The 57,671-nt window shown below is 34.4% G+C and carries 60 protein-coding genes (2 of these 60 running past the window's edge); 11 read left to right on the top strand and 49 right to left on the bottom strand.

Translation table 11 applies throughout. The annotated features are described in order from the left end of the window. The 4 genes from MKY29_RS09085 to MKY29_RS09070 form a co-directional block, all read right to left on the bottom strand. A protein-coding gene (locus tag MKY29_RS09085) for a 2-oxoglutarate dehydrogenase E1 component (RefSeq protein WP_340879561.1) crosses the window boundary here: on the bottom strand, nucleotides 1–10 show its 5' portion. The gene continues 2,792 nt to the left of window position 1, outside the view; only the first 10 of its 2,802 coding nucleotides appear in the window; its start codon is at nucleotides 8–10; its stop codon lies beyond the left edge, outside the window. A 262-nt stretch (nucleotides 11–272) separates the two neighbouring features. Then, nucleotides 273–1,649, bottom strand: coding sequence for a HAMP domain-containing sensor histidine kinase (locus MKY29_RS09080; RefSeq protein WP_093494781.1), 1,377 nt, complete (start codon nucleotides 1,647–1,649; stop codon nucleotides 273–275). Beyond that, nucleotides 1,646–2,320 (bottom strand): response regulator transcription factor, encoded by a 675-nt coding sequence (locus MKY29_RS09075; protein ID WP_093494780.1) that lies wholly within the window; start codon nucleotides 2,318–2,320, stop codon nucleotides 1,646–1,648. The genes MKY29_RS09080 and MKY29_RS09075 overlap by 4 nt, the downstream gene beginning before the upstream one ends. Before the next feature lie 72 nt (nucleotides 2,321–2,392). Next, nucleotides 2,393–4,045, bottom strand: coding sequence for a diguanylate cyclase domain-containing protein (locus tag MKY29_RS09070; RefSeq protein WP_093494779.1), 1,653 nt, complete (start codon nucleotides 4,043–4,045; stop codon nucleotides 2,393–2,395). A 359-nt stretch (nucleotides 4,046–4,404) separates the two neighbouring features. Between MKY29_RS09070 and MKY29_RS09065 the strand changes: the two genes are divergently transcribed. Beyond that, nucleotides 4,405–4,950, top strand: a complete 546-nt coding sequence (locus MKY29_RS09065; protein ID WP_340879560.1) for a GNAT family N-acetyltransferase — start codon at nucleotides 4,405–4,407, stop codon at nucleotides 4,948–4,950. 38 nt (nucleotides 4,951–4,988) lie between these two features. On the opposite strand, the gene MKY29_RS09060 is transcribed toward MKY29_RS09065, so the two are convergent. Continuing rightward, entirely contained in the window at nucleotides 4,989–6,065 is a 1,077-nt protein-coding gene (locus tag MKY29_RS09060; protein WP_340879559.1) for an undecaprenyldiphospho-muramoylpentapeptide beta-N-acetylglucosaminyltransferase, read from the bottom strand. 47 nt (nucleotides 6,066–6,112) lie between these two features. Between MKY29_RS09060 and MKY29_RS09055 the strand changes: the two genes are divergently transcribed. Further along, the gene (locus tag MKY29_RS09055; protein ID WP_241599824.1) at nucleotides 6,113–7,462 is read left to right on the top strand and encodes an MATE family efflux transporter; all 1,350 of its coding nucleotides are present in this window, start codon (nucleotides 6,113–6,115) and stop codon (nucleotides 7,460–7,462) included. 176 nt (nucleotides 7,463–7,638) lie between these two features. On the opposite strand, the gene MKY29_RS09050 is transcribed toward MKY29_RS09055, so the two are convergent. The 6 genes from MKY29_RS09050 to MKY29_RS09025 form a co-directional block, all read right to left on the bottom strand. Then, the gene (locus MKY29_RS09050) at nucleotides 7,639–8,514 is read right to left on the bottom strand and encodes a CAP domain-containing protein (RefSeq protein ID WP_241599823.1); all 876 of its coding nucleotides are present in this window, start codon (nucleotides 8,512–8,514) and stop codon (nucleotides 7,639–7,641) included. 159 nt (nucleotides 8,515–8,673) lie between these two features. Next, nucleotides 8,674–8,934 (bottom strand): hypothetical protein, encoded by a 261-nt coding sequence (locus tag MKY29_RS09045; RefSeq protein ID WP_093494775.1) that lies wholly within the window; start codon nucleotides 8,932–8,934, stop codon nucleotides 8,674–8,676. Continuing rightward, complete coding sequence (locus MKY29_RS09040; protein ID WP_340879558.1) at nucleotides 8,927–9,832, bottom strand: CobW family GTP-binding protein; 906 nt, start codon at nucleotides 9,830–9,832, stop codon at nucleotides 8,927–8,929. The genes MKY29_RS09045 and MKY29_RS09040 overlap by 8 nt, the downstream gene beginning before the upstream one ends. 64 nt (nucleotides 9,833–9,896) lie before the next feature. Next, nucleotides 9,897–11,378 carry a lmo1851 family serine protease gene (locus MKY29_RS09035; RefSeq protein ID WP_241599821.1) on the bottom strand — a complete coding sequence of 494 codons (1,482 nt, stop codon included), beginning with the start codon at nucleotides 11,376–11,378 and terminating at the stop codon, nucleotides 9,897–9,899. A 130-nt stretch (nucleotides 11,379–11,508) separates the two neighbouring features. Further along, a complete protein-coding gene (gene deoD, locus MKY29_RS09030) occupies nucleotides 11,509–12,213 on the bottom strand; it encodes a purine-nucleoside phosphorylase (protein ID WP_090561451.1) in 705 nt (234 codons plus the stop codon). A gap of 71 nt (nucleotides 12,214–12,284) precedes the next feature. Next, on the bottom strand, nucleotides 12,285–12,506 hold the full coding sequence (locus MKY29_RS09025; RefSeq protein WP_340879555.1) for a YozE family protein: 222 nt from the start codon (nucleotides 12,504–12,506) through the stop codon (nucleotides 12,285–12,287). 153 nt (nucleotides 12,507–12,659) lie between these two features. On the opposite strand from MKY29_RS09025, the gene MKY29_RS09020 reads away from it, so the two are divergent. Beyond that, nucleotides 12,660–14,492 carry a methyl-accepting chemotaxis protein gene (locus tag MKY29_RS09020; protein ID WP_340879554.1) on the top strand — a complete coding sequence of 611 codons (1,833 nt, stop codon included), beginning with the start codon at nucleotides 12,660–12,662 and terminating at the stop codon, nucleotides 14,490–14,492. A gap of 644 nt (nucleotides 14,493–15,136) precedes the next feature. On the opposite strand, the gene msrB is transcribed toward MKY29_RS09020, so the two are convergent. From msrB to MKY29_RS08950, 14 genes are all read right to left on the bottom strand, one after another. After that, entirely contained in the window at nucleotides 15,137–15,547 is a 411-nt protein-coding gene (gene msrB, locus MKY29_RS09015) for a peptide-methionine (R)-S-oxide reductase MsrB (RefSeq protein ID WP_093494771.1), read from the bottom strand. Further along, nucleotides 15,548–16,069 carry a peptide-methionine (S)-S-oxide reductase MsrA gene (msrA, locus tag MKY29_RS09010; RefSeq protein ID WP_093494770.1) on the bottom strand — a complete coding sequence of 174 codons (522 nt, stop codon included), beginning with the start codon at nucleotides 16,067–16,069 and terminating at the stop codon, nucleotides 15,548–15,550. A gap of 11 nt (nucleotides 16,070–16,080) precedes the next feature. Then, on the bottom strand, nucleotides 16,081–16,653 hold the full coding sequence (locus tag MKY29_RS09005) for a YpmS family protein (protein ID WP_093494769.1): 573 nt from the start codon (nucleotides 16,651–16,653) through the stop codon (nucleotides 16,081–16,083). Between the two features lie 12 nt (nucleotides 16,654–16,665). Further along, on the bottom strand, nucleotides 16,666–17,472 hold the full coding sequence (locus MKY29_RS09000) for a GDSL-type esterase/lipase family protein (RefSeq protein WP_093494768.1): 807 nt from the start codon (nucleotides 17,470–17,472) through the stop codon (nucleotides 16,666–16,668). Nucleotides 17,473–17,600: 128 nt separating this feature from the next. After that, nucleotides 17,601–18,440, bottom strand: a complete 840-nt coding sequence (locus MKY29_RS08995) for a DegV family protein (RefSeq protein WP_340879553.1) — start codon at nucleotides 18,438–18,440, stop codon at nucleotides 17,601–17,603. Nucleotides 18,441–18,499: 59 nt separating this feature from the next. Then, entirely contained in the window at nucleotides 18,500–19,258 is a 759-nt protein-coding gene (locus MKY29_RS08990; protein ID WP_340879552.1) for a lysophospholipid acyltransferase family protein, read from the bottom strand. Further along, nucleotides 19,236–19,727, bottom strand: a complete 492-nt coding sequence (locus tag MKY29_RS08985) for a dihydrofolate reductase (protein WP_093494766.1) — start codon at nucleotides 19,725–19,727, stop codon at nucleotides 19,236–19,238. Before MKY29_RS08985 ends, MKY29_RS08990 begins: the two co-directional genes overlap by 23 nt. 21 nt (nucleotides 19,728–19,748) lie before the next feature. Then, the gene (locus tag MKY29_RS08980) at nucleotides 19,749–20,693 is read right to left on the bottom strand and encodes a thymidylate synthase (RefSeq protein WP_093494765.1); all 945 of its coding nucleotides are present in this window, start codon (nucleotides 20,691–20,693) and stop codon (nucleotides 19,749–19,751) included. Between the two features lie 336 nt (nucleotides 20,694–21,029). Continuing rightward, complete coding sequence (locus MKY29_RS08975) at nucleotides 21,030–21,368, bottom strand: hypothetical protein (RefSeq protein ID WP_269915704.1); 339 nt, start codon at nucleotides 21,366–21,368, stop codon at nucleotides 21,030–21,032. After that, nucleotides 21,369–22,304, bottom strand: coding sequence for a YqaJ viral recombinase family nuclease (locus MKY29_RS08970; RefSeq protein ID WP_093494764.1), 936 nt, complete (start codon nucleotides 22,302–22,304; stop codon nucleotides 21,369–21,371). Between the two features lie 93 nt (nucleotides 22,305–22,397). Continuing rightward, nucleotides 22,398–22,601, bottom strand: a complete 204-nt coding sequence (locus MKY29_RS08965) for a hypothetical protein (RefSeq protein WP_241599813.1) — start codon at nucleotides 22,599–22,601, stop codon at nucleotides 22,398–22,400. 1,730 nt (nucleotides 22,602–24,331) lie between these two features. Then, entirely contained in the window at nucleotides 24,332–24,901 is a 570-nt protein-coding gene (locus MKY29_RS08960) for a YpjP family protein (RefSeq protein WP_093494762.1), read from the bottom strand. 308 nt (nucleotides 24,902–25,209) lie between these two features. After that, nucleotides 25,210–25,989, bottom strand: a complete 780-nt coding sequence (locus MKY29_RS08955; RefSeq protein WP_241599812.1) for a class I SAM-dependent methyltransferase — start codon at nucleotides 25,987–25,989, stop codon at nucleotides 25,210–25,212. Then, entirely contained in the window at nucleotides 25,986–26,423 is a 438-nt protein-coding gene (locus MKY29_RS08950) for a BrxA/BrxB family bacilliredoxin (RefSeq protein ID WP_090561476.1), read from the bottom strand. The genes MKY29_RS08955 and MKY29_RS08950 overlap by 4 nt, the downstream gene beginning before the upstream one ends. A 494-nt stretch (nucleotides 26,424–26,917) precedes the next feature. Between MKY29_RS08950 and MKY29_RS08945 the strand changes: the two genes are divergently transcribed. Continuing rightward, the gene (locus tag MKY29_RS08945) at nucleotides 26,918–28,291 is read left to right on the top strand and encodes a PepSY-associated TM helix domain-containing protein (RefSeq protein WP_093494760.1); all 1,374 of its coding nucleotides are present in this window, start codon (nucleotides 26,918–26,920) and stop codon (nucleotides 28,289–28,291) included. Nucleotides 28,292–28,651: 360 nt separating this feature from the next. On the opposite strand, the gene MKY29_RS08940 is transcribed toward MKY29_RS08945, so the two are convergent. From MKY29_RS08940 to MKY29_RS08910, 7 genes are all read right to left on the bottom strand, one after another. Then, nucleotides 28,652–28,774, bottom strand: coding sequence for a YjcZ family sporulation protein (locus MKY29_RS08940; protein ID WP_090561481.1), 123 nt, complete (start codon nucleotides 28,772–28,774; stop codon nucleotides 28,652–28,654). A gap of 239 nt (nucleotides 28,775–29,013) precedes the next feature. Continuing rightward, nucleotides 29,014–29,109 (bottom strand): excalibur calcium-binding domain-containing protein, encoded by a 96-nt coding sequence (locus MKY29_RS08935; protein WP_340880835.1) that lies wholly within the window; start codon nucleotides 29,107–29,109, stop codon nucleotides 29,014–29,016. 902 nt (nucleotides 29,110–30,011) lie between these two features. Next, nucleotides 30,012–30,503: a GNAT family N-acetyltransferase gene (locus tag MKY29_RS08930; RefSeq protein ID WP_340879551.1), complete on the bottom strand. Its 492-nt coding sequence runs from the start codon at nucleotides 30,501–30,503 to the stop codon at nucleotides 30,012–30,014. A 24-nt stretch (nucleotides 30,504–30,527) separates the two neighbouring features. Next, nucleotides 30,528–30,953, bottom strand: coding sequence for a hypothetical protein (locus MKY29_RS08925; protein WP_241600340.1), 426 nt, complete (start codon nucleotides 30,951–30,953; stop codon nucleotides 30,528–30,530). A gap of 265 nt (nucleotides 30,954–31,218) precedes the next feature. Further along, complete coding sequence (locus MKY29_RS08920; protein WP_241600339.1) at nucleotides 31,219–32,334, bottom strand: conserved virulence factor C family protein; 1,116 nt, start codon at nucleotides 32,332–32,334, stop codon at nucleotides 31,219–31,221. 24 nt (nucleotides 32,335–32,358) lie between these two features. Further along, complete coding sequence (locus MKY29_RS08915; RefSeq protein WP_093494757.1) at nucleotides 32,359–34,239, bottom strand: ABC-F family ATP-binding cassette domain-containing protein; 1,881 nt, start codon at nucleotides 34,237–34,239, stop codon at nucleotides 32,359–32,361. Then, a complete protein-coding gene (locus MKY29_RS08910; protein ID WP_340879550.1) occupies nucleotides 34,236–34,868 on the bottom strand; it encodes an HD domain-containing protein in 633 nt (210 codons plus the stop codon). The genes MKY29_RS08915 and MKY29_RS08910 overlap by 4 nt, the downstream gene beginning before the upstream one ends. 213 nt (nucleotides 34,869–35,081) lie before the next feature. Here MKY29_RS08910 and MKY29_RS08905 point away from each other — a divergent pair, with 213 nt between their 5' ends. After that, nucleotides 35,082–35,285 carry a cold-shock protein gene (locus MKY29_RS08905; protein ID WP_090561500.1) on the top strand — a complete coding sequence of 68 codons (204 nt, stop codon included), beginning with the start codon at nucleotides 35,082–35,084 and terminating at the stop codon, nucleotides 35,283–35,285. A gap of 39 nt (nucleotides 35,286–35,324) precedes the next feature. On the opposite strand, the gene MKY29_RS08900 is transcribed toward MKY29_RS08905, so the two are convergent. Next, nucleotides 35,325–35,510, bottom strand: a complete 186-nt coding sequence (locus MKY29_RS08900; protein WP_093494755.1) for a zinc-finger domain-containing protein — start codon at nucleotides 35,508–35,510, stop codon at nucleotides 35,325–35,327. Nucleotides 35,511–35,625: 115 nt separating this feature from the next. Between MKY29_RS08900 and MKY29_RS08895 the strand changes: the two genes are divergently transcribed. After that, complete coding sequence (locus MKY29_RS08895) at nucleotides 35,626–36,024, top strand: reverse transcriptase-like protein (RefSeq protein ID WP_093494754.1); 399 nt, start codon at nucleotides 35,626–35,628, stop codon at nucleotides 36,022–36,024. Between the two features lie 52 nt (nucleotides 36,025–36,076). Here MKY29_RS08895 and MKY29_RS08890 read toward each other — a convergent pair whose 3' ends face one another. The 7 genes from MKY29_RS08890 to MKY29_RS08860 form a co-directional block, all read right to left on the bottom strand. Then, a complete protein-coding gene (locus MKY29_RS08890) occupies nucleotides 36,077–36,553 on the bottom strand; it encodes a hypothetical protein (protein WP_340879549.1) in 477 nt (158 codons plus the stop codon). A 12-nt stretch (nucleotides 36,554–36,565) separates the two neighbouring features. Beyond that, nucleotides 36,566–37,207 (bottom strand): MOSC domain-containing protein, encoded by a 642-nt coding sequence (locus MKY29_RS08885; RefSeq protein WP_093494866.1) that lies wholly within the window; start codon nucleotides 37,205–37,207, stop codon nucleotides 36,566–36,568. A 133-nt stretch (nucleotides 37,208–37,340) separates the two neighbouring features. Then, on the bottom strand, nucleotides 37,341–37,541 hold the full coding sequence (locus tag MKY29_RS08880; RefSeq protein WP_053589685.1) for a cold-shock protein: 201 nt from the start codon (nucleotides 37,539–37,541) through the stop codon (nucleotides 37,341–37,343). Nucleotides 37,542–37,695: 154 nt separating this feature from the next. Next, nucleotides 37,696–38,526 carry a type II pantothenate kinase gene (coaW, locus tag MKY29_RS08875; protein WP_340879548.1) on the bottom strand — a complete coding sequence of 277 codons (831 nt, stop codon included), beginning with the start codon at nucleotides 38,524–38,526 and terminating at the stop codon, nucleotides 37,696–37,698. A 26-nt stretch (nucleotides 38,527–38,552) separates the two neighbouring features. Beyond that, nucleotides 38,553–38,861, bottom strand: a complete 309-nt coding sequence (locus MKY29_RS08870; protein ID WP_090561512.1) for a DUF4870 domain-containing protein — start codon at nucleotides 38,859–38,861, stop codon at nucleotides 38,553–38,555. Nucleotides 38,862–38,912: 51 nt separating this feature from the next. Further along, on the bottom strand, nucleotides 38,913–40,430 hold the full coding sequence (locus MKY29_RS08865) for an amidohydrolase (RefSeq protein ID WP_340879547.1): 1,518 nt from the start codon (nucleotides 40,428–40,430) through the stop codon (nucleotides 38,913–38,915). Next, entirely contained in the window at nucleotides 40,430–40,996 is a 567-nt protein-coding gene (locus MKY29_RS08860; RefSeq protein ID WP_093494750.1) for a DUF1836 domain-containing protein, read from the bottom strand. Before MKY29_RS08860 ends, MKY29_RS08865 begins: the two co-directional genes overlap by 1 nt. Before the next feature lie 134 nt (nucleotides 40,997–41,130). Here MKY29_RS08860 and trhA point away from each other — a divergent pair, with 134 nt between their 5' ends. Further along, nucleotides 41,131–41,778, top strand: coding sequence for a PAQR family membrane homeostasis protein TrhA (gene trhA / locus MKY29_RS08855; protein ID WP_093494749.1), 648 nt, complete (start codon nucleotides 41,131–41,133; stop codon nucleotides 41,776–41,778). A gap of 521 nt (nucleotides 41,779–42,299) precedes the next feature. On the opposite strand, the gene MKY29_RS08850 is transcribed toward trhA, so the two are convergent. Then, a complete protein-coding gene (locus MKY29_RS08850) occupies nucleotides 42,300–42,749 on the bottom strand; it encodes an OsmC family protein (protein WP_093494748.1) in 450 nt (149 codons plus the stop codon). An 88-nt stretch (nucleotides 42,750–42,837) separates the two neighbouring features. On the opposite strand from MKY29_RS08850, the gene MKY29_RS08845 reads away from it, so the two are divergent. After that, nucleotides 42,838–43,215: a hypothetical protein gene (locus MKY29_RS08845; protein WP_093494747.1), complete on the top strand. Its 378-nt coding sequence runs from the start codon at nucleotides 42,838–42,840 to the stop codon at nucleotides 43,213–43,215. Between the two features lie 39 nt (nucleotides 43,216–43,254). Here the strand turns inward: MKY29_RS08845 and MKY29_RS08840 are convergent, their stop codons facing one another. The 6 genes from MKY29_RS08840 to MKY29_RS08815 form a co-directional block, all read right to left on the bottom strand. Beyond that, entirely contained in the window at nucleotides 43,255–44,793 is a 1,539-nt protein-coding gene (locus MKY29_RS08840; RefSeq protein WP_340879546.1) for a sensor domain-containing diguanylate cyclase, read from the bottom strand. 109 nt (nucleotides 44,794–44,902) lie between these two features. Further along, a complete protein-coding gene (locus MKY29_RS08835; protein WP_093494865.1) occupies nucleotides 44,903–45,610 on the bottom strand; it encodes an ABC transporter ATP-binding protein in 708 nt (235 codons plus the stop codon). Continuing rightward, nucleotides 45,603–46,391, bottom strand: a complete 789-nt coding sequence (locus tag MKY29_RS08830) for an ABC transporter ATP-binding protein (protein WP_090561527.1) — start codon at nucleotides 46,389–46,391, stop codon at nucleotides 45,603–45,605. The genes MKY29_RS08835 and MKY29_RS08830 overlap by 8 nt, the downstream gene beginning before the upstream one ends. Next, nucleotides 46,381–47,331 (bottom strand): branched-chain amino acid ABC transporter permease, encoded by a 951-nt coding sequence (locus tag MKY29_RS08825; RefSeq protein WP_093494745.1) that lies wholly within the window; start codon nucleotides 47,329–47,331, stop codon nucleotides 46,381–46,383. The genes MKY29_RS08830 and MKY29_RS08825 overlap by 11 nt, the downstream gene beginning before the upstream one ends. A gap of 13 nt (nucleotides 47,332–47,344) precedes the next feature. Next, entirely contained in the window at nucleotides 47,345–48,220 is an 876-nt protein-coding gene (locus tag MKY29_RS08820; protein ID WP_090561531.1) for a branched-chain amino acid ABC transporter permease, read from the bottom strand. A gap of 86 nt (nucleotides 48,221–48,306) precedes the next feature. After that, nucleotides 48,307–49,482: an ABC transporter substrate-binding protein gene (locus MKY29_RS08815; RefSeq protein WP_093494744.1), complete on the bottom strand. Its 1,176-nt coding sequence runs from the start codon at nucleotides 49,480–49,482 to the stop codon at nucleotides 48,307–48,309. A 432-nt stretch (nucleotides 49,483–49,914) separates the two neighbouring features. Between MKY29_RS08815 and pepF the strand changes: the two genes are divergently transcribed. Next, complete coding sequence (gene pepF / locus MKY29_RS08810) at nucleotides 49,915–51,729, top strand: oligoendopeptidase F (RefSeq protein ID WP_340879545.1); 1,815 nt, start codon at nucleotides 49,915–49,917, stop codon at nucleotides 51,727–51,729. 1,314 nt (nucleotides 51,730–53,043) lie between these two features. Here pepF and MKY29_RS08805 read toward each other — a convergent pair. Then, nucleotides 53,044–54,525: a DHA2 family efflux MFS transporter permease subunit gene (locus MKY29_RS08805; RefSeq protein ID WP_093494742.1), complete on the bottom strand. Its 1,482-nt coding sequence runs from the start codon at nucleotides 54,523–54,525 to the stop codon at nucleotides 53,044–53,046. Between the two features lie 182 nt (nucleotides 54,526–54,707). On the opposite strand from MKY29_RS08805, the gene MKY29_RS08800 reads away from it, so the two are divergent. Then, entirely contained in the window at nucleotides 54,708–55,577 is an 870-nt protein-coding gene (locus MKY29_RS08800) for a TetR/AcrR family transcriptional regulator (RefSeq protein WP_241600320.1), read from the top strand. A gap of 13 nt (nucleotides 55,578–55,590) precedes the next feature. Continuing rightward, complete coding sequence (locus MKY29_RS08795; RefSeq protein WP_090561543.1) at nucleotides 55,591–55,869, top strand: hypothetical protein; 279 nt, start codon at nucleotides 55,591–55,593, stop codon at nucleotides 55,867–55,869. A 60-nt stretch (nucleotides 55,870–55,929) separates the two neighbouring features. Here the strand turns inward: MKY29_RS08795 and MKY29_RS08790 are convergent, their stop codons facing one another. Beyond that, on the bottom strand, nucleotides 55,930–57,671 hold the 3' portion of the coding sequence (locus MKY29_RS08790; protein ID WP_241600317.1) for an RNA degradosome polyphosphate kinase. 361 nt of this gene lie beyond the right edge of the window; only the last 1,742 of its 2,103 coding nucleotides appear in the window; its start codon lies off the right edge, out of view; its stop codon occupies nucleotides 55,930–55,932.

The following is a 57,671-nucleotide window of genomic DNA, read 5'->3' as shown; positions in this document are numbered from 1 at the left end:
TGTTCGACATTTAAAAAAACCTCCAACATTTTGTGCCTTCTAGGCATTTATAAAAAAATACATTTTAATGGATAAAAAAGTTCCAGTATATATAGAACATAATACACGCAAATACACGTATATAGTTTACCTCTTTTTTATATATCTCAAACTATCCTTATATAAGAACAATTTTTCCATCTCAATCTTACTACTATAGGAAAAAAATACAATGGTTTTTTTCAAAAAAATAAAGTAATTTGTCATATTTTTTATACTTTTACACTGAATCATTATTCACTTGTTAATTTAGGGAATAAAATGTAAAATTTTGTACCTTTACCTTTTTCACTTTCCACTGAAATTGTACCGCCATATTCATCTATCAAGCTCTTGGTTATACTTAATCCTAACCCTGAACCACCATTACTTTTAGTTCTCGCTTCATCAACTATAAAAAAACGTTCAAAAATTTTAGGTAACAAGGAATCTTTGATACCAACTCCATTGTCTTCCACTGTAATTTGCACTTGATCTGTGTAATTTGCAACAATCACCCTGATATATGGTTGATTATCATTATATTTTATCGCATTTTCTATTAGATTACGCAGAATTTGCTCTAAAGCAGTAGGCGGAACAGGTACTTTTATTTGTTCATCTCCAAGAATTTCTATTGTTGTCCCAGTTGATAAATGTAAATAACTTTGCTGTAGCTGTTGAAGGATATTTATTACAGTAGTTGCTTCCTTCATGTTATTATGCTCATTTTTTGCAAGCTTTAACATTTCTTCGATTAATAACTTCATTTTTTGTATTTCAGAGAGGGATATCTCCAGGGAATCATCTAGTATGGAGCGATCTTCTTTTCCCCAGCGATTCAATAGCGATAAGTGCCCCTCCACGACCTGTACGGGGGTACGTAATTCATGGGAAACATTTTGGATAAATTCTTCTTGTCTTGTAATCGTTTTAGATACTTCATCCATCAATTCCTTGTAAATTTTTAAAAGCTCTCCGATTTCATCCTCATTGTCATATTGAAAACTCACTTTTTGGGTGAACTTAGTCTGTTTCGCAAGCTGCATCTCATCTCTTAATTCCTTAATTGGCTTCAGCAATATCGAGGATAGTACAAAGGCTATCAACGCAGATAGAACTAGTGCAATGATTGTGAATATGCCCATAGCAATTAATATATAATTCATGAGCTGAGAAAAACTTTCCAAACTATGAGAGATTTGTACATATCCTTTAAATAATCCAAAGTCTATCTCTGCTACCTTATGAAAAACTAGTTTTCCATCTATCTCTTCTCTAACAAATTCCTCCGTTTGGAATGTACTTGTTTCTGGAAACTCGCTTGCATCATTGATTCTAAGAATCTCTATGCCATCGTCGTTTAAGATACGAACCGATTGTTTTTGATTGACCAATTGATTGAGTAAAGTCCTATTTTTTTGAATATCTTGTATGGAAATAATGGGTCCATTAGAAATAAAAAAATGAGAAACTTCATCTAATGTATTCTGGGCAATTTTTTTCTCGGAAATTTGCAACCAATTGAAAAGAGAAAAATATAATATAATACACATCATAAGAAAGCTTAAAAATATGGAAATCGCGGAAGCATACGTCCATTTTCGTTGTAAAGTCCAATGTCTAATCATCTCATAACATACCCTACGCCTCTAACCGTTTCAATTATTGCAGCAATTTCAGCAGGCAGTTTTTTTCTCAAATGCCTTATGTATACATCCACTACATTTGTTTCAACCTCAACATCATATCCCCACACTTTTTCCAAAATGGCATCTCTAGACAACACCATATTATAATTTTCCATTAAATAGACGAGCATATCATACTCAGTTTTTGTTAATTCAATTTCTTTTCCATCATAGAAGACTTGATGAGCTTTCTGTTCAATAGTTAGACCTTGGATTGTCAATTCACTTTTACCATCTACTGCTGAGGGCTCTACCCTTCTTAGAACTGCTCGTATTCTTGCTAATAGCTCTTCGATAGCAAATGGTTTCACCACATAGTCATCTGCTCCAGTCTCTAGGCCGGATACACGATCTATAATCGCGTCTCTGGCAGTGATTAGTATAATAGGCGTACTTTTCTTTTTGCGTACACGTCGACATATTTCTAATCCGTTCAAATTTGGTAGCATGACATCGATTAGCATAAGATCGTAATCATGATTTAAAGCTAAATCTGCTCCTTCTCGCCCATCATTAGAAACAGTAACTAGAAAATTTTCATGCTTTAGCTCAAGCTCCACAAACTTCGCAATATTTACTTCATCTTCTATTAATAAAATATGTTGTGTCATCTCCTACATTCCTTTCTATACTTGTTCCTTTGTTCACCTATCATAGGACAAATGAAAGAAAAAGCCGTTCTATTAAGTCTGAACGGCATTGGTATATATATAATTGTTCTTTCCATTCTTCTTTGCGATGTATAGCGCTTGATCGGCATGATCTAATAGCTCGTCTATGGAAGAGCCGTCATTTGGGAACATGGCAATCCCAATCGACGAAGTTGGCGAAAAGTATGACTCCTCTATAATCCAACCTTTTCGTAGGTTTTGCTGGATTGTCTGAACAATTTCTTCAATTGTAATGCTTCTTCCATTCACGTAATCTGCAATCTGATCAATGATTATGACAAATTCATCGCCACCAATTCGATATACATTGTACTTATAGTGTAAACTGTTCTGAAGCTTTTCAGCAAAATGAGTTAAAAACTGATCTCCAACATCATGTCCGTATTGATCATTAATCGCTTTAAAATTATCGCCATCAATATATAATAACCCTACATTCGGAAACTCTGAACTTACAGATGAGATATAAACTGGAAAGTCTTCATAAAAAGAACGTCGATTTGGTAGACTAGTTAAACTATCATGATAGGCCATAAACTTTAGCTTATCTTCTAAGGCTCTTTTCTCTGTAATTTCACGAGATACAATAACGAACCATTTTTCCTTCTCATCATCGACTGTGTTCTCTACGGTCGTTACTGATGTATCCGTCCAAATAGAGTTTCCATCCTTTGTTTGTAGAAGAAGTTCTACTCGGAACTTATCTAACATCTTTAACTTAGATAAACTTACTGTTTCGGTTTGATCTGTTATCAGATTAAAATAATAACTACCTAGTAATTCTTCTTTATCATATTTTAATATTGTTTCATGACTTGGTGAGGAGTAAAGTAAGTAACCTTCTGCATCTGTTATAGCTATTAAATCATTTGAGTGTTCTGTAATTAATTTAAAGGAGCGCTCTATATTTCGAAGTTCGTTCATCATACGTTTCTTTTCCGTATCATCAAATTGTATAGTTAAATACTTTTCAATTTGTCCTAAATCATTTTTAATGGGTACAACGGTCGCATTCACCCAAAAAAAGGATCCATCCTTTGTTCGATTACGTATTTGGCCATGCCAAATATCTCCTTTACCTATCGTTTCCCACAAATTAGAGAAAAAAGATTCGTCATGATAGTTAGAATTTATCATATGAAATGTTTTACCTATCACATCTTCTCTTTTAAATTTCGTTGTAGTTTCAAATAGTTCGTTTACTGTTTCAATTATTCCATCCTGATTTGTCAACGCAACTAATGCAACTTCATTAATAGCTTTACTGTAAGACTCCAAAACATAGGTAGAATCTTTCATATTCTGTGTCCGAGAAACTTCTTTAGTTGTTGCTAAAATATAACTAATTCCATTTTCGTAAATGGGTATAGCTGTTGTTTCATTTATATTTGTTTCACTTTGTACACAATGATGATCATGGTAGGAAACAGATTTTTTTTGCAAGCATGCTCGATTATAATGTTGAATAATGGTTCTATTGTGCAGTTCACTAAAACATTCATCCAGTGTCTTCCCTATAGGATTTTCTGAAAAAAGCTCTTCTGCTTTTTTGTTGATAAACTCATATATATAAGAAGAATCTTCTTTTCGCATAAAGAACACATATTCATCGGCTAAATCATATAATAAATGAAATTGAGTATGGTTTAAGAAAGATTGAGACATCTATTTAAAAACTCCTGTCAAGTTCTATACTAAGCTAATTTAATCATATGTATTTAAGAAGAAACATACAAGTATTTAACATATATTTTTAGATAATATTTTTTCCAAAAGTTTAATTATTTTTAAAATACTTTCTACTATGCAAAATAGAAAAAACAAAGTATATTATTAATGCAAATAATTTTATAAGGCAAAGTTCGCTTTGCCGAGGGAAGGCAAATGGTGCGCCACCAGTTTTGAGCTGGTCCTAGTAGGTTCGATTCCTACCCCGAAATTTTTTATGCACGATGAAGTGAAAAATTTCAGGGGAACTAGGATGACTCTGCTCATTTATTGGTTCTTTTTAGGGGGCGCTTTTTTTGATAAAAAAACGGGATTTATTCGAATGTACATCTCTTTATGAACTAATGTCAGAACCAACTATTTTGCCTTTCGTACGTCATAAAGCTAGTTCGGCAGATGAGTATTGGTTTGTGACGAAACAGTTAATGGAAGAAGAAGAAAAAGGAACTGTTATTTCTCGAACAATTGTTAGCAACTTTGGTCAACCAATCGGAACAATTAATCTGTTTGATGTAGAAGATGGTGCAGGATTTTTAGGCACTTGGATTGGCTGCCCTTTTCAAGGTCTGGGATACAATAAAAAAGCTAAAGAACAATTTTTACAGGAACTTTTCTTTGATTTAGATATCCATACAGTTTTTTTACGAATTCGCAAAAACAATGTGAAAAGTATACGTGCCACGGAAAAACTTAGATATGCATTAAAAGCAAATGAATCACATCCTTCTATCTATGCAGAAATAAACGCCTTAGAAGAAGCATTTGATCTATACTATATACCAAAAGACTTGTTCCACTTAGTCCTAATGCAACAAGAAAACGAAGAGGAACAGGCAATGTAAAAAAAAATCCCGTCACTTTAAATAGTGACGGGAATTTTTTACTTTTTGTAAGTTAGTAATAATTCAACGAACTGCTCGGGTGTTTTTGAAGTGTTAGTCTCGAACATCCGATCAATCATTTCTTCCTTATTGTTAACCATATGATTTATAGAATCCATAAAAGTAGTGGGTGTAAGATTTTCTTCTTTAAGTACATTTGCAAAACCTTTTTTCTCAAAGTATCTTGCGTTCAACACTTGATCCCCTCTACTTGCCTGAATTGATAACGGAATAAGTAACATAGGTTTTTTCAATTCTAGAAATTCGAAAATAGAGTTTGATCCAGCCCGGCTAATTACATAATCGGACAGTTTCATCAAATGAGGTAATTCATTTGTAACATATTCAAATGCAATATAATTTGGTTTTCCAACTAATAACTCATCTTTGTTTCCTTTACCACATAAATGGATAAGTTGAAATCTGCGAGTAAGTTGATCTATATTCTGCTTAATGACATCATTTATCTTAGCTGAACCTTGACTACCACCCATAATTATAATTGTTTCTTTCGTTGCATCAAATCCAGTTAATTGTTCTGCAATTTTGTCGTTACCTTGAAATAAATCAGGGCGTAGTATTGCCCCTATCGAAGATGCTTTGTTCTCAGGTAAGTGTCTTATTGTCTCCTCAAAAACAGTGAAAATATGTTCAGCAAAAGAAGAAGCAATTTTGTTCGCTAGCCCCGGTGTTAGATCTGATTCATGAATCACAACTGGTATATTCGCCAATTTAGCAGCAAGCACAACAGGTACAGATACAAAACCACCTTTCGAAAATACAATAGAGGGTTTGACTTTTTTCAATACTGATAAAGCCTGTAATGTACCATACAAGACTTTAAATGGATCAGAAAGATTTTTCAGTGAAAAATACCTTCTTAATTTCCCATTAGAAATAGGATGATAAGGTATTTCTGGAAATCGTTCTCCAATGATTGTTTTTTCTATTCCATTATACGATCCAATATAATGGATATTATATTTTTTCTTTATTAACTCGGGTATTATAGCTTCATTTAACGAAACATGACCGGCCGTTCCCCCACCGGTTAATACTATTGTGTTATTATTCATTAATAATCTCCTAACTAATTTTATAACTTAAAAGGATGTATGCCAACATGCACGAAATGAGAACTCTACCAGAAAAAAGTAAGTATATGATTAAGATCGTCTTGCCCATACTAATCACACAAATTGCACTCTATTTAATGACCTTCTTTGATATTTTAATGACAAGTAAATATAGTATTGCCCATTTAGCTGGTGTTTCTATAGGTTCTTCTTTATGGGTACCTGTATATACCGCCCTAACCGGTATATTAATAGGCATTACGCCCATTGTAGCACAATTAATAGGAGCAAAAAAGAAGAAAGATGTACGTACCTTTGTACAGCAAGGTTTTTATATTGGAATAGTACTAGCTATTATTGTATTTTTAGGTATTTTCCTACTCATTGACCCAATATTAAATTTAATACCTCTTGAAGATAGTGTACGCATCGTGGCAAAGAATTATTTGTTAATGCTGAGTATCGGTCTTGCCCCATTATTTTTATATAGTGTCTTACGTTCTTTTATCGATGCTTTAGGTAAGACGAGAGTTTCCATGTTAATCACCCTGATATCCGCGCCGATTAACATTGCTTTAAACTACTTGCTTATATACGGAAAACTGGGCTTTCCAGAATTAGGCGGGGTCGGAGCGGGACTAGCCTCTGCGATTACTTACTGGCTAATATTACTTATAGCAATTATTATCGTTCTTCGCAGTAATCCATTTGCGAATTTAAAAATTTTTCACGGTTGGACCAAGCCGTCTTTAGTGAAAATACGTACACTGATGAAAATTGGAGTTCCAATTGGAATATCGCTTTTTGCAGAAACAACTATATTTTCAGCTGTCACAATATTGATGAGTGTATATTCAACTCAAGTTATTTCAGCTCACCAAATAGCCATGAATTTCACATCTCTGCTTTACATGGTGCCTCTTAGCATTGCAATGGGTGCTACGATATTAGTAGGGCATGAAATTGGCGCTAAACGATTCTCAGAAGCACAGACCTATAGTTGGTTGAGTGTAATAACAGCAATATGCTTTAGTCTACTTTCCATTTCTATATTATTATTATTTAGAGAGCAAATTGCTTCTGTTTATACAGATGATCGGTATGTTATCGAATTAACAGTTCAATTTTTCTTCTTTGCTGCACTGTTCCAATTATCTGATGCAGTTCAAGCTCCAGTTCAAGGGGCATTGCGAGGTTATAAAGATGTTACGATGACATTTATCATGGCTATCATTTCCTATTGGATAATTGGTTTGCCAACTGGATATATCCTAGCCAACTACACTTCATTTGAGCGCTTTGGATATTGGATCGGATTAATTGTAGGATTGTCTATTGGAGCAATAACACTAACCTCACGACTTATTTATTTACAGAAAAAAATGAAGAAGCAGTAAAAATGACTTCACAGCAATCGAAACGATTAGATACTACGGATGTGCGCTGCCGCTACTTAGGAGGCGCACACCCTAGTTATCGTAGAAAATTAGGAGTGAATTATTTCAAAAGTGATGACTAATAATCGCAATAGTAAAAAACGACGCAAAATTAATCTGCGTCGTTTTTTTGTTAATTATTTACTGATGAATTGTTGTGTCCAATAATATCCACTATTAGATAAACCTACTCCGATATGTGTAAATGAACCATTCATAATATTAGCTTTATGTCCTGGAGATTTCATCCATGCATCTACAACTTCAGCTGGGCTACGTTGACCCATCGCAATGTTTTCTGCTGCAGATTTATACGTAATTCCCATTGACTTCATTTGATCAAAAGGTGATCCATAAGTTGGGCTTGTATGAGAAAAATAGTTTTTATTTTTCATATCTTGAGATTTTGCTTGGGCTGACTGAGTTAGTTTTGTATCAATTTGAAGTGCTTTTAATCCTGCCTTAGCACGTTCTTTGTTCGTTAAGTCGACAACCTGTTGAATTTCAGAAGTAACTTTAACCTCATCTTTTGCTTCAGTTGATGGCTCTTTTACAACTGGTTCTTTTTCAACATTTTCTTTTACTGGCGCTTCTGGTTCTTTTACTACTGGTTTTTCTTGAACTGGTGTTTCTGGTTCTTTTACAACTGGTTTTTCTTCAACTGGCTTAGTTGGAGTTACCACTTCTGGTTTTTTTTCTGATTCCATTGGTTTTTCAACTTCAGGTATAGGAGTTGTTTCTTCTTTTTGTTGCTCATTTTCTTTATCTATTACTGCTGGTTTCTCTACTTGGTTGACAATAGTTAGAAGCTTTGCAAATGATAATTGCGTATTGTATTTCCATTTTACATTATAGGAAAAGCTTTTTGGAGCGTCCCATTTGTAGGTAACGGATGTCTTTGCCTCGGAAGTAGTTGGTGAAAACGCAGTATTCATAGATGCGTTAGCTGTATTGGTTGAGATTAATAATCCACTAGCTAAAATTCCAGCCATAATCATATGTTTTTTATTCATGTTTCATTTCCTCCTTCTTTTGTGCTCCCCTATTGTAAACACAAAATAGAATGAAATTTTCACATAAAATATTCCAACAAAACCAATTGAATCTTTTTATCTTTAAATTCTATAAATCTAGCAAAGAATTTTGGATAACATAACCACTTTGCTAAAATATTAGCTATTATCTTCGGTTGACAGTTTTATTAATTCCTCTTTATATAGTTCAACCATCGCTTGCTGCTGCTTGTTGGATAGCTTACTATTTTCAATCCGTTCTAATGCCATACTATATTTTTTTTGAATCGACAATCTAGCTCTTGGGTGAGTATATTCATCTAATAACTCAGAATGAATGATGGCTCTGAGCTCTTCTTCTGTCTTTATTGAACTAACTGACTGACGGTTTTGATAAAGTAATTGAAACGCTTTAATCATTTTGAGCGCTTCCTATGATAGTGATAGATTCTACTTGATCACCTATAATAACAATCTGTGGATGCATTTTAATGTATTCAGGAAGCCACTGCACCATCCCGTATGCATATTGAAATAGAAAAGGATTTTTATGACCTTTTAACGGTACATAGCCCTTCATACGATAAATAGTATCTGGAAGTTCCTTTACCCACTTTTCAAATTCATCCTTGTTTACTGGCTCTGTAAATGTGTGTAATCGCGAAGACAAGGATAGCTGTTTCCCTATTGCAGCTGGTTGTATTTCTTGACTAAAATATGTGGCTTCTAAGTTTGTAATCATTTTTAAAGGTAATTTGGCATTAGATGTCTGAATAATAGGAGCGTGACTATTTAACCCCTGAATTTGCAATGTCACCAAAGCTATTTCATTGTCAGAAAGAAGATCAACCTTATTTGCTACTATTAAATGCGCATGTTTAATTTGCTCCATAAATAACATGCGTGTTTGAGGGGTCATTTTATCTCTATCTATCCATCTTTTACAATCTGCTACTGTAATAATACCCTTCATATTCAGCCTACTTGCAAAATATGGGGATAAAACTGCATCCATAGCTTCTACAGGATGAGCCGCACCAGTTGTTTCGATTAATAGTACATCGAATTCTTCACCTTCTAATAACATTTGTAATTGTGCTTCCATTTTTTCAGCACCAGTGCAGCAAATACAGCCTTCTAGCATTTCTTTAATAGGTACGTCTTCATCCACGGATTTACTATCAAAAGGTAATTTCCCTAATTCATTCATAATAACAGCAGGTTTTAGTCCTTCTGCTTTCAGTTGTTCTATTAAATGAGATAATAAAGAAGTTTTCCCACTCCCTAAAAAGCCACTTAGTAAATATACATCTTTCATATTCTTTAACTCCCTTAATATCGTTGAAAAAGCTGACCGTAAAGGTCAGCTCTTATTCAACGATTTATTTGTTTATCAAATCTGTTGCAATTTCCTGCGCTTTTATTAACTGTGGATCCTCTTCTAAGATTTTCGCTCTTAGCTGATCCATCAATAGGAAAGATGTTTCTCCATCTATATCACCTGATACAGCAAGTTTGTTGTCTGATTGGAACTTCTTCACAGCAGTATTCATCTGTTCGTCAAAGTTCCCGTCAACTACTCCTACATCATATCCTACTGCTTTTAACATTTCCTCGGCAGTTTGAACAGCTTCGGACGATTGGTTTTTTTTCAACGTTATAGCTGTATCTAAAGGAGGTAACATTGCATAAGATGGATATTCAACTACATGATCAGGAAGAATCCCTACGTCATGAATCCAGTTTCCATCAGGTGTTAACCATTTAGCAGTAGTAATTTTAATATTGGAACCGTCTGGTAAATCATTTACTGTTTGAACAGTCCCTTTACCAAAGGAATTTAAACCTACTAACGGTACATTTGCTGATTCACTTAATGCACCAGCAAGAATTTCTGATGCAGATGCACTACCTTCATCAATGATTAGTGTAACAGGAACTTTAACACGTGACCCAGGCGTAGCAACTGTAACTTCTTTATCGCCCTGAATTTCAATTTGCAGTAGGTTTTTACCTTCTTCTACAAATAGATTAGAAATATCAATAGCAGAAGATAGTAAGCCACCTGGATTTTGACGAACATCAAGTACTAGTGCTTTCATGCCCTCTTCCTCCATGGAGTCAATTGCTGTCAGCAATTCATCATATGTGTTTGTAGAAAAGCTCGATATAATAATATGTGCCACTTGATCATCTAACATTTCTGCATAAACAGTTTCAATCGGAATATCGTCACGTACAATTGTTACTTCCATTTGAGCATTAGTACCTCTTTGTATAGACAATGTTACTTCTGTTCCCTTACTACCTCGAATAAGCAATACTGCCTCCGACGCACTATATCCTTTAATATCTTTACCATCTACCGCCAAGACTTTATCATTTGGCATCAAACCAGCTTTTTCAGCAGGTGAGTTTTTGATAGGTGACACAATGTTAATATAACCATCTTTTTCTTGTATCTCTGCACCTATACCTTGAAAACTAGACGAAATATTTTCATTGAACTGTGATGCCTCGTCTCGATTCATATAATCAGAATATGGATCTTCTAGTGCATCGATCATCCCGTTAATTGCGCCATTGATCACCGCATCTTCATCCACTTCTTTATAGTATTCTTCCTCTAATTTATCATAGGCCAAATACAATTTAGAAAACTCAGAACGCTCAGCTTGATTAGCTGTATTGATGTTAACGACTTTTTCGTCTCCCCATGTTAAAACAATCATAGTAATTGTTGCTGTTGCTACTATTAGGGCAAAAATACTCAATAGGAAAACAAATGGTTTCATTTTTATATATTTGGATGCTGGTTTTACCTCAGTAATGTCTTCTTCATTATTTTGTTTTTGATCGTCCAAATTCTTTCACCCTTTTCAGAAAAAACTTTCCTTAATATGATATGTAGTATTTAATACTTTAAGACATAGTTTCATTTTAAAAATAGACTGTCATATATATGACAGTCTATTTTTAATTGTTATCATATTCTTAGTCTTGAATTGCTGCTTCTAATGCAACAACAATCATATCATTAAACGTTGTTTGACGTTCCTCAGAAGAAGTTGCTTCTCCTGTGATTATATGATCACTAACTGTTAAAACAGCTAATGCTTGACGACCGAATTTCGCAGCAAGTGTATATAGAGCTGCTGATTCCATTTCTACAGCAAGGACACCATAGTCAGCCCATTTCTCATTTTGAGCGTTTTCATTGTAGAATAAATCTGCTGTAAATACGTTACCTACTTTTAAGTTTAGACCAGCTTCTTTACCTGCATTATACGCTTTGTATAAAAGGTCAAAGTCAGCTGTTGGTGCATAACTAATATCATCCAACAACACTTTATTTAATGTAGAGTCAGTTGATGCACTTTGAGCAAGAATTACGTCACGAACTTTTACATCTTTTTGGATTGCTCCACAAGTTCCTACACGGATTAATTTTTGTACATCGTAGTCATTCATTAATTCATGAACATAAATAGATATAGAAGGTACACCCATTCCCGTACCTTGTACAGAAATTCTTTTTCCTTTATATGTCCCTGTATATCCGAACATATTACGAACCTCATTATATTGAACTACATCCTCTAAAAATGTTTCAGCAATATACTTTGCGCGTAATGGATCTCCTGGAAGTAAGATTGTGTCTGCAATTTCACCTTTTTTTGCACTAATATGAATACTCATTTAAATAACCTCATTTCTTATACGTTTCGGCTTAATGATACCGTTTTTTTCCTTCAATTGCAATGAACTACCTACTTTGAATCTTCTATATAATACTCCCATATTTCATCAAAGACCGTTGCAGGCATATTCGGGTCAGCAAGCTCCTCAATATATAACGATATATTATCAAAAGAAGTTTCCGCCTTTGGAAAATCGTGATGGTTAAACATACTATTGGCGAATTTTACCTTTTTATCTTCCTTTTGACCTCCCCGGAATTTTAAAGTAAACAAATAAAACGATTGTCGCATAAAAATAACCCTCCTTTAGTCATGAAGACTTATAAAAATCAAAAAAGTGTAGATAATTCAAACTAAAACAAGTAAACTTAAAAATGTTAATAGTTTGACATATTGAAAGGATTGATATGGTTGAGAAAAAACTTTGCAAGAAACTTAAAATCAATGAATTTCCCAAAAATAAAGACCCGTAAAAAGAACGAAGGAAAAACTAAAAGAAGCAAACCTATCTTCCTATTTAAGAAGTCTAAGAAGGAGGATAAAAAGCTAAATCTAAACCGTAACGCCAAGGCAAATTTTCTGCATTCTATTCGTGGTCGAGTTCTTATAATTTTTACAGTTCTTATTGTTGTTTTAATATCGATGCTCGTCCTAACGTCTACAAAAATGTTTTCTGCTCAACAAGCATTAGAGAAGTTCACTAATGTGGACATTAAAGAACAGATGATGGTAAATCAAATTGCAACTGAGATTGCACAGCTTGCTAATGCAGAACAAAGTTATATTATAACTGGTAAGAGTAATTATATGGCAAGCTATAGAAAATATAAAGATTCAACTATTACAAACATAAAAGAACTATACAAAACATACGAAAATCGTCCAGAAGAGTTACAGAAAATACAATCTATTGACCAATTTTTTACAACTTATTTACAATATTCTGACCGAGTTATCAGCATTCGTGATGAAAAAGGTATAGAGTCAGCACAAAAGTTAGTGAATACTGGCAACGGTAAAACTGCCATGAATTATGTTGATGTACATATCGCTGCAATGAATGAACTTCTTGAAAAGAATAATGCAAATCAGATTGCTTTATTGAAAAAAGAGAATAACACATCTCTAATGATATTTATAGCACTAACTGTTTTCTCTGTAGTTCTAACCTTATCTTTCGGTATTTTCTTGTTCTTTTCGATTAAACGCAGTACGAATGCTATTAACCGATCCATCTTAGATATCGCACAAGCTGGTGGTGATCTGACGAGACGAGTGAAAGTAAGATCTAAAGATGAATTTTCAGAGATTGCGAATAGTACAAATGTCCTGATAACATCAATTGCCGATCTTGTAAGAAGAGTCAGAGAACTTACAGTGAATGTTTCTGCCAGTGGTCAAGAATTGATGGCATCATCAGATGAAACAGCTTTAACAATACAATCTATCGCTGATTCTACGAATGAAATTGCTGCTGGAAGTGATCAAACATTACGAAGCATGACAGAAGCAATACAAAAAATGAATTCATTAGAAGAAGCAACAAGATACTTAAACAATGACGCACAATCAGTGAAAGAAGCTACGGACCATATGATTGAGGCAGCCCAAAAAGGTGGAGAATCTGTACAGCATTCTTCAAATGTCATGATGAGTATCGAAGAAACAATGGCAAATACTACTCAAACTGTTGAATCACTTGGGACCAAATCAACTGAAATTACCTCAATCATCAAAACAATTACAGCTATTGCAGAGCAAACGAATTTACTAGCTTTAAATGCTGCTATCGAAGCTGCTCGTGCTGGTGAACATGGTAGAGGTTTTGCAGTAGTTGCAGATGAGGTAAGAAAACTGGCAGAACAATCCCAGAAAGCAGCAAAAGAAGTTACAGGGATTGTTACTTCAATACAGTCAGAAGTTACTTCAATTGTTAAACAAAATCACGAGGGTGTCGAAAGTGTAATACGAGGAGTGGAAGTTGCAAATGAAACGAATGCTTCTCTTGACCAAATCATGAATCAAACAAATGAAACGATTTCTATTATTGATAAGATGGTGAAACAGATTGAAGAAACGCTAAACTTTAGTCAGGAAGTTGCCGCATCGTTTATAGAAGTAACTCAAATTGCAGAGAATACAGCTTCTAACACCGAAACTTCTGCTGCTGCTGCAGAACAAGGATCTGCTGCAATGCAAGAAATTAATGCGTCTGCTGTAGAATTATCCCACCAAGCAGATGAATTAAGTAAGGTAGTAAATGAGTTTAAACTATAAATCTATCATCATAAAATGGTTGGTTATGACTTTCGTCATGACCAACCATTTTTTATCGCATATTTAACAAGTACTTTTGAGGACTCTCGCACGAAGATCCAAGGAAATACATCCTTTAAAATTATGTTTTTCGCATAAATTTTGAGTGAATTACAATAATTGATGGATAATTTTCCCGATTCGCAAGTAAATTGCCCTTAAGAGCAAGTAAAGTAAGTGTGAGGGCAAGTATACGAAGAGTACAGCAAGTAAATTCACTTAAAGCGCAAGTATTCGTTATGCCAAAGCAAGTAACGTAACATAATCACAAAGGAATTTTTCAATTGAAAAGCTCTATAATATTATACAAAATAAAAAATCGGCAAGCGCCCTTTCGATCAGAACTTCCATCTATCGATCGTTTCCGAGATATGGTGGTAATTGTAATTTTATAGGAGTTGTTTGTCCGACGCACTTCTACATCTTTAGTAACTGTATTATTACATTTTGTATAATGAAAGAATTGATAGAGAAAGCTCACGAATATACAATTTCGTGAGCTACTTCTTTTATTAATTTAGTGATTTCTCTTTATATCCACAGATATAAAAGAAAATATACTTTCTTTCGTGGTGCTCTAAACCCATTGTTCGCTCGATTAGCTATTAGAACATTTTGATATACTCTTCATAGCCTTCTTCTTCCAATTTATCTTTAGGTACAAAACGTAGTGCCGCGGAATTGATACAGTAGCGCAGTCCTGTTTCTTCCTTAGGTCCATCTGGGAATACGTGGCCTAGATGAGAGTCCGCTGTTTTGCTTCGTACTTCAACACGTCTCATACCATGGCTATCATCAAATTTTTCTAAAACCTCATGCTCCTCAATTGGACGAGTAAAACTTGGCCAACCGCAACCAGCATCATATTTATCTTTTGAATGAAATAAAGGTTTACCAGATACTACATCTACGTATATTCCCTCATCAAAATGCTTATCATACTCACCTTGGAACGGTGGTTCTGTACCATTTTGTTGTGTAACATAAAATTGCATTTCAGTTAAGTTCTCTTTCATTTATTGCCCCTCCTTCATTCTTTCAACAAACGCAGCTCTACCAGATCCCGTGAAATAACGATTATAGTGGCCAGGGTTTTTCTTATAATAATCTTGATGATAATCCTCCGCAGGATAAAACTCAGCGGCCGGTAGTATTTTCACAGCAATTTTAACATTAAATCTGCCAGATGCATCTAAAGCATCCTTTGAGGCGATTGCTTTTTCTTTTTGCTCTTCTGTATGATAAAAAATGGCCGTTTGATAAGAAGAACCACGGTCAAAAAATTGGCCATTATCATCTGTTGGATCTATATTGAGCCAAAAAATTTCTAATAAACGATCATATGAAAATACAGCTGGATCAAAAGTGATTTGTACTGCTTCGTAATGTCCCGTTGCATTGGAGCAAACCTGTTCGTATGTTGGATTAGGTACATGTCCACCCGTATATCCAGAAACCACTTTTTCAATTCCATCGTACGAATCAAAAGGCTTTACCATACACCAAAAACAGCCGCCTGCAAAAGTTGCTTTTTCCATTTTTTCGCCCCCTATTCTGTTGGTATTACAATTTCCAGCGTAATGATATCCTCTGCTAAATTCAACTCTTTTGCTCGGACATGAACACCTGAGGTCATCGGAATATCTGACAACTGAATAAGGACCTCTTCTTCTGCTGGGTTTACAACCATCCATTTTGGAAGTTCAACTGAATCTCTCAATAGCTTTAAAATCATTTCAGGCTCCATTTTTTGTGGTCCAATTTCAACGGATGATTGCTCTAATCGAATATTCCCGTTCTCTTCTACATATGGTTCAAAAAACATTTTTACTGGTAAATTTATAGAAAAAACAGTAAACTCTGACGATAAAACAATTTGATCATCAACTGTAAGTTGAAGTGGGAGAGGCTTTCCACCTATCTCTTTTTTTATATAAGAATTTGCAATAGCTTGAAAATCCTCTTTTGTTGCATTTACAGTTAACACATTCCCTTCTGGAGGCGTGTTAGCTTCCTCTATCCAAACGGATTCTACAGGAGTTGTTATCCAATAAACGAAGGTTCCAATACTACCGATAATAATTATTACTAATATAAAAAATGCAATTTTCCATTTATTCAATCCATCAACTCCTTAAAACAACAATTCCCTACTATCCGCATCTATTAAACCACATTCTTGCATAGAACTAATTATTTCTTCAATCACAAGTTGATAACCTTTACTGTTTGGATGGAAGAAATCAGTGTGGTAAACCAAATTAGTATTAGTTACGAAAAGATGGTCGATCGGTACATAACAAGCATTGCTATCACTATAAGCAATCTCCTGTATGGTTTCATTCCAATCATTTAAAATGAGGTCAAACTCACTTTTTTCATCTGTGACAATTGTAATAGGATTATATAAACCCATTATGATAATCGGAGCAGTACTATTAATCTCCCGAATCTCCTGAATAATTTGATCATAGTTCCTTTCAAATTTACCTAATTCTTTTTCAAAAGCCTCTACTTTAAGATTAAACAAGTCTTTCTTAACAACTTTCATAATGTCATTCCCACCAATAGTTAAGGTAATGATATGGGCTTTTCGTATTTGGTGGTCAATTTCTCCATCCTTTAACATCTTTAAAAGTTGATCGCTTCTACGTCCTCTTTTTGCAGTATTGGTTAATGGAACGTCTTCTATTCCTTTATATTGTGAAAAATGTTGCTGCAGACGTCCTAAATAACCTTCTCTCTTTAATTCATCTCCTACTCCTTGTGTCAAAGAATCCCCAAGTCCAACAACTTCTATTGTTCTTGGAAAAAACTTAAAAGGAATGACATAATCCTCAAAAAGAACCTCCTGTTTTTCCGAAAAACTAACTTCCACCAGGTCATTGGAATTACATCCAACTAGAAAAATAACGCTAATAACTATTAATAAATATTTCATCAGAAACCCCTTTTTTAAAAAAGTGAAACTTCAACCAGTTGGAGATCCTTCATACCACTGATTGTTAGATTAGCCTATCTGGATAAAACAAAAGCAGGGATAAGTATTCCTCCCTGCCTGCCTTTTGTCTATTCAGTCGTATACATAAATCCAATAGCTCCAGGTCCTGTGTGCGTACTTATAACAGGTGATGTAAATGAAACTTGGATGTCAAGAAAACCTGATTCCTTAATAAGGTTCATCAAAGGTTTAGCCATTGAAAATCCATTTGCATGAGAAATACCAACCGCTTTGACAACCTTTCCTTTTGTATCTGCTATATATCGGTCAAATAAGTAATTGACAACTTGTTTATGGCTTCTTACTTTTGCAATTGGTGTATACTCTCCACCTGCTAAACTTGCGATTGGTTTAATAGAGAGTAAAGAACCAAGCATTGCTTTACCTTTACCAATTCTACCACCTTTAACGAGATTATCCAAAGTATCTACAACGACAAACAAATCAGTCTTTTGGCGAATATCTTCTACTTTTTGAATGATTGCTTCTTTTGTCTCGCCATTTGAAGCCATTTTAGCTGCTTCCTCAACTTGGAAAGATAACGCGAAGGAAATAAATTTGGAATCAATTACTGTAACATCTGATTCTGTCATCTCGGCAGCAGCCTGTGCCGATTTTACGGTTCCACTCATACCACCAGTCATATGTATAGAAATAACTTGATCACCATCTTTTCCAAGCTCGTCGTATAATTCTTTAAAGACCCCGGATGATGGTTGTGATGATTTTGGTAATTCTTTAGCCATCGACATTTTTTCTAAAAATTCTTCTGCTTTTATATCCACCCCATCAATAAATGATTCGCCATCAATTTGAATGGTTAAAGGTATGACATTTATATTGTATTGTTCAATCAATTCTGTTGTTAAGTCCGCTGTGGAGTCAGTTACAATGTGAACTTTCGGCATATGCTATCCCTTCCTTCCTACTTACTACTATTATAAGAAGAATACTGTTGTTCTGTAAACTATTTGCTAGTGGTTCTAATCATTTCAATTTTTCTAGCAATAGAAGTATGTAAATCCTCTATAATTTTCTTTGTATCATTTTGGTCAATACTCTCTATAGTGTATGTAGGTAAAATGCTAATTTGAACGTTTGCAGGACAGATTTTATTATTATTTTTTTCCATAATTTTTGAAGTCCCATATATCGCTATTGGAACAATAGGAACTCTCGCCTGTTTTGCGATTCGGACAAATCCAGATTTAAAAATACCTATTTCTTTTCCCTTACTTCTTGTACCTTCTGGAAAAATTAAAATAGAATGCCCATTCTGTAAATGGGTAGCTGTATCTTCAATGGATTTATAAGCGCTCTTTCTATTTGACCTATCTATGAACACACAATTCATTTCTTCCATCCATTTCGAAATAATCGGTAGTTTTTTCACTTCTATCTTTGAAATAAACCCAAATGGCTTGGGAATATAAGCTAGTAAGCTTGGAATATCGAAATTACCTTCATGATTGGCAATAAAAAGCACAGGTCCACTTGGAAGATTGTCCTCTCCTTCTAAAGTAAACTGGCTTTTAGTTCTTTTTAAAATTCCACTTGCCCATAATTTTGGTACATTATGGACAAGTTGATCGTATTGCTCAGTTGAAAGTATATTCTTTTGTTCCTTTATTTTTGTATATTTAAGTAAAGAAACTGGTAAATATCCAAATAAAAAACCAAAAGTTCTTAGAGAAGAAAACAAATTATTCACTAACCTTTCTTTCATAAACCAAATAAACATACGTAGTACCATCCGGAGTTTGCATATCTGCGGTTGTGTCTACTAACACCCATTCATCATAACTGTATGATGGGAAATAGGTATCTCCTTCAAAGGTTTGTTGAATAAACGTTATATAAAGTCTATCCGCTTTTGGCAAAATCGCACGAAAAATTTGTTCACCGCCAATTACCATTACTTCCTCATGGTAGGCTGTAGCTATTTCAATGGCTTTCGCTAAATCTGTCACTACCTCCGCGCCTTCTACTTGATAATCTGCATTCCTTGTTACAATAATATTTTTACGGCCAGGTAATACTCTTCCAATTGATTCGAAAGTTTTTCTCCCCATTACCATCGCCTTGTCCATAGTCTGTGCTTTAAAATAAGCAAGGTCCCCTGGAATATGCCAAGGCATTTTGTTTTCAAACCCGATAACTCTGTTAGGATCATGTGCAACAATAAGTGATATCATGTGCTTCCTCCTTTAACTTATTTAAACAGCAATTGGTGCCTTAATTCGAGGATGTGGATCATATCCTTCTAATTTAATGTCTTCTATTTCCAAATCAAAAATAGATTCTTTTTGGTCATTTAATAACAATTGTGGCAATGCACGTGGGTCTCTTTCTAATTGCGTTGTAACCTGGTCCATGTGATTTATATATAAATGAGCGTCCCCTAAAGTATGGACAAATTCTCCGACTTCTAATTGGCATTCTTTTGCTATTAAATGAGTTAATAAAGCATAAGAGGCAATGTTAAAGGGAACACCCAAAAACACATCCGCACTCCGCTGATAAAGCTGACAGGATAGCTTCCCATTTGCCACGTAAAATTGCATAAAGGAGTGACATGGAGGTAAAGCCATTTCATCTACTTCTGCTGGGTTCCATGCAGTGATTATATGTCTTCTAGAGTCAGGATTTTTCTGTATTTGCTCAATGACATTTCGTAATTGATCGATTGTTTGTCCATCCTTTGACGGCCAGGATCTCCATTGACGCCCGTAAACGGGACCTAAGTCACCGAACTTATCTGCAAATACATCATCAGTTAAGATTTTTTCACAAAATATATCCATTTGTTTCTGCACAACATCCTTAAAATCAGGGTCTTTTGCTGCCCGCACTCCAAAATTCGTCATATCAGGACCTGTATATTCTTCACTGTTTACCCATTTTTCAAATGCCCACTCATCCCAAATATGATTATTTGCCTGAATAAGAGTTTTCACATTTGTATCACCTTTTATAAACCATAGTAGCTCGGTTGCCACTAAACGGAATGCCGTTTTTTTCGTTGTAAGTAGGGGAAAACCTTCTGATAAGTCAAACCGCATTTGATAGCCGAAGACACTTTTCGTACCAGTTCCAGTTCGATCTCCTTTTTCAACGCCATTTTTAATAATATGTTTGCACAAAGTAAGGTACTGCTCCATGTCATATCCCTCTTTTCATTTTTCATACAAAAAGGCTCTCACTAAGAGAGCCATTTTGGTGGTGTGTTTATTGACCAAAACACAATCCGTTTAGCGATATATATAATTTTAATAACTAGACATAGAAAAATCAACGTTTTCTATCTATTACATTTTTAACTATTTAATAACTTTAGTATATTATAACATATTGTTTTGGGTATGTTTGCGGTAAAAGTAAATTGTACTTTATCAAATGAAAAACTAGGTAGTATCAAATTGGTTCTTCTTCAGGATTTGTCGATGTTTTGTGCACTAAATCTTAATTCAATCCGTACTGTTATATCAATTAACCCTTTATACGCTAACTGGAATTGAACATTCTTTCTCGTAAGGTATTAATAAGCTTGTCCAAGATCTGTATTTGGTTCTACACCCAGCTGAGGAGATTGCATGATTGCTGCAAAAAAGATGTTTGGTCACATCTAATAGCTTAGGTGTAGTACCGCTGCGAGTGCGATACGTGCGATTCTGACTGCTTCCATATGTTCTAACAATAGCACGTTGGATTTTTGGACCCATGCACTTTAAAAACGCATTTAATGTTTGCTCTGGAGGAACTGGTTTTTGTCCTCCACCGTTAACCCTAGTTGCTAATTGTTTACTTGTGTATTTTTTGCCAATACCGTTTTCCACCTATTTGATTAAGAATCTTCGTTCTGAAGTAGTATTCGAATATTTTTTAAATAGTTCTGGTTCCTCTTCTTTTAAGCGTTTCGAATCAAAGCGTGTAACATCAATTGACTTCCAAGACACTTTCCGAGTAGCTGTAAAAGCTTTTTCGTTCACACCCATAAACGCTTTGATTTTATTTTTATATTCCTTCTCTTTTGTTTGAAGTTCAGTCAAATCAACTTTGATTTGATCTAATGAATCAATAAGTGTTTCCACTTCAGAAGGTAAATGAATTTCTGTGTCATAATCCGATTCAGGATAAAGCGCTTTTAGCAAATCTACAGATGCTTCAGTACCATCAAATGGAGGCGGAATTTGTTTCAACACGTTGTTTTCCCAAAAATCTTTTTCTATATTGATGAGGTATGTGATTAATGCCTCATCACGGTCTATTTTTTTATGGACAAATTTATTTCCTCCAACAAGTACTGCTATGTGCCACGCCGTAAAACCTGTAACCGCCATGTAATGCTGACATTGGAGTTTATAAGCTGTTGGTATTTCTTCACAATCCCACTCACCTTTTAAGTATTCAGAAGTTGTTTTACACAGCAAACCTTCTCGTTTACCAATTATGAAACGATCCACATTAGCTAACATGAAAGGATAATCTGGGTGTTTCAATATTGCATTTCTCCTCCGAACCTTTAAACCAGTTCGTACAGTAAATTCTTTAGCAACTATGTCTTTCATAACATTGCCCCAGTATGCAGCTTCCCCAGCCAAATCCTCATGAGGTGTTTGACCGAGCTTATCTAAATAAACTCCAACCAGAGATTTCCACTTGCTTAGACCTGCAATTGCTGAAACATCACTACCACCAATACCAAGCCGTCTTGCTTCTAACCACTCTTCACGGCTCAAATCAACTGTTTGTATTAACGTTTTCGCTTGCAAAATACTCCTCCTTGAATTTCTGAATCCTACCGATAAAATACAATTATAAATTTAGTTCCAGTGTCCTTTATCAATCAAGAATAGTAGTTTTTCTTATTTACTTAGATCGGTTGCCTCGCCTACTTCGATAAGATGCTCACCCATGCATCCTGTAGAGCAATATAAATTACCATGAAGTTCGTATCCTTCACCTTCGTACAGTTCTTCTCTACAATGTTTGTAGATGCATTGACCAACCTTACTAGGTTGTTGTAATGGTTCTTCGTATCCATAGCCTGCTACCATTCCATTTTCCAACATGTTTCCACCTCTTTGTAATGGTTAAATCCCCTCAAGAAATCTTAGACTTCTTGATGAGAGCAAATGCACTCATGCTATAATATTCATAAGTATTCACTTTTGCTATTTGACTTTGCCGAGTCATTTAGCTTTTTTGTGCCTGAAAACTCTCTTCCACGTATAAATAAACTGATGTTATTATCGTAATAACATTTACCATTACACCTTCTGGACTACTAATCATGTCTTCTCACTGCCATCACTCTGACCCCAGCTGCAACTAACTGAACTAACAAACATAAGACCTTCTTTAAAGTCACCTATTTTCCAAACTCACAATGCTACGGGAAAGAAGTAAGCAACAATAATGAACTAAATAATTTTAACCCTTCTAGAAAATTGGTACATTTATAGAATTCAATGATAACTAAACAGAATTAGCAAAATCCAAGTGAATTTTTTAGAAAATAGAATTCTAACTTCTACAATTACAGTGATATCGTTGATTTTGAATTATTGGAAGATGCCGAATTTATCAGTTATGGTGGCTAGTAGAGTGTTAGCTAATGATGTTTTTATTCTGGGGGTAAATATAGTTAGGTGGGGTAACCGGTAAAAATTATACGAACATTCCTCTTGTCTATGTAGATTTGAATATTTCTGCCACAAACCTTTCCTGCCATTTGGAGTGATTTTGTTTTATATTAAAAATAGGACGCACGTTTCGAAATTGAAAAACAATAGCTTGCCGGTTAGGTGCGACAATTATTTTATTCACCTTATGAATCTGTGGTGGTCCATGTGCTAATCCTGATACATGATAGACTCACTGAATGTGAACAATGGCAAGATTTTATTATGAACTGTGCCATATCGAGTGTCTTCTTCGGAACATCAAGATGGAAAGCTGATAATTTTGCATATTATGACTAGGTACCGTCTTTTATGCTTAATCGAATGGATTTACCTTCTTCCGAAAGAAAAGGCTGTGTGATCGATCCAAGAGACGTTTTTTGTAGAACTTGAGTTTGCTGAAAAAAGGTTGCACCGATATGTGAAAATTTGTAAACAGCACAATCACCAACTTGTAAAGCTCAGTTTACAGAAAGTACAAATACACAACTAAAGGAGACCATCACAGAATTCTATCCTTGTGACAATAAAAAGGGTATTGCAATCAGAAGTTTCGAGAATGTAACAGCATATGTGAAAGTAGAATGGAGATGGCTCGCGAAAAAAATGTCTAAAATATATAAGTTAGCATTTAAACATGAAAACAATATGAAGTTTGCATATCGCTATAAGTAGTACGAGTAGAAAAGACTAATAAGACTTTGATACGAATGAAACGGATAAGCGTATCCTGATTGAGATCGAGGCCGCTGTATTAGATTGAAATGTTAGTTTAGTATAAATAAATAATTTAATAGTGATAAATTTAATCATATTTATGTCGATCCTATGAAATCGAACTGGAAACCTAAAACTGCTCGAGAAACCATGAGTATATTATGGAAAAGTATAATTAAAAGTTGTTCGGTAATAATAAGATTTAGAACGTCACTACACAACATATATGAAATTTAGAAACCTCGAAGAATAAGCGATTTTGAGGTACAGTGTCTTATTCATAATTTCTATATATGCTTAACTAAAATTTAGAATACAAACTTACCTATTAGAAACACTGATATATCAACGTTTGCAAACAAAAAAACACTCATTTTTATATGAGTGTTTTGCCTTTTTTAGGATAACCATTTTGGTGGTGTGTTTTTTGACCAATATATGTCACCCAACACATAATGTTTAGAATACTTATCTTCCGCCAAGTGATAATGGAAATTGAAATAATATCCTTCTTGTGGCTTTTTGTCCGTTCTTACATGAAAACGGATTAAATCTTTTTTAGTAGAATCATTATAAATATTAAAAATCTTTTCATGATAATCACCAGATGGCTGCTCTGAAATAGATAAAAGCGGTATTTCTTGATCGGATGTTTTGGCAATAGTCAGATCAATTGCTTCTTGCATTTTTGGAAATATAACATCGTCAAACTCATGCTGAATCACTGGTCCTATTCGATTCCCAAATTTTATGTATGCTTGTTCTCTGGCTGCATTCGCCATATGCTCATAAATGGAGGAGTCATCTGTAATTGATACTTGATCATAATCTTGGACATCAGAAGAAATAGCCCTAGAAGGACTTTTAATATCTAATATTTGTTCCCAAATGAAATGGCTAGGAGATATTAGACCAAATGTTAGTAATGCAACAGTTATAATTATTGACTTTTGGAACCACTTTTTCATCCTATTCACCTTCAATATTGGACAATTTTAGTAAAACTCTTCATTCTATTAAACGTTTTGATTAAGTAAAGGTTTCATCTTCTTACTATTCATTGTACAATAAAATGTGTAAACATACCACAGAGCTTTTTGAACAAAGGAGGAAAATCACGATGGACGCAGGATTAGTTATAGGGATCGGATTTTTATTTTTATTAGCATATTTAACATCACTTAACTTTACTGATTGATTTAAATTATTAACAAAGTTTTAGGGAGGGTCGTGGCTATCGTCATGGCTCTCTTTTCCTTATTACCTCTTTGTCATACTATAAATCAATAATTCCATAATGAAACTTAGAAGACAACCTAATTTCTCGTTTAAAACTATATTCTTCAAATAGAGTTGAACGGAAATGCGCTTTTAATACTACTCTCTTTCTTGCGAGTCTTCTTGCCTCTGACACCCACTCATCGCTCAAAGAATCATGGGCACCTGCCTCTCTTAATACATGAAAATTGGAGGCCTCCTCAATTATTTCTTCGAACATTGGATCTATATAAACTACATCATAGGTATTTGACGGTACTGTTTTCATGTAAGCCACTGAATCGTGATTAATAAGACGTATATTCCGTAAGCTTTTTAGCATCGCCTGATTGTTTGTTTTGTAATTTTTTAACCCTTCATCTACCACGTACGCTATAATTGGTTCCTTTTCACAAGCATGTACAACCCCTTCAACTCCTACCGCATAAGAGGCAATAATACTATCTGAGCACAGGCCAGCTGTGGTATCTAAAAAATGATCCCCCGCTTCTAGACTAGTTGCTTCCAAAAATGAATCTTGCTCCCCTTTTAATAGTCTCTTCATACGAAACGCAGCAGAATTAGGATGAAAGAAAAAAGGAGAAGTGGAACCGTAAGTATACAGTTCCAATCTCTCATTGCTCACAACAAGTACATTTGCTTGCTGTTCTTTTTGTATAGTAGAAACTGATTTCTTTTGCCGTTTAAAATAAGGTAAATTTAAAAGTTTAGAAATCTCTTTTGCTTTTAAAATATATTCCTCTTTTGTTCTTCCCGCTGTTGTTACTACGGTATTCATGAAGAAACAACTTGTGAAAGAACACCAGATAGATGGTCTTTAATTGTCTCCATTGAGTTGCTCTCAATTTGCTCACGTGGAATGAAATACGCTAACTGATCATCCTTCCAAATGGCAATAGATGGTGAACTTGGCGGTACTTCTTCAAAATACCCTCGCATTGTTGCAGTAGCCTCTTGATCTTGTCCAGCGAATACTGTCACTAAGTTTTCAGGTTTTACTTCTAATTCATTTAGTGCATTAACAACAGCAGGTCTTGCAAGTCCAGCAGCACATCCACATACTGAATTTATCACGATTAAGGATACTCCACTAGCAGTTGACATATGTTCTTGGACATCCTCAGGTGTTATAAGCTCTTTAAATCCAGCCCCTGTTAATTCACTTCGCATTGGTCCAACAATACCTTTCATATACTCATCGTATGCATTCATGACTTCGCCTTCTTTCATTTAGTTTCACATAACCTATTATAACAACATTTTCACAACATAAGCTAATACCCTGTTTTCATATTTTTACATACTTTTTTAGGATTTTAACGACTTTTTCGTGAATTTTTTCTTCTTAATTACTACGTTTGCACGACTTTTGCTTATATTACCATCAAAATACGTATACTTTATTTAATCCAATAGATTACGCTCCATACCATTCATTAAAAATATACGAAAATCTATAATCCATTTTTTTGTTTATGGATGAACAACCAATTGTTCTTACAACAAGTTAATTTTGTATAGAATTCATATAAATACTAATTAATATAAATTTCGTTCAAATTTCACAATTTTTTTATAACATGTAATTTGTATTAGGAAATCAAATTTATTAACAGTTAACAAGGATTAATATTAGACAATGATCCTAATTGCAATTTTGAAGTATATATAGGTTGTGAGAATCATTAAATTATGGGGGAAAAAATTTGAATAATAACAAGAGATTCTATAATATTTTTTGGCGTTGGCACTTTTATGCGGGGCTATTTATTGCTCCATTATTAATAACACTAACATTAAGTGGGATTGGTTATTTATTTTATACTAATGTTGAAAACCAAATGTATGACGATTTATTTTTTGGTGAGGCTACTATTAATGAAAGTATATCAATTGATGAAGCGATAAAAAATGCTGAAAAGCAATATCATGGTTTCAATGTTACAAAAGTTATAGTTTTAAAAGAAGATTATAATACAAGATTTACAATGACCGACGCAACTGGCGAACAGAAGTATGTATTCATAGATAATAATAACCAAATAATAGGTAGTCAAAATGCAGCATCTACCTTCTCAAACGTAATGAGAAGTTTGCATAGTTCTTTGTTTGTAGGAGGAACAGTTGTAAACTATTTGGTTGAATTAGCTGCATGTTGGGCTATATTTTTACTGATTTCGGGAGTTTATATGTCATTGAAAGGGAAAGTCTTTAAAAGACATAAAGGTACTCTAAATAAAAGACAGAGACATAAAAAACTTCATGCTATAACTGGCACTATAATAGCTATACCTATGGTCATTTTGATATTTACAGGTTTACCTTGGTCCGCTCTAATGGGTAATTTCATACATTCTGTAGCCCAATCTCAACCCTCTATCGGTATTCCAGAATTACAACTAGTTCCGCCAACATCTGATATCAACGAAATTCCTTGGGCTATTCGTAAAAATCAGACACCTAAATCTGAGGATCCTCATGCTCACCATAAGATGATTACGATTACTATAGATAATGATAATATGGTGAGTATGCAAAAACTGATGAAAGAGGTTGAAGAATCCCAAATCTCCGAACCGTATTCTATCATCTTTCCAATGAGTGAAGAGGGTGTATATACAGTATCGAAAGGAAGCAACACTGGGGTTACTGGCTTAGATGTTAGCCCATATGAGGAAGTGACTGCTTATTTTGATCAATATAGTGGCAATTTCATCTCAAAAGTTGGTTACGAGGAATATGGTATTTTAGGGAAATGGTTTACATGGGGGATTCCATTACATGAGGGGCATTTATTTGGTTGGCCAAATAAAATTATAAATCTACTCGTTTGTTTAGCCTTTCTAGCAGTAATTTTTTGGGGCTTCAAAACATGGCTAGATAGAAAAGTAAAACATCAAATATCAGCTCCACCAAAAACCCCGGTTGGAAAGAGTTTTGCCGGATTCATAGTTCTATTAATAACTTTAGGTATAATTATGCCGCTTTTTGGTCTTTCTCTGGTGGTAATAGCTTTAATTGAATTAACTATATATGTATTAAAAAAAGATAAAAGTAGAAACATTAACGAACTTCTTTAAGAATTTTAGAACTATAAAAGATTTTTATAATGCGGGCTTACGATATCAACTGTAAGCCGCATTTTTATTGTTTTATTGCCTCAATTGTTAAGTGAAATATTTTTTTGTTTTTTCACACTAAAACACCATATTAATTGAACAATATTTTCCAAACGTATTTTACAAGAGAAAGGAATAAAAAAGCCCCACTCAAATTAATTGCTTAATGAGAAGGTCGCTTTTTATGAAGAGAAAATAAATCTGAATTTTTTACTAACCAATTGCCCTGAAATAACTTGGTACAGTAGACAAATTATATCCCATGAACAAAACGGATGTTGGCAAAATTAAAAACACCCTTTTAATTTACAACAGATTTGTTTAGTAATTCATAAAACTTGCTCCTACGATAATAAGTAAGATAAATAATACTACAATTAATACAAAAGTAGACCCGCTATTACCATAGTCGTTATTACATTCGCCTCCACCATATCCAAACATCTTATTCCCCCTCCTTTCCAATTACTACTTTTTATAGATTATGCAGTGTTTAAAAATGGTTAAGGTAATTTATCTCGTATGAAGAATTTATTTTTATCTTTCTTTGGTATTCCGTTCAACAAAGAATTTTTCACACAAAAAAAACCACTCAAATGAGCAGGAAATAGTGCTAGTTATATTACTTTTTTCTTGAACTTTTTTATCCCTATAGTTACCGGATTCGCCCACAAAACGTTCAATTATTTTCCTATAGGCTCACATGCCCAACCATCTTTGTCCCCATCATATTTAGATGCATATGCAGGATGCCCTTTTTTTACTCCATATGTCTGGATAGTACTCTTTCAATGCATACAATTCTTATAATCGGTAGGTGCTCCTGAAATAACCGCTAATCCATCTTCGACATTTGAAATGTTTAGGTATTTGTGTAGGTTCTGGATATTCACTAATCTCTTTTAATAAAGCTAATTTCGATTTGGAAATAGTGAAGTCTATAGTATTAGAAGCAAAATAAAAAGCCCCACTTCTTCAACAGTGGGGCTCCAATCTAATTAAGATTGTCTGAGAATCACGAAGGGAGAACTTCAGCTTCTCATAGACTTAAATTACCCGAAACGCTCAAGAAATAACCTGGTAATTATATCTAAATAACTTTCACTATTTTCATACACCGTTTTTTCTAAATCTCTTACCATGGTAGCTTGAATTATAATTGCGCGAACATTTCTCCACTATACACCTTAAAATATTTCGACATAGTGCTCCGTCAAACTCAAACATCTTTGTTTTTTAGTTGATAGAGCTCCAAAGAATTTGCATATACCTTGTACGTGTTCCTTAACTACTTTCTTTTGAAAATATTTGTCTAACATTTGTCTTGACTCACTCGGACTATCCATGAAACATTTTCGGAAGGTATGGAATGCATCTTGTTTTTCTAAGAACCTGGAAATTTTGCTCTTTAATACCCTATCATTTAGTCTCCCGCTATACATTCGGCTTTTACTATATGAGTATTTTATTATTAGTATCAGATACCACTTCTACAGCAAGCTAGACTAACATAAAACATACCCATAGTTATTGTATGCAGCAAAATCAATTAGTCTTATATTATTAACTTTTATTCTAAATTTCCCGAAGCCCCCTAATTCATACGGTTATATAGAAAGAGCATCCATGTGGATGCTCTCTTAGAGTGTATTATTCACCTAAACTAAAATCCATATTAATACTACTTGATTATAAATGTCTGAATTAAGCACTGTTCATCATCTACTACATTCTGTGTTTCTTCAAATTGAATATTCATTTCACTATAAATTCTTTTCCAAAACGAAACAGCAGGACTATTCTCCATTAATTCAATTACAAAATAATTCCCTTTCTTAACTTGGAATAATTCTCTTATGGCCTGTCTGCCTAATCCCATACCTTTGTATTTATTTAATATAAATAGGTCATTTACGCCAAAGTCATAATCTTTTTTTAAGAACGGTCGTTCCAATAGTAGTATAAAACCGATGATGTTTTTATCTAAAATGATGAAATATGGAGAAAGCCCTTCTGTTTCCCAAAATTCATCTATTTCCTCATATTCAAAACAACCGTCTTCTCCAATATCAATTAGGGAAGTATATTTTGAAAGGTCATGAAGATATAAAGAATAGAAGTTTCTTAAGATAATTTTTTCAGTTTCTAATACTTCCTTCAGAATAATATTCATTTGAATTTTCTCCTTTTCAAGCTATCATTTATACAATTCCTTATAAGCTAATACTTTTAAAGCGAGCATTTCTTCCTCAGTTAAGTTACTTTCTAACTTATTAAAAATCTCCTGTTTTTCTTCTTCAGTCATTCCATTTTGAGCTTTTGATTGAATTTCTTGGATTTCACCTAGGCCAAACTTTGTAACCAATGCTCTTGTAGCTTCTTCTTTTGTTTGAAAAGGTAGTTTGCTACTATCCACATCTTTACCCTCAGCTATAAATTCCTGAAGCTCAGGATCATTTTCAATTTCCTCTTTTATCGTTTCTAGCTGTCCGCTATCCTGTAACTCTATTGAAACCTTTTCCATCACTTGATCGGCAACTAGCTTTGGTCCAAAATAATAAGCGGCTACCACAAGAATACCTATAAAAATGATAATCCCAAACAGTACTTTGATAAACTTCACCGTTATTCCTCCCAGATTTTGATTAGTCATATCATACTACAATCTCAAAAATAAAAAACTAATGCGTATGACATGAACATCCTCAAAGGCTTAAGCATTGCGTGCGACATTAGCAAGTCAATATAGAATATCTTTTGTTGGCCTTTGTATAATTTCTTCATAATAGTGCAAAAAACGCAAGAATATTGTTCATATATATATATCGAACAGCATTCTTGCGTTTACAATAGAGGTTATTTTCTCTTCATGGTACTATTATTTAGTTCTATTTTCTTGCATCACTCATTTGTTTCCAAACGGATCCTTTAGCTTCTTCTCCGCCCTCAATACGAGAAATCGCCATTAACACCTGAAGTTTTACCTCATATTCTTTATCATTCATTGCTTCTTTAAGGGCTATAAGTGAATCTGTTTCGCCAACTTCGTAAAAATACATTGCTGCTCTCCAGCGAACTAATTTGTTTTTATCAAACAAAGCAATCTTCATCGCATCTGCAAATTGTATAAATCCTAAGTCACTCATTGCATCACCTGCTGTTCTCCTAACTGCTGAACTCTTGTCTTTTAGAGCCATTTCTAAATAAGGAATAACTGCTTCGTCTTCTATTAAACCAAGGTAAACTGTTGCTAGTCGTCTAATAGATACTTGCTCATCTTGCACTGCTCTTTCCAATATTGGTAGGTCTTCTATTTCTGGATTTATCAAGTTATTTAGTAATTGAAAACGTTCCTCCCATTTACTAACCTGAAATTCTTCTAATGTAAATGGAACTCTTATAGCTTTTTTATCTTCTTCATTTATATCCTTATCTGCGATAAGTTGCGCGAGTTTGCTTTCTGGAAAAGTTGCTTCTAGCTCTTTTACTAACTGTTCCCCTATTTCTTTCTGATCACCATAACGAACGCCATAATCCACCCATTTGCGCAACAAGATATAATTTTCTTTATCGCCTTCCATAGCCTCATCTAGTGCTTTAATAAAACGTTCGGATAGTCCATATCTCGATTCTGATTCACTATCGAATACCTTTACCTGAAGAGGAATTCCTTTATACTGCTGAACGTGAACGTATACTTCCCCGTAATGTTCTAATGGTTTGTCTGTGTCATTTACTTCATCGTTTTCAGCACCGAACACATTTTCAACACTAGCTAGAATTGTTTCCCAAGCGAACTTCGCGATACGTTCAATTGCAAGGAAGTCTGCCACATGGTAAACACCCTTAACGCCTTCTATACCAAAGATAGCTTGAATTTCCTTTGGAGCATCAGTTATATTTTCTTTTTTATAGTTATGGCTTTTGCCAAAAGGAAGCTCCTGATCGATTACAACTTTCATCGTATTGGGACTTGGCGTCGGTTCAATTGTTACTATTTTCATTTTATATACCCCCTGTAAGTGAAGTTAAGAAGATGCTATTTCATCTAAATAGGACCATCTTTCAATTAGTTGTTCATATTTGGTGTTAGCTTCTGCTAACTCATTCGTTATAGTTTGAAGTAATGTAAAATCAGAACCCGCAGTTTGCATCTTACCTTCTAATTCTTCGATTAACTGTTCCGTTTGTTCAATTTGTTGTCCAATTGTTTCCCATTCTCTTTGCTCTTTGTAGGAGAATTTTTTCTTTTCTTTCGTTACTTTTTCAGGAATTTCAACTTTAATTTGTTCTACTAATTCCTTTGGTGTTTCCTTTGGTGCCTCAAGCATATCTGAATAAACTCCAAGCCATTCAGTTACTGTACCATCACCATTTAATAGCCAGAGCTTTTTAGCAATGCGATCTAGGAAGAAACGATCATGGGAAATTGTAATAATTACACCAGGAAAAGATTCCATGAAATCTTCAAGTACCGATAATGTTTGAATATCTAAATCATTTGTAGGCTCATCTAAGAATAGAACATTCGGCTGCTCCATCAGCATTTTTAAGAGCACTAAACGTTTCTTTTCCCCACCAGAAAGTTTCCCAATTTGAGTACCATGTGTGTTTAACGGAAACAAGAAACGCTCCAACATTTGAGCAGCAGAGAATTTTTCTCCTGAACCAGTCTCTATTAGATCGGAGGATTCACGTACATATTCAATCATTCTTGTTTGTGGATTCAATTCTGGTAACTGTTGAGTAAAGTGCATTAACTTTACGGTGGAACCTTTTACTATCTCACCCGAATCCATCGGAACTTCGCCTGCAAGCATTTTAAGAAGCGTACTTTTTCCTACACCATTTGGTCCTACGATACCAATGCGATCTCCCGCTTGTAGCAAGAACGAAAAATCCTCCACAATGTTTTTAGTATCAAATCTTTTAGAGATACTTTTTCCTTCTAACACTTGCTTACCAAGTCTAGTAGTAACCATTTCCAACTCTAAGTTTAAGGCTGAATTGTCACGATCTATACTTGCATCTATCTCTTCGAATCGATCTTTTCTTGCTTTCTGTTTTGTAGATCTTGCCTTCGCACCTCTGCGAATCCACTTTAATTCATTACGATATAAATTTTGTAGTTTTTGCTGAGATGCAGCATTCATTTCTTCGCGTAATGCTTTTGACTCTAAATAGTCTGCGTAATTTCCTGTATGCGTATATAAGGTTTTATCTGCTAGCTCATAAATATGTGTTGCAACTGTATCTAAAAAGTACCGATCATGAGTTACAAAAATGATAGAACCTTCCACTCTTTGTAACATGTCCTGTAACCAATCCGTTGACTCTTTATCCAAATGGTTTGTAGGCTCATCTAATAATAAAAGATCAGCTGGTTCGATTAACACTTTTGCAAGTGCTACTCTTTTTTGTTGACCTCCAGATAGATGCAAGATAGATTCTTCAAACTGTGTTATACCTAATTTAGTTAAAGCAGTCTTAGCTAATGAATTAACGTCCCATGCTTGCAAATCATCCATTTTCTGCTGTAGATCCATCAATTTATTTTGAAGTTCCGTTGAATCTGAGTTTTCCATTAATGCTAATAAGGCTTCCTCGTATTCTCTATTAATCTTTAGTATTGGGGAATCTCCACCAAATACAGTTTGTATAACGGTTTCTTCCTTTTCAAAAATCGGTTGCTGTTCCAAATAGGCAATGCGATATTTGTTCGGGTGATCTCGTTCAATTGAATCTGCTTCTAGTTCACCAGCAATAATTGATAGAAACGTAGACTTACCCGTACCATTTATACCGATTAAACCCGCTCTATTTTGGTTATTAATAGTAAAAGATATATTTTTAAATAAGGTTTTTTCCCCTACCGTCTTTGTTAAATCAGAAATGATTAAATGACTCACAGTTGTTCACCTGTTTCTTTACGTAAATTTTCTAGAAAAAGCTCCATAAATTCATGTCTTTCTTTAGCTAGTTCTTTTCCTTTTTTTGTTTGCATACCATCAGAGAGTTTCAATAATTTTTCATAAAAGTGTGTTACGGATGCCGTTTTTTTTGTTCGATACTCTTCAACAGTCATATTATCTCTAGGTGTTTCATCACTGTCGTAAAGTAATCTTCCTTTTGCTCCTCCATAAGCAAATGTTCGAGCAATACCAACAGCTCCAATTGCGTCTAATCTATCCGCATCTCGAACTATTTTAGCTTCTAAAGTCTCTGCTTCCAATTCGTGGCCACCATTGAACGAAATGGCTTTAATTACTGCTTTTACTTGTTCAATTTTATAATCCGGTAAACTCAATTGTTGAATGATTCTATCTTCCTCTTGCTTTTCTACTGTAGAATATTTTGGATCACTAACATCATGAAGTAAAACAGCAAGCTCAATAATCTCTCTATTAGCTGAAGGTTCTGTATCTGCTATATCAAAAGCATTTTTACGTACTCTCTCTATATGCTGAAAATCGTGACTAGCATCAAAATGCATATATACTAATTTTACTAATTGTTCGCACTTCTGAATCGTATTCATATTTTACTCTCCTTACCTGACACTCTTATCTATTATAACGAAAAACAAGGAAAAAGACTGCTTATGCGGTTCGTTTCTCCTTTTTTGAAACATTTGGTTTTTTAAGGAATAAAAATTGCTAAAATTCGACATATTATTGACGAAGACTGACAATTCAAGTATAGTTTATGTATCCATTTATAGAATATTTAGTGGATTAAGGGAGGAACGTTTATGCAACAGGGGAAAGTAAAATGGTTTAATAATGAAAAAGGGTATGGTTTCATCGAATACAACGATGGAGAAGATGTATTTGTCCATTTTACAGGAATTCAAGGTGATGGATTTCGAGCATTAGATGAAGGACAACAAGTAACGTTCGAAATAGTTGAAGGAAACCGTGGACCTCAAGCTGCAAACGTGATAAAAAACGAATAGAAACGCTTCTTCCCGCGGCAAACTAGTCGTGGGACTTTTTTATTTTGAACCCTTTAGTTTACTACCAATTTGTTTAATACTCTCACCAACAGTGCATTGTTCAATACAAAATCTATATGCAGTTGTTTTGCCACTCTCTTTCCTTAATTGCTTTCGAACAAAGCATCCGTCACAATAAGTATCTGATAAATAATCAATTTCATTTATTAACTGTGTGTTTTTCATAACTTACTACTCCTCACTATTTCATAATTGTACTATTATGTTTCTTTTGTTTGCAACTATCCCTCAAATCATTCAAACTAGCTATATCCATTATTTTATTAAAAAGGGGATTATAATGTTAGAAGTATATATTGACGGTTCGACCACTGGTAATCCAGGACCAAGCGGAATCGGTGTGTTTATAAAAGGAGAAGGACACCATGTAAAAGTAAGTGAGTTTATTGGAGAATACTCCAATCACACAACGGAATTTATCGCATTACAAAGAGGTTTAGAAGAAGCAAAAAAACTATCACCTTCCCTCGTTTCAGCACGTACTGATTCACAAATCGTTTGCGCTGCAGTAGAAAAAAGATATGCGAAGAATCCTGAATTTTCGGCTATACTAGAGAACATTCTAGCCATCATAGATTCATTTGACCTGTTTTTCATTAAATGGATTCCAGACGATCAAAATAAAGCGGCCCATGCCCTTGCACGAGAGGCTGTATTAAAACAACTGCCTAAAAAGTAAAAGGCAGTTGTTTTTAGCTATATTCTACTAATTCGTTTTGTTCTTCTTTAAATCATTGTACTTCCTTGTTCTGAGATTGTTCAAAATCTAATTCAATTGCCACCTTGGCTTTATTCAAAAAGTTCACAATAACCTCGTCACTGCCAAATAATTGAAAAATCGACAGCAGTGGATTTTTCGGTTTATTTATAGAAGTATAGATGAATTTTGTTATATTGTCACTTTGACTTACTAATTCGTATTCTGTCGTCATTTTAAAGCGATTATTAAGAAGGAAACTTTCTTGTATTGCTTTGTAGTTAGAATCATTGGTATATTTTTTTATCGTAATTTCATACTGCTCGATCAAAGATCCATTTTGATAGCTTTGATTTATAATTGTACCTATAATTGTTTCTGTTTGTTTAATTACTTCTTCATCTACTACTTTCGGAAATATCCTTTTCTTTTTTGAAATGTCTCCATAGAAGTAAAGCCATGCAAATTCTATAGGTACATTAAGCAGAATTTCTTTTTTCCATTTTTTCATTGGTTTTTCATCCTATCCTATCTTCGATAACATCTTTTCAAGTTTGACTCTCCATTCATCTGCTAGCTCATCTACTTTGAGAATATTTTCAATTCCTTCTTTTGAATCTTTTTGATAAAAATAAATTGAATGAGCGTAAGAAACAGTTACTTTTTCTGGGTGTTCAAAAATTCGTTCGATACGATCAGTGTTAGTAATTCTTCCTTCTTTAATAACACGACATAGATAACCAGTATGTCCAGTTTCTATCATACGTTTCATCAAAGGTTTTATACCAGTTCTTTGGTTGATAGTATTGCACGGTATTCTGCCTTGTGTTACCTCTATAATTGCCTCGCCGATGGAAAATCGATCTCCTATATGTATGTTCTCTTCTAGCATATTTTCTACTAGTAAATTTTCTCCAATTGCACTTACTGGAAAATCCATTCGAAATTCTTTTGACCAACTTCTGTAATGTTCCATGCTATACACGCAAACGGCTCTGTCAAGACCACCGTGATGCTTTAAATCTGCAACTCCGTCGTTATCAAAGCCATCATTTGCCAAATATGCTTCAGTCACCTGAGTTTTGAAAATTCCTGATCGAAGTTCTTCTCCTAACTCATTCTTCACAGTTTTAGGTTTCCCTACTGATATTGCAATTAGTTTCATTTTCTCCAATTTTCAAACACCTCCAAAATATTACTATAATCATAGCATATTAGTTGAAACAAACGGCTGATTTATATGCAAAAAAACAGACTCTCTGATGAGAGCCTGTTAAAGTTAAGTTTTAGGTTTAAAATTAAGCTTTAACTACGTTAGTAGCTTGAAGGCCACGTTGACCTTGCTCGATTTCAAAAGTTACTTCTTGACCTTCGTCAAGAGATTTGAAACCTTCGCTTTGAATAGCTGAGAAATGTACGAATACGTCGTCTCCGCCTTCACGTTCGATAAATCCGAATCCTTTTTCTGAGTTAAACCATTTTACTTTACCTTGTTCCATGTGTATTTCCTCCTCGTATGCAGCAGCTGCACACATTGTGTTACTATCCTTGCTCAACACTGTTAAGTAAAAGTGTTGCCACCTACTAACTAACCGAACAAAAATAATCCTCTTTAAATATAACACGCATTTTCTGATAATGCAACAATTATACCTAATATTTTTTAGTGTTTTCTAATAATGCTCCTATTGCTCCGCTATAGCCATGCTTAGCTAAAAAGGTCGGTTTTTTTAGCTTTAATACTGTATAGGATTCAATGATTTGCTGGAGTAATTCATTGTCCTCCAATGTTGTACCTATGTATATTATATCTTCCACTTGATGAGCATCTGCAACTTGAATACAAAGAGAAGCAACTACTTCACCAATTATCCCTTGGACACCAGCTAACAAGTCGGAAGAGCTTCTATTGTTGCTATTATTTAATGAAATACCGCCAAAATTACTCGCTGTTAAAGTACCTTTTATTGGAAGCTTATTGTTCTTATATATATCGCTTACTAAGACATCAATCTCAGTCCTGCTTCCTTCTCGAGATTGTTTTATGATTTCCTCAAAATCGGATATACCTGTTAAAGCCATTCCCAAGCCAAGAAGGGTTCCACCGCCGATTCCAGTACCACCTAATCGTTTATGTATATTATTTTGCATAATATGTATAGAGGTGCCAGTACCTATATTCGCTATAATTGCTGCTTTAGGTTCGATTGACCCTTGCTTCATTTGATACATGACACCATTCATAGTTGCATCAAATTCAACTATGTATGGTATGTCCTCTTTAGAGCTTAAATGAACTTTTAATTGCTCAGCACGACCACCAGTGACGCAGATAGAAGCATTTGGATGATTAGATTCAATCCACTCCTTAACCTTTTGGAAATCTGATGAAAGAAATCGTTCAAAGACCATTTCATTATTTTCATTCCAATAAGCTATTTTTGTTAATGTTCCACCTGCATCAATACCGATTCTAGTAGTCATTCTAATTCCCCTTTATGTTATGACACCTACTTTATCCATGACCCTACAATAGGATAGTTAAATGTGTCTCCCGTAATCGCTTTAACAATTCCAATAATCGGAACTACAAATGCCATTATACCAAAAATAATGAGCATCGGAATACCAATTAGAATTAAAATTAAAAATGCAGATATAGTCAGCAATACCGCCATAATTAATTGAAACAGTACAGCTTGAATGGAAAGCTTTTTAATTTCTTCATCATTTACTACTAGAAATAAAATAAATGGCACTAGAAAAGGAGCAAACCATGTACTTGCATGTAGCAAGATTTTTAAACCTGTGTTTTCCATTTCTTTTCCCTCCTCTCTTAATATTTATACGTTGAAACTAGATGAATAGTTTCACTTTTCCTTCTGATACACAATTTCCCCTGCTACAACTGTCTTTACTACCGAAGTAGAAAGAATGTTATCTTTTTCAAGTTTATTATCTAAAATAGTAAAATCCGCATCAAAACCAGGTAATATCAATCCTCTCTTGCATTCCCTCCCAATAGCTTTCGCACTACCGGATGTATAAAGCGATACAGCTTCAAAAACAGTTAACTCCTGTTCTGGTAAGTAGGAATTATTAACTGCTGCATCTATCCCAATTAATGGGTCTGCAAGTTCTATTGGCGAGTCAGACCCTCCTGAACAATCGAATCCTTGCTCCAGTAATGATTTCCAAGCGTATGCCCATTGTAGTCTTGAAGGTCCGAGTCTTTCTTTTACCCAAGGGAAATCGGATGCGACAAATATTGGTTGTAAATCTAGGACGACGGGGAGCTTTTTCATTCGCTTAACAAGATCAGGACGCAATACATTCACATGAATTAACCGATCCTTTTTCCCATCTGTTACAGGATACTCTTCTATTAAATCTAAAATCTTTTCAACTGCAAGATCACCTATTACATGGACTGCAATATTCTCATTATAGCTACGAGCCAATTTCACTAAGTTCACTAGCTTTTCCGAACTATGGACCTCCACGCCTTTATTCCCTGGTTCATCAGTGTAGTCTTCCCCTAGTAATGCTGTTCTGCCACCCAAAGAACCATCTACAAATATTTTCATCGCTCCAAATTCGATAAAAGAGGAAGATTCTTCTCCTTGCATTTGTTCAAAAACATCATGATGCCTTAGAAGGTGAACTCTAAAATCATTTTGAACAACCTCACGATATGCTTGTAATGGAACTTCATAGTGTCCGTAATAAGCCATATCCTCAGAATGGACACCAGTTATCCCTTTGGACTTTAAATCCTTCAAACTAGAGCTAATAATGTTCTTCAAATATGATGTAGTTGGTAATGGTATATGCTCTGTTATTAGACTTTGTGCTTCATCGTAGAACAGTCCATTAAGCTCACCCTTTTCATCTCTACCTATTACTCCTCCTACTGGGTTAGGGGTTTCTTTTGATATGCCAGCTAATTTCATTGCGGCTGTATTTGCTACTAAAACATGTCGGCATACTCTTTTTAGCACTACCGCTGTTTCGGTTATGAAGTCGATATCAGTACAAGTTAATGGTCTGCCTTCTTCTAATTTATTGTCGTCCCAACCTTCTGTCATATACCATTCTTCATTAGTTATATGAGAAGCTATCGTTTCTTTTATTTGTTTTATAGAAGAGAAAGTAGATAAATCTAAATAAGATAGTTTCTCACCATGACCAATCAAGTGAATATGGCTATCTACAAAACCCGGATACATGACACATCCATCAAGTGATTCCACGTTATTTGCTAATGGTAGTAGATCTTTTTCCAATCCAGTATGCAAAATTAACCCATCTTCTACCAATATTGCTTCGACGAATTTGTCTTCAGCTTCCATCGTGAAAATCTTTCCATTTGTCCATAGCGTCCTCACTACTTTGTCCCCTTTCTTAGTTCCGTTAATTCATCTACCAGCAATTCTGCCGCTTTTCGATAAGCATTACTCATATTCGAAAGAGAAGCTATAAGTAAAATTAGCTTATCAATTTCTTCAGTTTCCTGATTTTCAACTTCTACTTCATGAGCCTTCATTTCATTAAGGAAATTTTGAGCATTTTTTTGTTGCAGTTTAACCCAGGAATTATAAAAATTTGCTAGCGGAAAATCTTCTACATCCATTTTTTCATTTATCGGCTCTAATACAGATTTAATATCTTTAATAGTTAGTGCCCCTTTTAACTGATATATCAAGCTAATCAGCATTATATGGCTTTTGGAATATTTTTTATTTTTAATGGGTATAAACAATTTTCCCTTGGCATAATTATTGATCATCGTTTTAGTCAATACTTTTTCATCTTCATTACGTAAAGACTCATTATAAGTTGCATCAAATAACTGAATCACTTGGTCCATATACAGATCAATAGCGGGTATATCCTCTTCATGTATTGTGGACTCCAAACTCAACTTTTTTGTAATTTCTTCTGATTTACTCACTAATATACCTCCAGTTTGTGCATTACGTTTATCATAACTTATAAAACACCCAAGGTAAACCTTGACTAAGTGTTGTAATAATAATACATTTATATGTAGTTATAAAAACCAGATGGAGAGGTTGAGGTATTTACATGAATAAATATATAAGAGAGCCGTTTAATAGTCTTTCGCATTTGTTAGGAGCAATATTAGGTCTATTAGGACTAATTCTAATGTTAATAAAAGGAATAGTAATCGATAGTTCCTCATTAACTTTAACAGCAGTTATTATTTTTGGTATTAGCATGATTTTACTTTATACTGCATCCGCTACTTATCACTGGTTGATAGGGAATGTTCACCATATACAATTCTTAAGACGCTTAGATCATTCAATGATTTATATTTTAATCGCAGGCACCTATGCACCATTTTGCCTTATCACGTTAAATAACACTGCTGGATATATCTTATTTACTATTATTCTATTCCTAGCAGCTAGTGGAATTTGTTTTAAAATGATTTGGTTTGCTAGTCCGAGATGGGTTTCTACTGCTATTTATATCGGCATGGGATGGATGATTATCTTCTTGGCACCTACACTAGCTGACTCTCTAGGGTCTGCAGGATTATTTTATCTAATTTTGGGTGGAGTTTCCTATACTATTGGAGGAATTATATACGGGATAAAACCAAACCTTCCATTTATTAAGAAGTTAGGATTTCATGAAATATTTCATATTTTTATATTGTTGGGGACTGTATTTCACTTCATCTGTGTTTATAGATATGTATTGTAAGAGAACAGGGCATTGCTTGGTCCATTAAGTTTAAAAACTGTTTCTATCGTTATAGAAGTGCTTAGGGCAGACGTTTTACTTAAGGAATACCAGGGTGAATTTTTAGCGAGTATTGGTGGTGCCAGATGTTACAACCAATACTTATCTTTTTCGTTAATCTTATGGTAGCATCCTGAGCATCACTCTCCTACAACATTGAGAAATAGGTCTGTACGTTTTAAGATAACTAGAAAACTAATAATCCCTAATTATAGAGAAAGCTCACGAAGAGGTAATTTCGTGAGCTACTCCCTTCACTATTCAACTTTTCAACTATTTTTCTTTATTCCACTAGGTAAAGAGAACTCTCAGCATTCCTCTGTAATTGAATTACAGCTTTCACATTCATCCGCGATTACAAATGATTTGTAACTAAATAAAACTCGGCTAATCATTTCATCAAATCGATATGCTCTTCCAAATTTTATAGTCGAGTATGCTTGTTGTGACCTCAGATACAGAAAATAGCTATTCCCTCTTTCTTATAGCGTTTTAACTCCCACTAGAAGTGTAGGCTCAAGCACTATTTCTACATTACCTTTGAGAGCTTTACTAATCATACAAGTATCTTCAGCCTTCAATAGTAATCGTGTAGCCATTTTGAAATCTTTTTCATTTACTATTACTAACGTTGGTCGATGTATTATTTTTTTATATGTAAAAATACCATCCGTCACATCTACTACAGCAGATGACTCAACAACTAGAGATACTTTTTCTATCTTACTTCTCTCTAGCATGGCAGCAAGTGTGATAATATAGCATGTTGTGGCAGCACCAAGCAGCATTTCGTCTGGATTTGTACCTACTCCTGGTCCATCCATTTCTTCTGGAATCGAAATTTTAGTTTGGAGATTTTGAGCATGTATAGATCCTATATCATTGCGATTACCTGGCCAATTAGCTTTTAAATGAAAATAATGTTCCGTCATAAATATCATTCCTCTCGTTTTTTTTATATTCTAATGGAAATATTGTCATGTTCTTAGTATGATTAGGTAGTGAAAGTAGGCGAATTAATTGTTTAAAAATTATGGTAAAGTTGCAATTTCAATTATATTTATTTCAATGTTTTTACTTATTTTAGGAGTTAAATATGTACTAGGTCAAGATTTAGTTATTATGAACTTGCTTGCATTTGCTGCATTTTCAGTAGTAATTGGCGTTTTAGCAGGTGCCATGTTATTGTATAATTTACAAAAAGCGTTTTATATGTTTGCCATCGGTTTAATAATTGGTTTTTTTGAAATGTACCGCTCCTTTATTACTGGACCCGAGGAATTTGGAGACTTAGCTGGTATCCTCTCCTTATTTATCTTCACTGCTTTTGGTTTTGTTATAGGGTTAATCGTTGAAGCCATATATTATTTACTAAGAAAGAACGAGCAAAAGGACTAGCTGTCAGAATCCTTTCTGCTCGTCTTTTTAGTTCTGTGCTTATTCTAATTTTGCAATCACTGTATTATTACGTCCATTTGCTTTTGCTTCGTAGAGAGCCAAGTCAATTCTGTTCATAAATTGTGTTTGTGTTTCACCGCATCTATACTCACCAACACCTAAGGAAACAGTAAGTTTTGTTTGAATAGGTGGAACCGAATTTTCTATAGTCATTCTTATATGTTCCCCCAGAATATATGCTGCTTGAATATCCTTTTTTGAAAGTAGTACGAGAAATTCCTCGCCTCCAAGTCTAATACACTCTCCTTGTTCAGAACATAAATCTTTCAAAATAATGGAGATAAACTTAAGAACGTCATCACCAGCAATATGCCCATATTTATCATTAACTTGTTTAAAATGATCAATATCTAGCATGATTATAGAAAAATTAGTCTGTTGATCGAATAATTTACCGAATAATATATCTGCATATCTTCTATTCTTCAATCCTGTCAATGGATCTGTGACGGATATTTCCTTAATATTTTCAACTGTTTCCCGCTGACGTTTCCTATAGTTTTCAATAGTCATAGTTAGTTGTTTCGCCTCGAAATACCAAGTTGGTACATCGATTACCTCTTCTTGATCATCCACATCTCTTAGCGTGTAAATAGCGAGCTTTCTTAAAGGTGAGGCCAACTTAGTTGAGACATAAAACGCGGAAACTAAAAAGATAATAATAAACGGCAATGAAAATATAAATATTGTTAACATTATTCCTGATAATGGTTTTAATGCGCTAGTAAATGGTGTTTGTGATACTACTCCCCACTTACTTTTTTCTATGTATGTATAACCTGCTAAAAAGTTAGTCCCAAGTGTATTGTCTAGTTGTAAAGCGCCACTTTTTTCTTCTAATAACTTTTGTACAACTAAGTTACTTTCAACTGATTCGCCTATTCTAGTTTTATTAGGATGATAAATTAGAGTTCCATCTCGATCAACCACATAAACATAGGATCCGTCCTTAGAGTAATGTTCGGCAAGAATATCTCTGATAAAATTGTCTTCCTCCAAATACACAGTACCATTTAGCATACCTAAATATTCACCACTATCTCCAAACAAAGGAGTGGTTATTAGTATTAAGAGTCTACCAGTTTGTGCATAATATGGCTTAGAAATAAACGCTTCTTTCCTTGAAAAGGCTTCTTTTACACCATATGAGGAGATTTTACTACCTACGATTCCAATATTCGGGGTAGTTGCGATTGCAATTCCTTGGTCATTTATAACCGATAAAGAGTTAAAATTTTCACCGCTTATATTAAGCTGTTGTAATATGTTAGTTACTGTTTTAGGATCATTCAGATGTTTTACCACATCAGATTTTCGAGCTTCCAGGTTGCTTTGCATATATGAAAACACCTCATCCGTCATATGAGCTAATTTCATAGAATAAACTCTATTTTGCTCTAAAGAGTTTTCAACCAATATTTTTTTCGTCACAAAATAACTTGAAGAAAGAGTACTAACAATTATCCCAAACATAATAAAACAGATCAATGACAGAATCCAGAATCTTAAAGTTTTCAATAAAACCCTCCTAAACAAAGGAACTGCAATGTAATTCCGAAAAATATTTGTTTCTAATCATATAACATTAACACAAAAAAACTACGACTAATATAGTCGTAGTTTACTATTAATGTCCACCAAGGTAGGCAAGTTTAACTTCTTCACTATTTTGTAATTCCGCAGCTGAACCAGATAGTACAACCCTTCCCGTTTCAATAACATACCCCCTACTTGCTATAGATAGAGCCATATTGGCATTTTGTTCAACCAATAAAACAGTTGTACCTTCACGGTTAATATCCTCAATTACTTGGAATATTGTTTTGACCATCAATGGAGCAAGTCCCATAGAAGGTTCATCTAATAACACCAGTTTAGGCTTTGCCATAATAGCTCTTCCCATAGCTAACATCTGTTGCTCCCCACCTGAAAGAGTTCCAGAATGCTGTTTTTTACGCTCTAATAATCTCGGAAAGATTTCATATACTTTTTGCATATCTTGATGAATTCCTTGTTTATCTTTTCTAAGAAAAGCTCCTAACTCCAAGTTTTCTTCAACAGTTAAATTCGCAAAAACACGTCTTCCTTCCGGCACATGAGATATCCCTGCCTTTACTATCGTTTGTGCCTGTTTACCTGAGATTGACTTATCCAAAAACTCTATTTTACCTTTTTTGGGTTTCAACAGCCCAGAGAGAGTTTTAAGTAATGTACTTTTCCCTGCTCCATTAGCACCAATCAACGAAACAATTTCTCCTTCATTAACAGTAACAGAAACATCACGAAGCGCTTGAATATTCCCGTAAAACACATCTATATTTTCTACTTTAAGCATTGTCATCGTGAACTTCCTCCCCTAAATAAGCCTCAATAACCTTAGGATGGTTACGGATCTCTTCTGGTGATCCTTCCGCAAGAAGTTGACCATGATCGAGTACATATATTCTTTCACAAACTCCCATTACTAAGTTCATGTCATGTTCTATCAACAATATAGTCAAATCGAATTTTTCACGAACAAAAGCAATTAAATTCATTAAATCCTTTGTTTCCTGTGGATTCATACCAGCAGCAGGCTCATCAAGTAAAAGTAATTTTGGTCCTGCAGCTAGAGCTCTTGCAATTTCCAACCTTCTTTGCTGACCATATGGTAGATTTTTCGCTAGTTCATCTTTGTACTTTTCAAGCTTGAAAATCTTTAGAAATTCTAATGATTTTTCTTCCATCTCTTTTTCACCTTTGAAATGAGATGGTAAACGAAGTATAGAGCTTAACATTGTATGTTTAGCAAGAGAATGGTAAGCAACTTTAACATTTTCTAATACAGATAATTCATTAAAGAGTCTAATATTTTGGAAAGTACGACTTATACCTTTTCTAGTTACTTTAAAAGGTTGCAAACCATTTATTCTCTCACCATTAAATAATATATCCCCTTCTGTAGGAACATAGACACCTGTCAATAAGTTAAAGCTTGTAGTTTTACCGGCACCATTAGGACCAATTAAACCAACAAGTTCTCCCTGATTCAATTTTAAGTTTAAGTTCTGTACAGCCTTTAAACCACCAAACTGAATGCCAGCATTTTTAACTTCAAGTAAAGGTTTATTTTCCATGCTGATCGCCTCCTTTTGGCGTTCTCCAGAGCTTGAAATAATCTGTAATTTCCATCGTACCCATTAATCCTTTCGGACGATATAACATTACTAGAATTAATACAAGACTATAAATTATCATTCGAGTTTCTGGATATCCTTGAAGATAAGTAGAAACTACAGTTAATAAAATTGCAGAAAGTACGGCACCAGAAAGACTTCCTAAACCGCCTAGAACAACAAATATTAATATATCAAATGATTTTAAAAATCCGAATTGACTCGGTTGAATGATATAAAAGTTATGAGAATACAAAGCACCGGCAACCCCAGCGAAAAAGGAACCAATCGCAAATGCAGCTACTTTATAATAAGTAGTATTAATCCCCATCGCATCTGATGCAATTTCATTTTCCCTAACAGAAATAGAAGCAATCCCATGTCTTGAATTAGTAAAGTTCACTATTACTATAATGGTAATGACAAGGCAAACAAACGCATATGTCCAAGTCGTTAGATGAGAAACCTGCATTCCAGCAGCCCCACCAACATAGTCAATATTTAGAAAAACAATACGTATAATTTCAGCAAAACCAAGCGTCGCAATTGCCAAGTAATCCCCTTTTAATCTTAAACTTGGAATACCGACAATCAGTCCCGCTAACGCAGCAACAATTCCACCGACAATAATACCAACGATAAAGGGAAGATCCAATTTCATAGTCACTATTGCCGACATATATGCTCCTACAGCTAAGAAACCAGCATGACCAATAGAAAATTGTCCCGTAATACCAATTACTAGATGTAGGCTGACTGCTAAAATTATGTTGATAGCTATAAATATAAGTGTATTAGAATAAAATTGATTCATCATTCCATTTGCTATAAAAATTTGAACCACTGTGTATACTAATACTGCAGCTATAATAAATAGCCAAAACTGTTTTGACTTTTTCATAATTATGTATCACCTACACTTTCTCTCGTGTATTTTTTCCAAAGATTCCCGATGGTCTAAAGATAAGAATTAATATTAAAATGACGAATGCTGCAGCATCTCTCCATAAAGAGAATCCTAAAGCACTAACGATCGTTTCAACAACTCCAAGTACCAATCCACCAACCATTGCTCCAGGAATTATACCAATTCCTCCAAGAACAGCAGCAACGAACGCTTTTACTCCTGGGATAACACCCATCAGTGGGTCAATCTTTGTATAATATATACCGAATATAACACCAGCTGCTCCAGCTAAAGCTGAACCAATTGCGAAAGTTGCAGATATTGTATTATCAACGTTTATTCCCATCAACTTAGCAGCTTCTGTATCATGAGAAACGGCTCTCATGGCTTTTCCTGTTTTGGTTTTGTGCACAATGAACTGTAACAGGATCATTAATACAACAGAAACAGAAAGAATAAGAATAGATTGAATGCTAATTTGTGCCCCTAAAAATGCAAACGAACGATTGGAGAAAACATCTGGATATGCTTCTGGTTGTGCCCCTCTAATATAAATTACTCCATATTCGATTAATAACGATACACCGATTGCAGTAATAAGTGCAGCTATTCTTGTTGCATTTCTTAAACGTTTATATGCAATTCGTTCAATTATTACACCGAATAAGGCACAAGCTGCCATCGATAGAATAAGCGCTGGAAAAAACCCTAATCCGAAAACGGTAATAGAATAAAATCCAATGAACGAACCTACCATGAACACATCCCCGTGCGCAAAGTTGATCAGTTTAATAATCCCATAAACCATCGTGTAACCGAGGGCTATTAAGGCATATATACTCCCGAGTGAAATACCGTTTATCAATTGTTGTATCCATTCCATAAATTTTCACTCCTATTACTTAAGATTTCAAATATTTTAGAATTAGAAAAGGAGGGATATCAATCCCCCCTATAATCATAAGAATCTTAAGGATTAACTTTCGTTTTAAATACTTGTGCACCATCAACATATTCAATAATTACAGCTGATTTGATTGGATGATGATTTTCATCAACGGAATATAAACCAGTTACTAATTCCAATTGATCTGTAGCTTCTATTGCTTCTTTAATTTTCGTACCGTCAGTTGAACCAGCACGTTCAATCGCGTCTTTTAATAGATAAACCGTATCGTATCCAAGTGCATTGAATGAGTTAGGGTCTTTTCCATACTTTTCTTTAAACTTTTCAGAGAAATCTTTCGCTTTACCGTCTGGATCTTCAGATGAAAAAGCAGTAATGATGAATGAATTATTCAAAGCATCTGCTCCAGCTAAGTCAACAAGTGTAGGTGAATCCCAACCATCAGCACCCATTAATGGAACAGTAATTCCTAATTCACGTGCTTGCTTAACAATAAGACCCACTTCTTCATAATATCCTGGGATAAAGATAAATTCCGGATTAGAAGATTTAATATTTGTTAAGGTTGAACGGAAGTCAGTATCTTTAGCAACATATGATTCTTCTGCAACGATTTTACCTCCAGCTGCTTCAAAATCTTTAATAAACGAAGCAGCAAGACCTTTTGCGTAATCACTCGCATTGTCAGCATACACTGCAGCAGTTTTAACTTTTAACTCATTAGCAGCGAAATTTGCTGCTACAGTTCCTTGGAATGGATCGATAAACGCTGTGCGGAATGTGAATGGATTAACCTTTCCATCATCTCCTACAGTAACTGTTGTACTTGTTCCTGAAGGTGAAATCATTGGTGTTTTTGTGTCTGTTGCTATTTGAACTTGAGCAACGGAGTTACCACTAGTTGCTGCGCCAATAATAGCTGTTACTTTGTCTTGACTTGTTAATTTAATAGCAGCATTTGTCGCTTCAGCTGCATCAGATTTATTGTCTACTTTGATAAGTTCGATTTTTTTCCCGTCAATACCTCCAGCATCATTGATCTCCTCAACAGCTAAATCAATTGCATCTGCTTCTGATGTACCATAAGATGCCGTCGCTCCAGAAAGCTCAAGATTTGCTCCAATTTTAATCGTGTCTCCGCCTTCTGAACTACTTCCTTCTTCTGCTCCGCACCCCGCTAAGATTCCGATCAATAAAGAAGATGACAGGAAAAGTGAAGCAAATTTCGATTTCTTCATAAAATAACCCCCATTTTGTTTGATAATTCTGAATTTATAAGTTATACTACTTGCCCTTCTCTTTTTAGCAAGCATAAACTCAAAATCTATCATTTTGTAAGAACAACCCTATTGTAAAACAAACTTTTAATTCAGTCTACACTAATTTTTCGGTATTATTAGAAAATTTATAATATTACACTAGTATAATTTTTATTTACAGTCGATAAGTCCTTATTAAATAAGGATTTATAGGCAAAATTCCCCTCCCGACATTCCCACTATTTACATAAAATAATTTTGATTTAAGATTATGCAATATATTTTATTATTTATACTAATATTTCTTACAATTCATCAATTTCTACGAAATAATTAATTGTTTTTACTTTTCTATTAACTTTATATATACTATTCAATAGTTCGAAATCCGTAATAATAAGGAGAGATAAAATGGTAAAAGAAATGCCAAGTCGTGATCAAGTACAAGTAGAAGAAACGTGGAATTTAGTAGATTTATTTAAAACTGAAGACGATTTTGAAGTTGCATTAAAAGAAATCGAAGTTTCTTCATCAGATTTTAACAAACGTTTTAAGGGGTCCATCCAAACCGCGTCTGATGTTGGTGAAGCACTTCACGAATATACGAAATTATATGAAAAAATTGTACCAGCTGGAGCATTTGCTAGTCTTTCCTTAAGTACAGATCAAACAAATACAGACGCTCAGATGAGAGCAAGTAAATTTGGTTCTCTTTCCGCAAAAGTTAGCAGTCAATTGTCGTTTTTAAATAGTGAGCTAGTGGAATTACCTGATAATATAATTGAAGAAGCAATTTCTAAATTCCCTCCCCATCAGCTTTACTTAGAAAAGTTATTAAAGAAGAAAAAGTATCAATTACATCCAGAAGTAGAAAAAACACTTGCTGCCTACTCTGCTTCGTTTGGTGCTCCTTATAAATTATATGATACGACTAAAATGCTCGATATTTCGTTTGATAACTTTGAGGTAAATGGTCAAGAGTATCCTCTTAGCTATGTGTCATTTGAAAATGACTGGGAAGCCGAATCAGATCCAGAAAAAAGAAGAGCAGCCTTTGATGCATTTTCCAAAAAATTAAGAGAATATCAACATACAACCGCTAAAACCTATGATATGCACTTGCAAATGGAAAAAACAACTTCAGATTTACGAGGTTATAGCTCTATATACGATTACTTATTATTCAACCAAGACGTGGACCGTTCCTTATATAATAGACAAATTGATTTAATTTCTAAAGAACTTGCACCTCATATGCGTAGGTATGCAAAATTACTTCAAAAAGAACATGGGTTGGACAAAATGACGTTCGCGGATTTAAAAGTATCTTTAGATCCTGAGTTTGAACCTAAGATTTCTGTAGCAGAGTCAAAAAAGTATATAGATGATGCTCTTTCAGTGATGGGTGAAGAATATATAGATATGGTCAACCGCGCTTATGATGAACGCTGGATTGATTTCCCCCAAAATGTCGGAAAATCAACGGGCGCTTTTTGTTCTAGTCCGTACGGAAGTCACCCGTATATTCTAATTTCATGGTCTAGTCGGATGAATGAAGTGTTTGTTCTTGCACATGAATTAGGTCATGCTGGTCACTTCTATTATGCAAATAAAGAGCAGAACATCTTTAACGCTCGCCCTTCTCTTTATTTCATCGAAGCTCCTTCCACAATGAATGAAATGCTAGTGGCCAACCATTTACTGAAGAATTCGGATGATCCTAAATTTAAACGATGGGTGATTTCTTCTATAGTAGCTCGAACGTATTATCATAATTTTGTAACTCATCTATTGGAGGCAGCATATCAGCGTAAGGTTTATGACCGTATTGATAAAGGCTTAAATGTTAATGCACAAATTCTAAACGATTATAAACGCACTGTATTAGAAGAATTCTGGGGAGATACGGTAGAGATTACGGAGGGAGCAGAACTCACTTGGATGCGCCAACCACATTATTATATGGGTTTATACCCGTACACATATAGCGCAGGATTAACTATCTCCACTCAGGTATCTAAGCGAATATTGAAGGAAGGTCAGACTGCAGTAGATGAATGGACGGAAGTATTGAAAGCTGGTGGTACCAAATCACCGGTAGAACTAGCACAAATGGCTGGTGTTGATATTACAACTGATGAGCCTTTAAAAGATACAATTGCTTATATTGGTTCGTTGATAGATGAGTTAGAATCGTTAACAGAAGAAATAAATCAAAACGCCTAAGAAAAAACGGTCAAAAGACGCCCGGTCCTTTAAGAACTAACCTGTTTCTAAAGTTTTCGATGTGCTTTGGAAAGCCGTTTTGAAATATTATTACCGAGTGAATTTTTAGTGATATTGGTAGTGACGTCCGTCGCAACCAATATCACTTTTTTTTGCAATCTTAGGGTGTTTGTCTGTCCCTCACCCTCCTGCAACTCCTAGAAACAGGTAAGTGCGTTTTTGGATAACTAGAGATAAGTTACTTTCCAATAAATAGAGTAAGCTCTCGAAGATACAATTTTGTTGGCTATTTTACCTCTTTTTTAGTAAACACTTACTATTTCACTTATTAGTAAAATAAAATCTACTTCCATCCTCTATTATTGGGTAGACTTATTTCTAATTCAAATCGATTACAAATCATTTATTACTCTCTAAAATTCTACCTAACCTTATCATCTTGGCCATAAGCTCTGCGGAAGTACTACACACTAATGGATTGTAGTGGAAGTTGGCGACTCCAGCAGGATCAGTGAGACAGATGAAACATCACAACGTACCCGAAGGGGCGGTGATGGTTCATCGCTCCCCCTGCGGAACGCGTCCACCTAGAACGAAAATCGCTGTACTATCCCTAGCATAAAACAAAATATGCTTACCTACTCTATCATTGAATAAACTTATTTTTAATACAAAAGCGATTACAAAAAATTTATCACTCGCTAAAATTCTATTCAATCTTATCATCTAAGCGATAAGCTCTGCGGAAGTACTACACACTAATGGATTGTAGTGGAAGTTGGCGACTCCAGCTGGATCAGTGAGACAGATGAAACATCACAACGTACCCGAAGGGGCGGTGATGGTTTATCGCTCACCCTGCGGAACGCGTCCACCTGGAACGAAAATCGCTGTACTATCCCTAGCATAAAACAAAATATGCTTACCTACTCTACCATTGAATAAACTTATTTTTAATACAAAAGCGATTACAAAAAATTTATCACTCGCTAAAATTCTATCCAATCTTATCATCTAAGCGATAAGCTCTGCGGAAGTACTACACACTAATGGATTGTAGTGGAAGGTGGCGACTCCAGCTGGATCAGTGAGACAGATGAAACATCACAACGTACCCGAAGGGGCGGTGATAGTTCATCGCTCCCCCTGCGGAACGCGTCCACCTGAAACGGAAATCAGCTGTACTATACCTAGATAATACAAAACCAGCTTCCCTAACCTATCATTGGATAAACTTATATTTAGTTCAAAAGCGTTAAAAATTATTTTCCTAAACACAAAAAAGCACTTGCTTACGCAAGCGCTTTTTCATGTTTATTTTACGTTAGTTGGTTTTTTAGAAACATCCACTCTTTTTACAAATAGCGATAACACTAATGCAAGAACCGTAACAAGCGTAGCAATAAAGAAAGTGAAATTAATCCCTTCTAACATTGCTTGACCACTAATTTGCAATTTAAATTGCTCTAATGCATCTGCAGCTGTTGGAACATTCCCTGCTTTCGCTGCCTCCGCAAACAAACTAGCTCCTTTGGATTCCATTCTTGCATTCATAATTGTGATGAATATTGCAGAACCTATAGCACCCGATACTTGTTGTAACGTATTATTGACAGCAGTTCCATGCGGATTCATCTTCATTGGCAATTCATTAAGACCATTTGTCATGATAGGCATCATTACCATAGACATACCAAACATTCGTATTGTGTAAACAATCATGATGTAGTAATAATCTGAGTCCGCAGCTAAATTACTCATCATATATGTCGCGACCGCTGTTATTGTTAACCCGATAATTGCTAACGAGCGAGCACCGTATTTATCAAACAACTTCCCTGTAACTGGAGACATTAACCCCATAGCTAAAGCACCTGGAAGCATTAATAGACCAGAATCTAAGGGTGAAATACCTCGAATTGTTTGCACATACAGTGGGGTTAGAATCATACCTGAAAACATTGCAGCTGAAACAACTACAGAAATAACGGATGATAAAGCAAACATTGGGTACTTGTAAATACGTAAATCTAACAATGGTTCATCTAGTTTTAATTGTCTAAGGACAAAAATTACTAGAGCAATTACTCCAATTGCAATTGTACTATATACAATTGGTGCATCCCAGCCTTTATCTCCAGCTGTACTAAATCCATATAGAAGACCACCAAAACCTATGGTCGATAAACCTAAAGAGAAAACATCTAGTTTCATATCTTTGTTCGGTGTAATATTTTTTAGTTTAAAAATGGATAGTAACAATACTATTACAGCCAATGGTAATATTAGCTCAAACAATACTCTCCAAGTATAATGCTCAATGATGAAACCAGACAGTGTGGGTCCGATAGCTGGAGCCATAATCATTACTAAACCAAATAACCCCATCGCTGTCCCTCTTCGTTCAATAGGGAATGCAGTTAACATAACATTCATTAGTAATGGCATCATTACCGCTGAGCCCGCTGCTTGAATCATACGAGCTAAAATTAGCACCCAAAACTCTGGTGCTATAGCTGCTAATAATGTACCTAATGAAAATAATGACATTGCAGTAATAAATAATTTTCTATTTGAGAACTTAGTTACAAAATACGCACTTGCCGGTATTAATATACCGTTTATAAGCATATATCCAGTTGTTAACCATTGAACAACAGAAGCTTTGACTGCAAACTCTGTCATAATAGTAGGTAAAGCTACGTTTAATAGCGTATTATTTAAAAAAGCTATGAATGCCCCTACAAAAAGGATTGCAATCATGGCATATGGTGGTTTTTGTTGCGTTTCGTTCATTCTTTTTTTTCCTCCTAATATTTCGGAACTATATTTGCACGAGTTGTACACTACTTTGAACATTTTATACCCTTGGTCCAAAAAATGCAATATCGAAAAACGCTTACATTTAAAATTTATTGATTTAACAGCTATTATTTTGTATTATATTATTTAGACTTGTAGTATAAAGGTGAGTGAATATGAAGAATAGGAAGCATCAAGTATTATTGACTGCTCAAAAATTATTTATAGAAAAAGGTTTTGCAGCCACTTCTGTTCAAGACATTATAAATGAGAGTAAAATATCGAAAGGTACATTTTATAATTATTTTTCATCAAAAAATGAATGTATTATTTCTATTATAGATAACGCTAAGGAAGAAACTGTTCTTAAACGTAGAGAATTATTAATTCATCAAGACATATCCAATAAAGATATACTTATAAAACAATTAATAGTACGCATGGAAGTATACAAAGAACGAAATTTGGTTCCCATTTTCTTGGTCATCTTCCACTCTCAAGATTCAGAGCTGAGGGATATTATTAAGAATAATCATTACGAAGAAGTAAAATGGTTATCCAAACGAATAGTTGATATTTATGGGGCAAAATCAAGGAAATATTCAGTAGATAGTGCAATTTTGTTATTGGGAATGATTCAACAGATGCAGCACCCTTGGACAGTTAAGTCTAAAGAGGTTTCTTCTATTGAATTGGTAAATTATGTTATAAATCGATTGGATTCATTAATGACAGATTTAGTAGAGTCTGATGAAGTTATTATAGACACATTTGTTTTTAATCACTTTTATGATGAAGTACGAATAACCAAAGATCATGTAATTCAGCTAATTCAAACATTTAAAGAAACAAATTTAAAAGAGTTGAAGGCACAAGAAATTGAGTTAATAAACTTTATTATAGAGGAACTAAAAAGCAACCATCCTAGGAAATTTCTACTGGAAACTGTAGTAAATAGCTTCTCAAATACAATGATTAATACTGCTCAATCTATAGAAATAAAAGAAATATCCTCGAATATATGGCAAGTAATCGATTCTCTATAACGGGAGGTATAAAATGAAAAATAAAGTAATTGAACAATATGAAGCAGATGAAAATATGATGATACAAATCTATGTACAATGGTGTGTTAATCATGATATTAATCCCGTAGATCTTTATAGTAGAGCATACCCTAACCAAGCTTCAAATGAGGTTATTTTAGAACTAATGGACAGCACAGAGAAAAATTCTACCTTAATCGACATAGGGACCGTTTTATATGTACTTCAATTATTTGGAAATGACGATCTTGCTTTTGTAGTTTCAGAAGTGGAAAAAAGTAATTTACATTAATAAATACTAATATTTCTTTCAAAATAAAGGAGCTGAAACCAATGGATTCAGCTCCTTTACCTATTCTTCTGGTATATACTTTAGTGACCTTTCTAACAAAATTTGCTGACTATCTAATTTGCATTTAGTTTTGTCTTTATAATGATATTTGCCACTTTGATCTTGGAATCTGGCTTTAACAGTATCTCGCAATTCTAAATCTAGAATTTCCATCACTCTCTTTTTTATAGGAGGAGATAAAACAGGAAATAATATCTCTACACGTTTCACCATATTTCGAGTCATCATATCCGCTGAGGAAAGGTATAATTTAGAATCACCATTTCGATGGAACCAATAAATTCTAGAGTGCTCTAAAAACCTACCGACAATACTCGATACTGTTATATTTTCACTTACTCCTGGGATTTTAGGTAGTAAGCAACATGTCCCCCTTACTATTAGATCCACTTTTACTCCCACAGATGAAGCTTCGTAAAGCTTCAATATCAAATCTTTATCTGTAAGAGAATTCATCTTTAGTTTAATATGACCGTTATGAAATGCCTGATGGCACTCAATTTCTTCATCTATCAAACTAATAAATTTATCTCGTATATCATATGGCGAAACGACTAATTTATCATAATTTGGTTTATCCGTATATCCGCTAAGAAAATTAAAAAATTGCGTTGCATCTGAACCAATATTTTTATCTGCCGTAATAATTCCCATATCAGTATACGTTCTCGCAGTTTGGTCATTATAATTTCCTGTCCCAAGATGGACATATTGTTCGATTCTGTTATTCCTTCTTCGAACAACTAATGTTATTTTGGAATGAGTTTTTAAATTATGCATCCCGTAAATTACAAGACAGCCAGCTTTCTCTAACTCTTTTGCCCACTGCACGTTATTTTCCTCATCAAAACGAGCTTTTAACTCAACCAAAACGGTTACCTGTTTTCCATTCTCAGCAGCACGCTTTAAAGCTAGTATAACAGGAGAATTCCCACTAACTCGGTACAAGGTTTGCTTAATAGCCAAAACAGATGGGTCTTCAGCAGCTTTTTCGATAAAATCTATTATTGGTTGAAAGGATTCATAAGGATGATGAAAAAACAAATCTTGCTTTTGAACTTTCGCAAAAATTTCCTCATCACTTGATATATCTAATGGAGGTTGCGGTATAAAAGGTTCATAGAATAAATTTATATACTTTCCTTCAAAAGATTTAATAAAGGAAAATAGGAAAGTCACATCTAAGGGACCATCTAATTTATAAACATCTTCTGGCATAATTTCTAACTCATCCAGTAAAAAGTTTAACAGTTTCGGTTTGATTTCACTTACTTTTACTTCTAATCTGCTTACCGCTCCCCACTTACGCTTTTTCAACTCTTTTTCAATTTCAATTAGTAAATCTCGAGCTCCCTCTTCATGAATTGTTAAATCGGCATTACGGGTAATTCTGAAGGGGTTTGCATGTTTTACATGATACCCGTGAAATAGATTGGAAATATGTTCAACGATGACATCCTCCAAAAGAACAGCTACGAACGAACCATCCTCTGTCGAAACTTGGATAAACCGTTTTAATACTGACGGCACCTGAACTATAGCAATCTTATTTTGTTCGGTGTTTGCATCTTGATTGTCTTCTATCATTACTAAAATATTCATTGTTTTACTTAATAAAATTGGAAATGGTCGATATGTATCAACTGCAATTGGTGTTAAAACTGGAAAAATTTCTTCCTCAAACAGCTTCTGCAATTCCTGTTTTTGAGGAATTGATAAATCAGCATACTTTACTAAAGAAA

It is taken from the genome of Psychrobacillus sp. FSL K6-2365 (assembly GCF_038003165.1).
Classification (GTDB): domain Bacteria; phylum Bacillota; class Bacilli; order Bacillales_A; family Planococcaceae; genus Psychrobacillus; species Psychrobacillus psychrodurans.
The sequence above is the reverse complement of the archived record's forward strand: the minus strand, read 5'-3'. Positions and strand labels throughout refer to the sequence as shown.

Coding starts and splice junctions, on each gene's coding strand:
- deoD (WP_090561451.1), bottom strand. CDS start 12,213: ATGAGTATTCATATTAGTGCAAAAAAAGGTGAAATTGCAGACACAATC.
- MKY29_RS09050 (WP_241599823.1), bottom strand. CDS start 8,514: ATGAATAAAAAACATATGATTATGGCTGGAATTTTAGCTAGTGGATTA.
- MKY29_RS08805 (WP_093494742.1), bottom strand. CDS start 54,525: ATGAACGAAACGCAACAAAAACCACCATATGCCATGATTGCAATCCTT.
- MKY29_RS09070 (WP_093494779.1), bottom strand. CDS start 4,045: ATGTCTCAATCTTTCTTAAACCATACTCAATTTCATTTATTATATGAT.
- MKY29_RS08795 (WP_090561543.1), top strand. CDS start 55,591: ATGAAAAATAAAGTAATTGAACAATATGAAGCAGATGAAAATATGATG.
- MKY29_RS08940 (WP_090561481.1), bottom strand. CDS start 28,774: ATGTTTGGATATGGTGGAGGCGAATGTAATAACGACTATGGTAATAGC.
- MKY29_RS08905 (WP_090561500.1), top strand. CDS start 35,082: ATGCAACAGGGGAAAGTAAAATGGTTTAATAATGAAAAAGGGTATGGT.
- MKY29_RS08920 (WP_241600339.1), bottom strand. CDS start 32,334: ATGAAAATAGTAACAATTGAACCGACGCCAAGTCCCAATACGATGAAA.
- MKY29_RS09075 (WP_093494780.1), bottom strand. CDS start 2,320: ATGACACAACATATTTTATTAATAGAAGATGAAGTAAATATTGCGAAG.
- MKY29_RS08870 (WP_090561512.1), bottom strand. CDS start 38,861: ATGGAAAACACAGGTTTAAAAATCTTGCTACATGCAAGTACATGGTTT.
- MKY29_RS08850 (WP_093494748.1), bottom strand. CDS start 42,749: ATGACGGAACATTATTTTCATTTAAAAGCTAATTGGCCAGGTAATCGC.
- MKY29_RS09060 (WP_340879559.1), bottom strand. CDS start 6,065: ATGAATAATAACACAATAGTATTAACCGGTGGGGGAACGGCCGGTCAT.
- MKY29_RS08985 (WP_093494766.1), bottom strand. CDS start 19,727: ATGATATCACTTATTGTTGCACATGATCCTAACAGAGTTATCGGGTTT.
- MKY29_RS08910 (WP_340879550.1), bottom strand. CDS start 34,868: ATGAATACGATTCAGAAGTGCGAACAATTAGTAAAATTAGTATATATG.
- msrB (WP_093494771.1), bottom strand. CDS start 15,547: ATGAAAGAGAACTTAACTGAAATGCAATTTTATGTTACACAACAAAAT.
- MKY29_RS08980 (WP_093494765.1), bottom strand. CDS start 20,693: ATGGAGCAGTACCTTACTTTGTGCAAACATATTATTAAAAATGGCGTT.
- MKY29_RS09040 (WP_340879558.1), bottom strand. CDS start 9,832: ATGAAAGATGTATATTTACTAAGTGGCTTTTTAGGGAGTGGGAAAACT.
- MKY29_RS09000 (WP_093494768.1), bottom strand. CDS start 17,472: ATGAAATATTTATTAATAGTTATTAGCGTTATTTTTCTAGTTGGATGT.
- MKY29_RS08950 (WP_090561476.1), bottom strand. CDS start 26,423: ATGAATGCATACGATGAGTATATGAAAGGTATTGTTGGACCAATGCGA.
- MKY29_RS08880 (WP_053589685.1), bottom strand. CDS start 37,541: ATGGAACAAGGTAAAGTAAAATGGTTTAACTCAGAAAAAGGATTCGGA.
- MKY29_RS09080 (WP_093494781.1), bottom strand. CDS start 1,649: ATGATTAGACATTGGACTTTACAACGAAAATGGACGTATGCTTCCGCG.
- MKY29_RS08835 (WP_093494865.1), bottom strand. CDS start 45,610: ATGCTTAAAGTAGAAAATATAGATGTGTTTTACGGGAATATTCAAGCG.
- MKY29_RS09055 (WP_241599824.1), top strand. CDS start 6,113: ATGCACGAAATGAGAACTCTACCAGAAAAAAGTAAGTATATGATTAAG.
- MKY29_RS08900 (WP_093494755.1), bottom strand. CDS start 35,510: ATGAAAAACACACAGTTAATAAATGAAATTGATTATTTATCAGATACT.
- MKY29_RS08895 (WP_093494754.1), top strand. CDS start 35,626: ATGTTAGAAGTATATATTGACGGTTCGACCACTGGTAATCCAGGACCA.
- MKY29_RS08990 (WP_340879552.1), bottom strand. CDS start 19,258: ATGAAAGAAAGGTTAGTGAATAATTTGTTTTCTTCTCTAAGAACTTTT.
- MKY29_RS09045 (WP_093494775.1), bottom strand. CDS start 8,934: ATGATTAAAGCGTTTCAATTACTTTATCAAAACCGTCAGTCAGTTAGT.
- MKY29_RS08955 (WP_241599812.1), bottom strand. CDS start 25,989: ATGAATACCGTAGTAACAACAGCGGGAAGAACAAAAGAGGAATATATT.
- MKY29_RS08815 (WP_093494744.1), bottom strand. CDS start 49,482: ATGAAGAAATCGAAATTTGCTTCACTTTTCCTGTCATCTTCTTTATTG.
- MKY29_RS08930 (WP_340879551.1), bottom strand. CDS start 30,503: ATGAATATTATTCTGAAGGAAGTATTAGAAACTGAAAAAATTATCTTA.
- MKY29_RS08885 (WP_093494866.1), bottom strand. CDS start 37,207: ATGAAACTAATTGCAATATCAGTAGGGAAACCTAAAACTGTGAAGAAT.
- MKY29_RS08960 (WP_093494762.1), bottom strand. CDS start 24,901: ATGAAAAAGTGGTTCCAAAAGTCAATAATTATAACTGTTGCATTACTA.
- trhA (WP_093494749.1), top strand. CDS start 41,131: ATGAATAAATATATAAGAGAGCCGTTTAATAGTCTTTCGCATTTGTTA.
- msrA (WP_093494770.1), bottom strand. CDS start 16,069: ATGGAAAAAGCAACTTTTGCAGGCGGCTGTTTTTGGTGTATGGTAAAG.
- pepF (WP_340879545.1), top strand. CDS start 49,915: ATGGTAAAAGAAATGCCAAGTCGTGATCAAGTACAAGTAGAAGAAACG.
- MKY29_RS08820 (WP_090561531.1), bottom strand. CDS start 48,220: ATGGAATGGATACAACAATTGATAAACGGTATTTCACTCGGGAGTATA.
- MKY29_RS08830 (WP_090561527.1), bottom strand. CDS start 46,391: ATGGAAAATAAACCTTTACTTGAAGTTAAAAATGCTGGCATTCAGTTT.
- MKY29_RS08800 (WP_241600320.1), top strand. CDS start 54,708: ATGAAGAATAGGAAGCATCAAGTATTATTGACTGCTCAAAAATTATTT.
- MKY29_RS08825 (WP_093494745.1), bottom strand. CDS start 47,331: ATGAAAAAGTCAAAACAGTTTTGGCTATTTATTATAGCTGCAGTATTA.
- MKY29_RS09025 (WP_340879555.1), bottom strand. CDS start 12,506: ATGCGACAATCGTTTTATTTGTTTACTTTAAAATTCCGGGGAGGTCAA.
- MKY29_RS08890 (WP_340879549.1), bottom strand. CDS start 36,553: ATGAAAAAATGGAAAAAAGAAATTCTGCTTAATGTACCTATAGAATTT.
- MKY29_RS09020 (WP_340879554.1), top strand. CDS start 12,660: ATGAATTTCCCAAAAATAAAGACCCGTAAAAAGAACGAAGGAAAAACT.
- coaW (WP_340879548.1), bottom strand. CDS start 38,526: ATGACTACTAGAATCGGTATTGATGCAGGTGGAACATTAACAAAAATA.
- MKY29_RS08995 (WP_340879553.1), bottom strand. CDS start 18,440: ATGCCGAAAGTTCACATTGTAACTGACTCCACAGCGGACTTAACAACA.